This window comes from Streptomyces sp. NPDC060000 (genome assembly GCF_042737375.1).
GTDB lineage: Bacteria > Actinomycetota > Actinomycetes > Streptomycetales > Streptomycetaceae > Streptomyces.
The window spans coordinates 57,385-109,903 of record NZ_JBHWUU010000002.1; the positions used below are offsets into that span (position 1 = coordinate 57,385).

The window sequence follows — 52,519 nt, forward strand, 5'->3', positions numbered from 1 at the left end:
CGTCTCCGTGCTCGACCCCGAACTCGTCGTCCTCAGCGGCGCCTCCCTGACCGCCGGTGGCGAGGTGCTGCGCGCTCTCGTCCAGGACGAGCTGGAGGAGCTGGCCGCGTCCCGGCCGAAGCTGGTCATGAGCGACGTCACCGAACGGCCCGTGCTGCGCGGCGCGCTGGAGAGCGCGCTGGCGGCCACCCGCGACGAGGTCTTCGACACCTCGCGCTAGGCACACCACCCACCCCTCCCCCGCACCTCACCCCGCTCCACCCGGCATCACCTCACCGCATCCCCTTCGCCCTGCCCTGTCCTGGAAGGCTCCGCCATGCCCACACGCATACCCGAAGTCGTCCGAAAGGCGGCTTTCGCCCTCACCGCCTCCACGGCACTCCTGCTGAGCACCACCGCCTGTACCGGCCAGTCCGCGGCCGGCTCCGACGACGACGCGTCGAAGGAGACGACCCTCACCTTCTGGCACGCCTGGAGCGCGCCGAACGAGGTGAAGGCCGTGCAGTCGCTGGTCGCCGGCTTCGAGAAGACGCACCCCAACATCCATGTGGACGTCGTCGGCAACATGACCGACGACAAGATCAACCAGGCACTGCGCGCGGGCGGCACCAAGGCGCCGGACGTGATCTCGTCGTTCACCACCAACAACGTGGGCAAGTTCTGCTCGTCGGGGGCCCTGGTCGACCTCAACCCCTTCTTCAAGAAGGCGGACATCGACCCGAACATGACCTTCCCGAAGGCGATGAACCAGTACACCCAGTACGACCTCGACCGCTGCGCGGTTCCGCTGCTGGGCGACGCCTACGGCCTCTACTACAACAAGACCGCGTTCGCGAGGGCCGGCATCGGCAGCCCGCCGAAGACCTGGTCCGAGTTCGAGGCCGACGCCAAGAAGCTGACGATCCCCCAGGGCAACACGTTCAAGCAGCTCGGCTTCATGCCGGACTACCACGGCTGGGAGACGACCACCGAGCACTACATGGGCCAGTTCGGGCCGACCTACTTCAACAAGTCCGGCAAGTCGACGATCGCCACCGACCCGGCCGTCACCGACGCCCTCACCCTCCAGAAGAAGCTCGTCGACAACCTCGGCGGCTTCCGGAAGCTGGAGAAGTTCCGCTCCGGCCTCGGCGACGAGTGGGGCCCCAAGCACCCCTTCCAGACCGGCCAGGTCGCCATGCAGCTCGACGGCGAGTGGCGGCTGGGCATGGCCCTGGAAGCCAAGCCGGGCTTCGAGATCGGCGTCGCCCCGCTGCCCGTCGCGGACGACCAGGTCGACCAGTACGGCAAGGGCTACATCACCGGCACCATCGCCGGCATCGCTGCCACCAGCAAGAAGCAGAACGCGGCCTGGGAGCTGGTGAAGTACATGACCACCGACACGGCCGCGGTCGTCGCCTTCTCCAACGCCATCCACAACGTGCCGTCCACGCTGGCGGCCCTGAAGTCCCCCGACCTGAAGTACGACCCGCGCTTCAAGACGTTCCTGGACATCGCCGCGAACCCGAACTCGACCACGTCCCCCGCGTCGATCAACGGCGGCGTCTACCTGACCACCGTCCAGCAGCTCGGCTACGACTACGAGAGCGGCAAGGTCACCGACCTGCAGGCCGGCCTGAAGAAGGCGGCCGCGCAGATCGACACGGACATCGCACAGGCGAAGTAGCGATGGCCGCCACCCACACGTTGAGGGCGAAGCACCGGCGCTCGGCCCTTCGCACCCTCGCCTTCCTGTCGCCCTGGCTGATCGGCTTCGCGGTCTTCTTCGCGTACCCGATGATCTCGACGGTCTACTTCTCGTTCATGCACTACGACGGCTTCAAGCCGCCGACGTGGAGCGGCACGAAGAACTGGACGTACGTCTTCGAGCACTACCCGTTCTTCTGGCCGGCCCTGCGCAACACCCTGTGGCTGGTCGTGATCATGGTGACCATGCGCGTCCTGTTCGGACTCGGGATCGGCATGCTCATCACAAAGATCAAGACCGGTACGGGTGTCTTCCGCACCCTCTTCTACCTGCCCTACCTCGCCCCGCCGGTGGCGGCCACCATGGCCTTCGCCTTCCTCCTCAACCCCGGTACGGGCCCGGTCAACTCGCTCCTGGAGAAGGTCGGCATCCCGGCCCCGGGCTGGTTCAACGACCCGAGCTGGTCCAAGCCCGCCCTCACCCTGATGTTCCTGTGGGGCGTCGGCGACCTGATGGTCATCTTCATGGCCGCGCTGCTCGACGTGCCGAAGGAGCAGTACGAGGCGGCGGAGCTGGACGGCGCGTCGGCGTGGCAGCGGTTCCGGTTCGTCACCCTTCCCAACATCTCGCCGATCATCATGTTCGCGGTCGTCACCGGCGTGATCGCGGCGATGCAGTGCTACACACAGCCCCTGGTCGCCGGAAAGGTCGCCTCGGGCGTGATCCAGGGCGCGGGCACCATGTTCGAGCCCGGCTACCCGGAGCACTCCACGCTCACCCTTCCCCAGCTCGTCTACAACCTCGGCTTCCAGCGCTTCGACTACGGCTCCGCCTGTGTCGTCGCCCTGGTCCTGTTCGCCCTGTCGATGGCGTTCACCGCGCTCCTCATGCGGCGCCGGGGCGGCCTCATCCAGGCAGGTGACTGACCCCATGACTCAAGTACTGGAACGTCCCGCGGAGTTGACGGCTCCGTCCTCACCGGCCGAGCGCACCGCCCGTCGCAAGGCACTGCTGGAATGGATCGCGGTCCACTCCCTCGGCGTGGCCGCCGCCCTCTTCTTCACCCTGCCCTTCGTGTTCGTGTTCCTGACGTCGCTGATGAGCGACTCGCAGGCACTCAGCCGGGACCTGGTCCCGCACACCTGGGAGTGGGCCAACTACCGGAAGGTCTTCGACACCCCGGGCTTCCTCACCTGGTGGAGGAACACGCTGATCTACGCCGGACTGGGAACGGTCCTCACCGTCGTCTCCTCGATCCCCGTGGCGTACGCGCTGGCCAAGTTCCGTTTCCGGGGCCGGAACCTGACGCTCATGCTGGTGATCTCGATGATGATGCTGCCGCCGCAGGTGGTCGTCATCCCGATGTACCTGTTCTGGGCGAAGCAGCTTGACCTGTCGGGCACCCTGTGGCCGATGATCATCCCGCTGGCGTTCGGCGACGCGTTCTCGATCTTCCTGCTGCGCCAGTTCCTGCTGACCATCCCGAACGAGTACCTGGACGCGGCGAAGGTGGACGGCTGCGGCGACCTGCGCACCCTGCTGAAGGTCGTCCTGCCGATGGCGAAGCCCGGCATCGCCGCCGTCGCCCTCTTCCAGTTCTTCGCCGCCTGGAACGACTACTTCGGCCCGCAGATCTACGCCTCCGAGAACCCGAACGCGTGGACCCTCTCCTACGCCCTGGAGTCCTTCAAGGGCGCGCACCACACCGACTGGAACCTCACCATGGCCGCCACCGTGCTGGTCATGGCCCCCGTGATCCTCGTGTTCTTCTTCGCCCAGAAGGCGTTCGTCGAAGGTGTCACCCTCACCGGAGTAAAGGGTTAACAAGCCATGAAGCTCACCGTGGTCGGCGGCGGCTCGACCTACACCCCAGAACTCGTCGACGGCTTCGCACGCCTACGGGACACCCTTCCCGTGGAGGAACTGGTCCTCGTCGACCCGGCGGCCGACCGCCTGGAACTCGTCGGCGGCCTCGCCCGGCGGATTTTCGCCCGGCAGGGCCACCCCGGCCGGATCGTGACGACGTCCGACCTGGACGCGGCCGTCGAGGGCGCCGACGCCGTGCTGCTGCAGCTGCGGGTCGGCGGGCAGGCGGCGCGCGAGCAGGACGAGACCTGGCCCCTGGACTGCGGCTGCGTCGGGCAGGAGACGACGGGCGCGGGCGGCCTCGCCAAGGCGCTGCGCACGGTCCCCGTCGTCCTGGACATCGCCGAACGGGTCCGCCGGACGAACCCGCACGCCTGGATCATCGACTTCACCAACCCGGTCGGCATCGTGACCCGCGCCCTGCTCCAGGCCGGCCACAAGGCGGTCGGCCTGTGCAACGTGGCGATCGGCCTCCAGCGGAAGTTCGCCGCCCTGCTCGACGTCACGCCGGCCGACATCCACCTGGACCACGTGGGCCTCAACCACCTCACCTGGGAGACCGGGGTGCGCCTGGGCGGTCCCGAGGGCGAGGACGTCCTGCCGGGCCTGCTGACCGCCCACGCCGACACGATCGCCGCAGATCTGCGGCTGCCCCGCGCGGTCCTGGACCGCCTGGGCACCGTTCCCTCCTACTACCTGCGCTACTACTACGCGCACGACGAGGTCGTACGGGAACTGCGGACGAAGCCCTCCAGGGCGGCGGAGGTGGCCGCGATGGAACGCCAACTGCTGGCGCTGTACGCCGACCCGGCCCTGGACGAGAAGCCGGAACTGCTGGCGAAGCGCGGCGGCGCCTTCTACTCGGAGGCCGCGGTGGACCTGGCGGCGGCGCTGCTGACCGGCTCGGGCAGCCCCTATCAGGTGGTGAACACCGTCAACAACGGCACGCTGTCCTTCCTGCCGGACGACGCGGTGATCGAGGTCCAGGCGGCGGTGGGTCCCAAGGGTCCGTCCCCGCTGCCGGTGGCCCCCCTCGACCCGCTGTACACGGGCCTGCTGGCGAACGTGACGGCGTACGAGGACCTGGCCCTGCGGGCGGCTCTGCACGGCGGCCGCGACAACGTCTTCAAGGCCCTCCTGTCCCACCCCCTGATCGCCCAGTACGAGTACGCCGAGCAGCTGACCGACCAACTGATCGCACACAACCGGGAGCACCTCGCGTGGGCCTGACGGCAAGCGTGCTCGCCATCGACGCGGGCAACAGCAAGACGGACGTCGCGGTCGTGGCGGCCGACGGGGAGGTCCTCGCCACCGCCCGCGGCGACGGCTTCCGCCCGCCCGCCGTGGGCGTGACCGCGGCGGTGGACGCCCTCGCCGACACCGTCACGCGCGCGTACACCGCGGCAGGCGTCGACTCGGCGGTCCATGTCTCGGCCTGTCTGGCCAACGCGGACCTGCCGGTGGAGGAGGAGCAGCTGGCGGCGGCCCTGCACGCACGTGCGTGGGGCTCCTCCGTGGACGTCCGCAACGACACGTTCGCCATCCTGCGGGCAGGTGTGGCCGAGCCCCGGGGGGTGGCCGTCGTCTGCGGCGCCGGCATCAACTGCGTCGGGATGCGCCCCGACGGCCGCACCGCCCGCTTCCCGGCCCTCGGCCGTCTCTCCGGCGACTGGGGCGGCGGCTGGGGCCTGGCCGAGGAGGCGATCTGGCACGCGGCGAGGGCGGCGGACGGCCGGGGAGGACCGACGGCCCTCGCCGACACCCTCCCGTCCCACTTCGGCCTGCCGTCCATGTACGCCCTGATCGAGACCTTCCACCTCGAACACATCGCCCCCTCCCGCCGTCACGAACTGACCCCGGTCCTCTTCAGGACGGCGGAGGGCGGCGACGCGGTGGCGCGCACGATCGTCGACCGGCTGGCGCAGGAGGTGGTGTCGATGGCGACGGTGGCCCTGACCCGTCTGGACCTCCTGGAGGAGGAGACACCGGTACTGCTGGGGGGTGGAGTCCTGACGGCGGGCCACGGGCAACTGGACGACGGCGTACGGGAGCTGCTGGCCGTGCGGGCGCCGAAGGCGGTGGCGAGCGTCGTACGGGAGCGCCCGGTGCTGGGGGCGGCGCTGCTGGGCCTGGACAGGCTGGGGGCGGACGCCGCGGCGCAGCGCAAGGTGAGGACGCATTTCGACACGGGTGAGTGACCGTACCCGAAGCGCGCGGGGCCGTATCGCCGTACGGCCCCGACGGGCGCGCGACCAGCCCAGACGCGCGCCCCCGTACACAACACGCGCGCCCGCGAAGGAACCGAACACCCACCCGACGCGTTTTCATGGACAGGGGTGACTGCGATCTGATCAAGATCCAGTGAAGGCCGGTGCGCATGACCGGTCCCGCCAGCGATACTGGCGGCGGCAGCTGACCATGGGGGAGGTCAAAAACGTGGCAAACCCGGCTACAAGCACCACCGTACCGGCGCCCACGCCGGCGCCGGTACCGCCGCCGACCCGCCGTACGGCGTTCGCCGAGGGCGTCGACAAGGCACGCGCGGCGGCGACCACGGAGCCGGGCCGGCTCCGCATCATCGGGGCTTTCCTCGCCCTCCTCGTCCTCGCCTTCGGCTCCGTGACGGCCTGGCAGACGACCGACCGCGCGGCCGCCGCCGACGACGTACTGCACAAGAGCCAGCCGCTCAGCTCGGCCGCGGCCGACATCTACCGTTCGCTGGCCGACGCCAACACGACCGCCTCCAGTGGCTTCCTGGCGGGCGGCCAGGAGACGGCGGGGTCCCGGCAGCGCTACGAGGACGACATCGACACGGCGGCCGCCAAACTCGTCACCGCGGCCAACAACGCCGACCCCGGCTCGCCCTCCACGGCGTCCATCACCAAGCTGAACACACTGCTGCCCGAGTACAAGGGCCTGGTGGAACGCGCGCGTACGTACAACCGCCAGGGTTTCCCCGTCGGCGGCGCCTATCTGCGGTACGCGAACGAGAAGATGCAGAACGACATGCTCCCGGCGGCCGAGGATCTCTACAAGAAGGAGAACCAGCGCCTCCAGGACGACTACGCCGACGCCACCCCCTACCCGTGGGCGGCGATCGCGCTGGGCGTCCTCGCGCTGGCCGGCCTCACCTGGGCGCAGCACCGCAACTACCGCCGTACGAACCGCGTCCTGAACCACGGACTGGTCGCGGCGACGGCGACCACCACCGTCGTCCTGCTCTGGCTGGTCGTCGGCCACACCGTGGCCCGCGCGGGTCTCGACGACTCCTACGACCACGGCGTCCGCTCGCTGAACGTCCTGCACGACGCCCGGATCGCCTCCCTCAAGGCGCGCGGCAACGAGAACCTGACGCTGGTGGCGCGCGGCGCCGAGACGGTGAAGGTGACGGCCGACGGTGAAGCGGTGACGCTGGACAAGTTCGACCACGACTTCACCACCGAGATCACCACCCTCGGCAAGGGCCTCACCCTCGCGGCGAAGCTCGCCGACGACCAGGCGGGCGGGAAGCCGGTCGCGACGGCCGAGAGCAACATGACGGAGTGGAAGAAGCGCCACACGGCGGCCCGCGCGCAGGACGACAACGGCAACTACGAGCAGGCGCTGGCCCTGGTGATCGGCGGCAAGGACGCGACCGGCGCGTGCTTCGACGGTGTCGACAAGAACCTCGCGAACGCGCTGGCGCACGAGCAGACCGAGTTCAGGCAGGCCGCCGGGGACGGTCTGGACGCGATGACCGGCCTGCCGATCGGCGCCGCCGTGCTCGCCGTGCTGGGCGCCGCGGGTGCGGTCCTCGGCATCGGCCGCAGGCTGTCGGAGTACCGGTGAACGGGCGCGGGCCGGTGAGCCGGCGGATGCCGCTGGGCAGGAGCGGGTCGGTGGGCGGGGGCGAACCGGCTGAAGGAGGCGTACCGGTGGAAGGGGGCGTGACGATGCGGGTGCGACGTGTGCGGACCGGCCTGAAGGGCTGGGGCGGAGTGGGCGCGATGGCGGCCCTGTGCGCCCTCGCGCTGACCTTCGTCCTGCTGCTGCCGTGGACGACCCGTTCACCCGGCGACGGCAGCACGGGCCAGGCCGGTCAGGGCGCCGCCGCGGGCACCCCGGCGGCCGACGCCACCTGCACGGACCCGGAGAAGCGGACGCCGGCGCCGTCGACCGCGGACGGTACGACGATCGCCGCCATCAAGGCCCGGCAGGGCGAGAAGCGCAAGCTGATCGTCGGCGTCGACCAGAACAGCTACCGCTGGGGCTACCGCGACCCCAACAACACGGGCGCGGAGCTCGAGGGCTTCGACATCGACCTGGTGCACCGGATCGCCCAGGACATCCTCGGTGACCCGAACGCGGTCCAGTTCAAGGCGATCCCGACCAACCAGCGCGTCCCGGCCATCCAGGAGGGCCGGGTCGACATGGTCGTCCGCACCATGACGATCTCCTGCACCCGGCTCGGCGAGGTCGCGTTCTCCGCGCCGTACTTCAAGACGGGACAGCAGGTCCTCGCGCCCAAGTCCTCGAAGATCACCGGTTACGACGACACGCTGGCGAACAAGAAGGTCTGCACGGCGACCGGTTCGACGGCCAACCTCAAGCTGGCCGACGACAAGAAGGCCGGCAGGATCGCCTCCACCGTCGACCTCTCCACCACCGTGCCCAACCAGCTCGACTGTCTGGTCCGGCTGCAGCTCGGCGAGGTCGACGCGGTGGTCACCGACGGCGCGCTCGCGGCCAGTCAGGCCGCCCAGGACCCCACGGTCGAGCTGAAGGGCGCCCCCTTCACCACCGAGTACTACGGCGTGGCCATGAAGAAGGACGCGACGGACCTGGTACGCCGGGTCAACCAGATCCTGGTGGAGTACCGCGCGAGCGGCTGGCAGGCGTCGTACGACAAGTGGCTGTCGGCGACACTGGGCAGTGACGCGGCGACGGCGAAGCCGCCCGCGCCGCAGTACCTGACCACGAGCTGAAGGGCCACCGGGCAGGACGGCACGGCGGGCAGCGTACAGAGACCGACCGACACAGCAGCGAGAGGTGATCGATGGGCGTCACGGGACCCCCCGGGCCGGTGATGGACCGGGACGAGGTCGACCGTGCGCTGGCGCGGCTCGGCGCGGAGCACGAGGCGATCGAGACCTCGCTCCTCGCCCTCCAGGACCACGCGGGCCGCAGGCTCCTCGAAGGCGCGGAGCTCACCGGAGTCACCAAGGAGCGCTGGGCGTCCGCGGAGGTGTCGATCACGCTGCTGTGGGCGTACTTCGACGCGTACACCGACGCGTTGCGCGGCGCCCGCGACATCCGTTCGCGCCGCCGCTGGTCCAGCCGCGAGGACCTGGTGGAGCTGACGGAACTGCTGCGCGGCGAGTCGGTCACGGTGGCGGGATCGGTCGCCGGCGCCGCCGGGCCCGACGCGCCGGCGCTGCACGGCACGGGCAAGCTCAGCCACAGCTTCTCCCTCACCGGCCTCGTCGACCGGATGAACGAGCTCTACGCGTCGTCGCTCGACATGGTCGTGACCGCCGACGCGGTCTGGTCGGCGCTGCCCGCCCGGATAGATCTACTGGCCGCGGAACTCCAGCGCACCCGCCGGCTCGCGCACTCCGTCGGCGTCCGCCCGGGCGAGCACCCGGCGGGCGACGACCTGGAGCGCATCACCCGGACCCTGACCTCCCTGCGCGAACAGGTGGTGTCGGACCCGCTGGCCTTCTGGGTGCGCGCACAGGGCAGTTCGGCGCCGGGCGGCGGCCGGCCGGACACCACGGTGTACGACCGTGAGGCCCGCGCCCTGGAGGACGTACGCCGCGAGATCGACGCCGTTCTGACGGTCCGCCAGGACGCCGAGCAGCGGCTGGTGAGACTGCGGGACGTCCTCAGCCGCGCCGACAGGACGCTCGCCGAGGCGCGCACGGCCCGCGGCGAGGTGCTCGCGAAGATCGCCGCGACGGAGGTGCCGGTGGTCAGCGGACCGCCGACCGTCCTCCAGGAGCAGCTCTCGACGGCCGCCGAGTACCGCCGGCACGCCCAGTGGCACCGCCTGTCGCCGCTCCTGGAGTCCCTCGAGCAGAAGGCGGAGGACGAACTGCTGCGCGCCCGCGAGTCGTTGACCGCCGTCACCCAGCCACTGGCGGTCCGCGCGGAGCTGCGCGGCCGTCTCGACGCGTACAAGGCGAAGGTCGCCCGGCACGGGCTCGCCGAGGACCCGTTCCTCATCGAGCGCTACGACGCGGCACGCCGCATGCTGTGGAGCGCGCCCTGTGATCTGCGCGTCGCCGAACAGGCCGTCCTGCGCTACCAGCACGCGGCCGCCGAACTTCTCACGGCACCGCGCGTGCCGGAGCAGGGCGGACCTCAGGACCGTAGGGGGGAGCAGTAGCCATGAGTCAGGCAGGACAACCGTGTCAGCGGCCGGGCTGCGAGGGGGCGTACGAGGATGTGGGCGACGGTGAGCTGTACTGCGACACCTGCGGTCTGGCCCCGGTCGTCTCGCCTGGGGGTCCCCCCTCTGGGGGAGGCCTGGTCGGCTCACCGCCGACCGGGGTGACCGGAGGCGGCAAGGGCTCGGCGGGCAGCGCCAGTTCACGCTCCAGTGCGCGCAGTACCCGTACGTCGTCGCAGTCCGCGAAGTCGCGCCGCTCGGTGTCCGGGCGGCTGTCCCGGTCGCTGTCGGGCAAGTCCACGGGCCGCTCGGTGTCGGTGCGCAGCTCCGGCTCCGCCTCCGGCTCCTCCGGACGGGCCCGGCTGGGCGCCGGACTGGTCATGGTGCCGCAGGTGCCGAAGCCCGACCCGCGCGCGATGGTGCAGGAAAACCCCGAGGTGCCCGAGCGCAAGCGGTTCTGCTCGCGCTCCGACTGCGGTGCCCCGGTGGGCCGTTCGCGCGGCGAGCGGGAAGGACGCACGGAGGGCTTCTGCACCAAGTGCGGCCACCCGTACTCCTTCGTGCCGAAGCTGAAGGCCGGCGACGTCGTGCACGGCCAGTACGAGGTCGTGGGCGCTCTGGCGCACGGCGGGCTCGGCTGGGTCTACCTGGCCGTCGACCGCGCGGTGTCGGACCGGTGGGTCGTGCTGAAGGGCCTCCTGGACACGGGCGACCAGGACGCGATGGCCGCGGCCATCTCCGAACGGCGCTTCCTCGCCGAGATCGAGCACGCCAACATCGTGCGGATCTACAACTTCGTCGAACACCTCGACCAGCGCACCGGCTCGCTCGACGGCTACATCGTCATGGAGTACGTCGGCGGCAAGTCGCTCAAGGAGATCGCCAACGACCGCCGCACCCCGCAGGGCAAGCGGGATCCGCTCCCCGTCGAGCAGGCCTGCGCGTACGGCATCGAGGCGCTCGAGGCACTCGGCCATCTGCACAGCCGCAACCTGCTGTACTGCGACTTCAAGGTCGACAACGCGATCCAGACCGAGGACGAGCTCAAGCTGATCGACATGGGCGCGGTCCGAAGAATGGACGACGACGAGTCGGCCATCTACGGCACCGTCGGCTACCAGGGCCCGGAGGTCGCGGAGGTCGGCCCGTCGGTCGCGTCCGACCTGTACACGGTGGGCCGTACGCTCGCCGTGCTGACCTTCGACTTCCAGGGTTACACGACCGTCTTCGTCGACTCCCTGCCCGACCCCGACAACATCGAGGTGTTCCGCCAGTACGAGTCGTTCTACCGGCTGCTGGTCCGCGCCACCGACCCCGACCCGGCTCGCAGGTTCGCCTCCGCTCAGGAGATGGCGGAGCAGCTCACCGGCGTGCTGCGCGAGGTCGTCTCGCTGCAGAGCGGCCGGGCCCGGCCCGCGCTGTCGACCCTGTTCGGACCCGAGGTCAAGGTCACGGACACCGAGCTGTTCCCGAAGCTGGACGGGGAGGTGTCACGGCTGGGACCGCGGGCCACCGTCAAGTCCTCGCTTCGGCGCGGCGGTTCGGGAGCCGCGGCAGCCCTCGTCGGCGGACCGGGCAACGGGACCGCGGCAGCCGCGCCCGCCCTGCCCGGAGTGGCCCCCGCCTTCGCCGGCGCGGCTCCGGCCCTCACCGGCGGGCCTGCTCCCGCCCTCCCCGGCGCCGGTCCCGCTGTCGCCGGGGGCGTCGCGCTGCCGGGCGTCGCGGCGGCCGGTCCCGCAAGCACCGTCGCCACGAGCGTTGTCGCCCCCGGGCTGGTCAAGACCGTTCCCGCGCCCGCCGCCGCGCTCGCGCTGCCCGTTCCGCACGTCGACGCCTCCGACCCCAACGCGGGATTCCTCGCCGGTCTGCTGACATCCGCGCCGGGCGAGCTGATCACGGCTCTCGCGTCCGCTCCGGCGCCGTCGGTCGAGACCCGGCTGCGGCAGATCCGCGCCTGGCTGGAGAACGGCGACCACCAGGCCGCCCTCATGTCCCTCCAGATTCTGGAGGACGAACGGCCCGACGACTGGCGGGTGGTCTGGTACCGGGGCGTGACCTCGCTGGTCACCGGCGACCACGAGGGCGCCGCGCTCGCCTTCGACGCGATCTACGACGCCTTCCCCGGCGAACCGGCGCCCAAGCTGGCGCTCGGACTGTGCGCGGAGGTGCTGGGGCAGCTGGACAACGCCGCCGAGTACTACCGCCTCGTGTGGTCGACCGACCCGAGTTATGTGAGCTCCGCGTTCGGCCTGGCCCGGGTGCGGCTCGCCGCCGGGGACCGCAAGGGTGCCGTAGGGACGCTGGAGTCGGTGCCGGAGTCCTCCATCCACTACACGGCGGCCCGGGTGGCGGCCGTGCGGGCCCGGCTCCGGCAGCGGACGGCCCTCGCCTCCGACGTACCCTTCCTGGAGGACCTCACCGCCGCCGCGGCCCAGGTCGAGGCGCTGAACGCGTACGGTCTGGATCCGACGCGGCGTGAGCAGTTGTCCGCGGAAGTCCTCGGCTGCGCACTCGACTGGATACTCTCCGGTGGCCAGGGCGCGGGCCCGGCCGCCCGGGTGCTGCTCGGCAGTGAACTGGACGAGCGGGGGCTGCGCTTCGGCCTGGAGCGCTCGTACCGCACGCTGGCCCGGCTGGCGACGGGCGGCGAGGAAAGGATCGACCTGGTGGAACGTGCCAATCGTTACCGCCCCCGGACGTGGGTGTAGTTGATGTCGCAGATGCCCCGGCAGGCCGCCCTGCCCACGTGCCCGAGCTGTGCGGAGCCGCTGGACGCGGGTGACCGTTTCTGCGGTGCGTGCGGATACGACCTGTCCGCCGTACCGCGGCGCCCGGACGACCACCCGACCCTCACGATGAACGGCTCGGCACCACCGGCTCCCGCGGAAGCGGCGGCATCGGCGGTGGCAGGCCGGACGGTGAGCGGTACGGGGGTGCCGACCGCCGGCGCGAGCGGTGTCGCCGCGAGTGGTGCCGGTTTGGCCGGTGCCGGCGGTGCCGGTGTGAGCGGTGCCGCCGCTGCGGCCCTGCCGCCGCCCTCGGCTTCCAGGGCACCGGTACCGCCGAGTGCCGGGATCCCGGGGCCGTCGAGCTCCGGGATGCCGGAGCCGTCGGGCTCCGGTTCTCCGCTTCCGCCGCCGCCCGCCGAATCCTCCGACCCGGGTGTCCCCGGTACCCCTGCTGTCCCGGGAACCCCCGGCGTGTCCGGAACCCCCGGTGTGCCCGGGGCACCCGGTGTGCCCGGTGTCCGGTTCGACCGGCCCTCGGAGCCCGACGAGTACGCCCTTCAGGCGCCGGACCCCCGGGTGGCCGCCGAGGCCGCCGCGGTGGCCGAGACCGCCCAGGTGTGCGTGGCGTGCCGGGCGGGCCGGGTCGACCACGACGGGTACTGCGAGAACTGCGGGCACGCCCAGCCGCGCGAGCGCGACCACATGGAGCAGGAGACGGGCCCCATGGCCGCCGTCAGCGACCGCGGTCTGCGCCACCACCGCAACGAGGACGCCTTCGGCCTCGGCCGCACCGCCCTGCCCGACGGCTCCCCCGCCCTCGTGGCGATCGTCTGCGACGGCGTGTCCTCGGCCACCCGCCCCGACGACGCCTCCCTCGCCGCGTCGAAGACGGCTCGGGAGGCGCTGCTCGCCGCCCTGCCGCAGGGCACGCACCCGCAGCAGGCCATGCACGAGGCGATCGTCGCCGCCTCCCACGCCGTCAACGCGCTGGCCGACGAGCCGGCCACGGCCCGCGAGCAGGCCCCGCACCAGAACGCCCCGGCCTGCACCCTCGTAGGTTCGATCGTCACGCCGGGACTGCTCGTCGTCGGCTGGGTCGGCGACAGCCGCGCCTACTGGATCCCGGCGGACCGCACCTCATCCCCGGCCCGGCTCACCGAGGACGACTCGTGGGCCGCGCAGATGGTCGCCGCGGGCCTGATGAACGAGGCGGAGGCCTACGCCGACGAACGCGCTCACGCGATCACCGGCTGGCTCGGCGCCGACGCCTACGAACTGGAGCCGCACACCGCTTCCTTCAAGCCGGACCGGCCTGGTGTCGTGGTGGTGTGCACGGACGGCCTGTGGAACTACGCGGAGGCGGCCGAGGAGATGGCCGAGGTCGTCCCGCCGGATGCCTGCGCCCGGCCTCTGCACAGCGCCCGCGTCCTGGTCGGCCACGCCCTGGACGGCGGGGGCCACGACAACGTAACAGTGGCCGTCGTGCCGTTCCCCGCCCCCGCGCAGGGGGCAGGATCGGCCTGAGGCCGCAAACAGGAGAACAACGGCAACACCGGCAGCACCGGAAGTCACGGGGCAACACGGGAAGCACGGGGAAGCACGCGTACGGACCGGTGGGGACCGGTCCGTAGCCAGACATCGCCCCGCGAACGGGTGGGGTTTCCAAGGGGGATCTGAGTAGGCATGGCCAATTTCTCGAAGTCGAACGTGCCGCAGTTCTCGGTGGACGTCTATCAGAACGAGTACCTGCCGGAGGGCGGCCGCGAGGTCAACGCGATCGTCACGGTCACCGCCACCGGCGGCGGCACGGTGGGCAGCGCGGCAGCCGCGCCGCACCTCTACTCGCCGAGCCAGGGCCCGTCCGCCGCCGTGGCGATCATGGTGGACTGTTCGGGCTCGATGGACTACCCGCCGACCAAGATGCGCAACGCCCGCGACGCCACCGCCGCCGCCATCGACACCCTGCGCGACGGTGTGCACTTCTCGGTGATCGGCGGCACGCACGTCGCCAAGGAGGTCTACCCGGGCGGGGGCCGTCTCGCGGTCGCCGACGCGACCACCCGTGACCAGGCCAAGCAGGCACTGCGCCGACTGAGCGCGGGCGGCGGCACGGCCATCGGCACCTGGGTGCGGCTGGCCGACCGGCTGCTGTCCACGGCGGACGTCGCCATCCGGCACGGCATCCTGCTCACCGACGGCCGCAACGAGCACGAGGCGCCCCAGGACCTCAAGGCCGCCCTCGACGACTGCGCCGGGCGCTTCACCTGTGACGCCCGCGGTGTGGGCACGGACTGGGAAGTGAAAGAAGTCACAGGGATCGCCTCCGCCCTGCTCGGCACCGCCGACATCGTCGCCGACCCGGCCGGTCTCGCCGCCGACTTCACGCAGATGATGGAGACGGCGATGGGCAAGGAGGTCGCGGACGTCGCGCTGCGGCTGTGGACCCCGGTCGGTACCGCCATCAAGTTCGTCAAGCAGGTCGCGCCGACGGTCGAGGAGCTGACCGGACGCCGTACGGAGGCGGGTCCGCGCGCGGGCGACTACCCCACCGGTTCCTGGGGCGACGAGTCCCGCGACTACCACGTGTGCGTCGAGGTCCCGGCCGCGAACGTCGGCCAGGAGATGCTCGCCGCCCGGGTCTCGCTGGTCATACCGCAGCCTGGGGGCACGGTCCAGAACCTGGGCGCGCAGGGTCTCGTACGGGCCGTGTGGACCGACGACATGTCCGCCTCCACGTCGATCAACCCTCAGGTCGCGCACTACACGGGCCAGGCCGAACTGGCACAGGTCATCCAACAGGGGCTGGATCTTCGCAAAGCAGGCGATATGGATGGAGCAACGGCCAAACTGGGCCGTGCCGTTCAGCTCGCGAGCGCCTCGGGGAACGGTGATACTGCGAAACTGCTTGCGAAGGTGGTGGACGTGGTCGATGCCACGACAGGTACTGTGCGACTGAAGGCGAAGGTCACGGACGCCGACGAGATGACGCTCGAGACCCGGTCCACAAAGACTGTTCGTGTAAAGAAGTGACCTGAACACGCTTCTGGGACACCGAAGAAGAGAGGGGGACGCGCCGACATGCCGACCTGCCCGAACGGACACCAGTCGGGTTCCGACGACTGGTGCGAGGTCTGCGGTCACCGCATGGCCGGTGCCGTACCTCCGCCCCCTCCCCCGCCGCCCCCGACCGCCGGCGGCTACGGCTTCCCGCCCCCGCCCGGCCAGGGCCAGGGCGGCCAGCCCGGTGGACGGCACCTGTCGTCCGTACCGGACCACGAGCCCGAGCTCTGCCCGCAGTGCCGTACGCCCCGTGAGGGCGGTGCGCCGTTCTGCGAGGAGTGCCGGTGGAACTTCCTGACGAACACGGCCACCTCGTACACCCCGGCCGCCCCGCGCCCCTCGGGGCCCGGCCCCGGCCCCGGCCCCGGCCCCGGCCCCGGTCCCGGTGGACCCGGCCCGGGTCCCGGCGGCCCGGGTGGTCCCGGCGAACCGGGTGGGCGCTACCAGCCGCCGCCTCCGTCCTACGGGGGCACCGACTCGTTCGACTACCAGAGCTCCCGCCCGTCCCAGATGAACCGTCCCGCCGAACCGATCCCGCCGTTCGGCGGCGACCCGTCGGGCCCCGGCGGACCGGGCAGACAGGGCGGACAAGGTGGACCGGGCGGACAAGGTGGACCGGGCAGGCCCGGTGGTCCGGGAGGAACCGCCGGCGGCCCGCCCGCGGGCGCCTTCGGGCGTGACCCGTCCGGCCAGGGCGGCGACCCCTTCCGGCGTGAGCCCTCCGGTCCCGGTGGCGACCCCTTCGGACGGCAACCCTCCGGCCAGGCGGGCGACCCCTTCCGGCGTGAGCCCTCCGGCCCGGGTGGCGACCCCTTCGGCCGCGAGCCCTCCGGCCCCGGTGGCCGTCCGCCCGGCCCGCCCGGCGATACCTTCGGCCGCGAGCCGTCGGGTCCGCCCTCGGACCCCTACCGGCGCGAGCAGACCGGGCAGGCCTCCGACCCCTTCGGACGTGAGCCTTCCGGTCCCGGTGGCGACCCCTTCCGGCGTGAGCCCTCCGGCCCGGGTGGCGACCCCTTCGGCCGCGAACCCTCCGGTCCCGGTGGCCGTCCTCCCGGTCCGCCCGGGTCCGGTCCCGGTGGGCCGTCCGGCTTCGGCGCCGACCCTTCGCGCCCCGTTCCGCCGCCGCCCGGGCCCACCCCGACGGCCGGTCCCGGCATACCGGGCCAGGGTGGCTTCGGCGGCGGCCAGGGTGACCCCAGAGCTCAGGGTGGCCCCGGGGCTCCGCAGGCCTTCCAGCAGTCCGGCACGACCGCCCCGCCCGGATTCCCGCAGGAGACGGGCCGTCCGCAGCCCGGCGGCCAGCCCTTCGGCGGTGACGACGACTGGGTGATCTCCCCGCCGTCGCACACCGCTCCGGGCCAGGGCGCGCCAGGCGGTCCCGGTGGAGCAGGTCCGGCTCAGGGCGGCGGTGGCTACGGCTATCCGCAGCCCGGCGGCAACCAGGCACCGCCCCCGCCCGGCTCCGCGTACCCGCAGCAGCCGGCCACCTGGACGGTGACCATCGGTCCCGACCGCGCGTACTTCATGGCGATGATGCACCGCTCGGGTCCCGAGGCCGCGGGTCTGAACCTGCCCGCGTACTCGCCCGAGCAGCAGCGCACGCTCACCGGCAACCAGTTCACCATCGGCCGCCGCCGCCACTCCACCGGCGAGACACCCGACCTGGACCTGTCGGTGCCGCCGGAGGACCCGGGCGTCTCGCACCAGCACGCGGTGCTGGTCCAGCAGCCGGACGGCACCTGGGCGGTCGTCGACCAGAACTCGACCAACGGCACCACGGTCAACGGCTCGGAAGAACCGATCCAGCCGTTCGTCCCGGTGCCGCTCCAGGACGGCGACCAGGTGCACGTCGGCGCCTGGACGACGCTCACGATCCGCCGCGGTTAGGCCTCGAAGAGGCCCGGACCCGACGGATCCGCACCATCCGACCTACCCGACCGACCCGACCGACCCGACGGATCCGGGAGGGGCCAGGCGTACGGCCCCTCCGGTTCGTCGAGCCACGCCCACGCGTGTTCGGCGCTGAGCGTGATGCCGTACCGCTCCCGCCCCGGCATGCCCTCGCGCTCCCACAGGGCGGCCGCCTCCTGTGGGTCGAGGGTGCCCCGGGTCAGGGCCAGCAGGAAGCGGAACAGGTCGCTCTCCCTGGCCCGGTGCGGCACGCCGGCGAGCGCCACCGGCTCCGGCTCGGACCGGTCCGACCCGCGCAACGGCACGAAGTAGGCCGCCGTCTCCAGGAAGCGGCCCTCGGCATGTCCGGCGTCCAGGACGGTCAGCGCGATCAGCCCGGTGGCCAGCGGCGCCAAGATCAGGGCTCCGGGGGCGCACTGGGCGAGCCAGGCGCGCGGGATCGACGTCAGCGTGCAGGTCGCGATGATCCGGTCGAAGGGGGCGCGTTCGGGGACGCCGCGCGCCCCGTCCCCGGTGACGACGGTCGGCCGGTACCCGGCGTCGTCGAGGTGCCGGCGGGCGGACTCGGTGATCTCCGGGTCCAGATCGACGGTGGTGACGTTCCCCTCACCGAGCCGGTACGACAGCAGCGCCGCGTTGTACCCGGTGCCCGCGCCGATCTCCAGTACCCGGTCGCCGTCCTCGACCCGCAGCACGGCCAGCATCAGCGCCATCAGCGAGGGCTGGCTGCTGGACGAGAGCAGCACACCGTCGCGCAGCCGGGTGGCCAGCGGGGTGTCCTCGTACGCGCCCCGTATCCAGCGTTCCCGGGTGCGCGGGTCGGGGCTCTCGCCCCAGCACCGTTCGTACCCCCGGGCGCCGCTGACGTAGTAATACGGCACGAAGAGGTGGCGCGGGACCGCCGCGAAGGCCTCCCGCCAGCGCGGATCGGCGGCAAAGGCCCCGCTCGCCTCGATCTCGCGCAGCAGCACGGCCCGTGCCGATGCGGCGAGATCGTCCAGCTCCTTGTCGCGTGCGTCCGCGCTCATGACTCCACTGTGCGGCGCGCGGCCCCGGGAAGCGAGCACCGGAGGCGTGGCCGATGGGGTGGCCGATGGGGTGGCCGGTGGAGTGACCGGTGGGGTGGCCGGTGGGGCGGCCGGTGGAGTGACCTGTGGGGCGGCCGGTGGGGCGGCCGGTGGGGCGGCCGGTGGGTGGTCCTAAGCCTCGAGTCCTCCGTCTCCCGGTCTGAGACCATGGGAGACGTGAAAGAGATTCGGCGCGGCACGCTTCAGGAGCAGACCTTCTACGAGCAGGTCGGTGGGGAGGAGACCTTCCGCCGGCTGGTGCACCGTTTCTACGAGGGAGTCGCCGGGGACCCGGTCCTGCGGCCCATGTACCCGGAGGAGGACCTGGGTCCGGCCGAGGAGCGTTTCGCGTTGTTCCTCATGCAGTACTGGGGCGGTCCGACGACCTACAGCGAGAACCGCGGCCACCCCCGACTGCGCATGCGGCACGCGCCCTTCGTCGTGGACCGGGCCGCGCACGACGCCTGGCTGAAGCACATGCGGGTCGCGGTCGACGAACTCGGTCTGTCCGAGGAACACGAGCACACCCTGTGGAACTACCTGACGTACGCCGCGGCCTCGATGGTGAACGCCCCGGAGTAGGCGCCGAAGACGACGCGCGCGTCAGCGCACGCTGACGTCGAGCATCCCCAGCCGCCCCGCCCGCCGTACGGCGATCGACCCGTACGGTGTGCGCAGCCGAAGCCACGCACCGAGCGAGAGCAGTTTCAGCTCCGCCGAACCCGTCGAGGGCCGGAGGAATCCGAGCGACTGGGCCGCGTGCACGGCCCGCACGGGCAGTCCGGTGTCCCCGACCGTCCGGGACCAGATCTCCCGCCCGATCCGGTCGAGTTCGGCCCGCGTCCGCAGCTCGGCCGTCAACTCCTCGGTACGGGACCGGAATTCGCCGACCGCGGCGCCGACCATCGCACGCAGCGCGTCCGCGCCGGGCAGCCCCGCCTCGGGCCGCCACCCACCGCGCGGCGGCAGTACACCGGCCCACGGCGGCCCGGTGACGGCCGCGGGCACAGCGGCCGTCGCGGCGTTCTCGTCCACTGCCTCCAGCAGCTCACCCGCCGACACGGTCACGTCCAGCGTGACGTCGAGGCCGTTCTCGTACGGCTTGGCCAGCCGGACCGCGCGGATCGCGAGCACCTCGAAGGAGGGCGGCCGACCGAAGACGGCGAGCGCGGTGCCGGACGCCTGGAGCCGCACGGCCGCTGCACGGTCGTAGTGGAGCAGCCGGGAGAGGAAGGCCGCGACGTCCGCCGCCTCCCCCTCGTCGGCGAGGTGGAGCACCGTCATGCGGCGACGGCCTCCTTGTCGGCGTCCTTCTCGTCGTCCCGGTACTCCTCGAGGAACTCACGTTCCTCGGCGGTGATCCGGCGCGGCCGCTGCGCCTCGAAGTCGAACGGCACGATGACGGTGGAGGCCCGGACGTACACCACGTCCCCGTCCTTCACCTCGTAGCAGATGGTGAAGGACGCGGCCCTTATCTGGGTGACCCACAGCTCGATGTCGACCGGCGAGTGCCGGTGGACGAGCTGCCGTTTGTAGTCGATCTCGTGGCGCGCCACCACGGACCCCTGCTTGAAGTCCTTCTCCGGGCGGAACAGGAAGTCGATACGGGCTTCCTCCAGGTACCGGAGGAATTCCACGTTGTTGACGTGGCCGTACGCGTCCATGTCCGCCCAGCGCAGTGGGCAGCGGTAGATGTGCCGCAAGATCGATCAGCCCCGGGTCAGCTTCTTGTAGGTGGCGCGGTGCGGACGCGCGGCGTCCGCGCCCAGCCGCTCGATCTTGTTCTTCTCGTACGACTCGAAGTTGCCCTCGAACCAGAACCACTTGGAGTCACCCTCGTAGGCGAGGATGTGCGTGGCCACTCGGTCGAGGAACCACCGGTCGTGGGAGACGACCACGGCCGCACCCGGGAACTCCAGCAGCGCGTTCTCGAGGGAGGACAGGGTCTCGACGTCGAGGTCGTTCGTCGGCTCGTCGAGGAGGAGCAGGTTGCCGCCCTGCTTGAGGGTGAGCGCCAGGTTCAGACGGTTGCGCTCACCACCGGAGAGCACACCGGCCGGCTTCTGCTGGTCGGGGCCCTTGAATCCGAACGCGGAGACGTACGCGCGGGACGGCATCTCCACCTGCCCGACGTTGATGTAGTCGAGCTCGTCGGAGACCACGGCCCACAGCGACTTCTTCGGGTCGATGTTCTCGCGGCTCTGGTCGACGTACGAGATCTTGACGGTGTCGCCGACCTTGATGGACCCGGAGTCGGGCTCTTCGAGCCCCTGGATCATCTTGAAGAGGGTGGTCTTGCCGGCGCCGTTCGGGCCGATGATGCCGACGATGCCGTTACGCGGCAGCGTGAAGCTGAGATCGTCGATGAGCACCTTCTCGCCGAAGGCCTTGGAGAGGTTGCTGACCTCGACGACGATGGAGCCCAGGCGCGGGCCCGGCGGGATCTGGATCTCCTCGAAGTCCAGCTTCCGCATCTTGTCGGCCTCGGCGGCCATCTCCTCGTACCGGGCGAGACGCGCCTTGGACTTGGCCTGACGCCCCTTGGCGTTCGACCGCACCCACTCGAGCTCTTCCTTCAGACGCTTCGCGCGCTTGGCGTCCTTCTGCCCCTCGACCTTGAGGCGGCTCGCCTTGGTCTCGAGGTAGGTGGAGTAGTTGCCCTCGTAGGGGTGGGCGCGACCGCGGTCGAGCTCGAGGATCCACTCGGCGACGTTGTCGAGGAAGTACCGGTCGTGGGTGACGGCGACGACGGTGCCGGGGTACTTCGCGAGGTGCTGCTCCAGCCACTGCACGGACTCGGCGTCCAGGTGGTTGGTGGGCTCGTCGAGCAGCAGCAGGTCGGGGGCCTCGAGCAGCAGCTTGCACAGCGCGACGCGGCGGCGCTCACCACCCGAGAGGTTGGTGACGGGCCAGTCGCCGGGCGGGCAGCCCAGGGCGTCCATCGCCTGCTCCAGCTGGGTGTCCAGGTCCCACGCGTTGGCGTGGTCCAGGTCCTCCTGGAGCTTGCCCATCTCGTCGAGGAGCGCGTCGGAGTAGTCGGTCGCCATCAGCTCGGCGACCTCGTTGAAGCGCCTGAGCTTGCCCATGATCTCGGCTGCGCCGTCCTGCACGTTCTCCAGCACGGTCTTGGACTCGTCGAGCGGCGGCTCCTGGAGCAGCATCCCGACGCTGTACCCGGGCGAGAGGAACGCGTCACCGTTGGAGGGGTGCTCGAGTCCCGCCATGATCTTCAGAACGGTGGACTTACCGGCACCGTTCGGCCCGACCACACCGATCTTCGCGCCGGGCAGGAAGCTCAGCGTCACGTCGTCAAGGATGACCTTGTCGCCGTGCGCCTTGCGTGTCTTGCGCATGGTGTAGATGTACTCAGCCAAGAGAAACCGTCCGGCAGCTTGAAATCTGGCAGTGGGCAGATACACCCCATCTTGCCTGACCGCCACCCTTGGGTGGTAACCCGAATGCCCGGGGGCGCCTGACCTGGGGTTTCGGTGTAGACGGCTGCGGCTGATCGGTCCGTGTCGGTCGCCGTCGAGTGGCCCCGGGGGACGTCGCTGGGCCCAGGGGAGACCCCAGTACGCCCAAGGACGGCCCGGTACGGCCCGACCCGCCGGGCATGCACGCGTCACTGAGTGCACCCTCCGTTGTCAGTGCGCGCGGCCATGGTGCGTCCGCAATCAAGGAAATGGTTCTGGGGAATCGCTCTGGGGAGCGACGTCCATCACGTCCGCCTCCGGGTCCTGACGTCCGTCTCCGGGTCCTGACGTCCGTCTCCGGGTCCTGTCGCAGATCCCGAGGCGCGCCGAGATCGTCGCCGTCTGTGATCGTTACTGGCACAGAGCTGGATCCCTGTTCAGTCCTTCCACTCGTGGGCGAGCATCGCGTAGATGTACTCGCTGCCCCAACGGTCTCCGTCGAGGTCGTTGTCGACCAGATGCGCCTCGCGGCGCATGCCCAGGCGCTCGCACACACGCACCGATGCGGTGTTGAGAACATCGAGCCGGGCGAAGACCCGATGGACTCCCAACTGGTCGAAGGCCAGCGAGACCAGAGCGCGCGCGGCTTCGGTGGCGTAGCCATGTCCGGCGTACTGCGGGTTGAGGATCCAGCCGATCTCGGCCTGCCGGGCGTGCGCACTGCTGAGGGTGAGGACGACTTCGCCAACGACACCTGGCTCGTCCGCCCGGCACACGGCCAGCAGGAGGACATCACCATCAGCCTTCCAACTGGTCCCGCCGACCTGCGCGGCGATGGACTCGGCACATGCCTCGCGGGTGAGCGGTGGGCGATAGAGGTGGCGCGCGACCGCCGCCAGGGACTGGTACGCGTAGCGGTCATCAACGTCACCCGGTGCGAACAGCCGCAGGACCAGACGTTCGGTTGCGATGATTTCCGGGACGTGCTGCGAAACGGCCGTCATTGGATCTCCCCCCGTGCCACTGACTTGACCGGACAAGTGCCACTGACTTGACCGGACAAGCTAGTTGACCACCACGCGCCCAGCAGGACCATCCCTACCCGGCGATCGTTTCCGGCCACCGCCGGGGGCCGAGTCAGCAGTCCTGGTCTACACGGCGTGGTGGCCGAGTTGCTCCGGACCGCGACACCGCCGACCGGCGGTGATCGCACTGCTGCCCTGGTAGCCCGGCACGGGTTTCCAGCTTCATCAGTTCCCGCCGGCCATGGACGGTCGATCACCAACAGGTCCGTTGTCAGTGGCTGCGGCCACGGCCGGAGGCGCGTGGTCGGCTTCCGATGGTTCCAGCTCTGAAGGGAATGGTTGCGTCCCCGGTCTGTCGAGGGCGGCCCGGAATCATGTCCGGGACCTGACCGACGGCCGGGCCTCGTCGATGGCCAGGAGGCACCCCGCCGGCGCCGGCCGCGCACCATCTCGTCCTGGGCCGGTCACCTGCGTCCGTTCACAGATGACCGGCCCGGGGGGCGTACTCCGCGGCTCTCGGGCGGGAGATCGCCCAAGCTGCGCGTCTACGGCTGTCAGCCGCCCACGTACCAGCTGAATCCGCCGTTGCTGGCGGCGACGGCCAGGAGCACCAGCCAGAGCACCACGTCGACGACGCCCAGGATGATGCCGGCCTTCGCCATTCCGGCGCCGTTCTGAACCGCTGCCTGACGTCGGGCGACGGCACCGAAGATGATGGCCAACGGCCCCAGGACGATGTTCAGGATGAACAGTCCGACGATGCCGCAGCAGAGACTCGCGATCGCGAGGCCGTTGGCGCGTGATCCGGAGGACGCGGTAGAAGAGCCGCCATAACTCGCCATAAGAGACTCCCGGTTGTCGGTTGCACGGACCGAACGGGCCACGCGCTCCTTACTTTCGACTTGTGTGTCCGGGTGCCCCATCAAGGCGCTCTTATGTCGACGTTCCGTCAGATGCCGTGCAGAGCAGGCGACTTTCTGCCTTCGCTGGGACGGGCCCGGGCCGAGCCCAGGACGCGTCAGTGCCGTGATTCGTTCTCCTTGCGGCCCACGAGCACCAGGGCCGCTCCGCCGATGACCACCAGGCCGATGGCGGTGCCGGCGATGAGCGGGGTGGCGCTGGTGCCGCCCGTCGCGGCTAGGTTGGTGTCGTCGGCGGTGGAGGTTCCGCCCACGGTCGCCGGGCTCGGTTCGCTGAGGGTCTGGGTGGTCAGGTCGGCGGTCTCGTCGGCCTGGGTCTCGCAGTCCAGGACGCCGGTGAAGCGGCTTTCGACGCCTTGCGGACCGTTGATCGTGAAGTCGTAGGCCTGGTCCTCCTGGAGCGGGATCGTCACCGTCTGGGACGCACCGGCCGGAATGGTGTACTCGGTGCCCATCAGCTCGAAGGTGAAGACCTGGTCGCCCTGGTTGGCGGCGGTGATGTCCACTCCGGTCCTCGCGCAGTTCTTCGCCGCGGACAGTGCCGGTATGGCGCCCTGCGTCGCCCAGGTCGCACTCGCCGTCGCCGACACCGTCGACTCGCTGGAGCCGGCCAGGATCTGGGTCTGACTGCGGCTCTCCGAGGTGAAGGCGCGGCCGACGGGGACGGTGGTCGAGGCCTGGACGGTCAGTTCGGCCGAGCCGTCGACCGAGTCGGCGGGCACGTCGAAGAACAGCTGGGTGCCGTCCGTCACCGATGTGACCACCTTGCCGTCCTTGCCGACGATCCGTACGCCGCTGGTGGCGGCGTCCAGCGGAGGCGTGACCGTCGCGTCGCTCGCGTTGGTGCGCACGGTCACCGGGCCGAGCAGTTCGCCGGGGTGGCCGGAGACGGCGGGCGCTTCGAGTGTGAGCGACGCCTTGGGCTCCGTCACGACGCGGGCGGCCTTCTGGAGGTAGTCCGCGAGCCGCTCGGCCTGCGGGTCGACGGCGTCGACGTCCGCGCCGTCCGACCAGCGCCAGATGGCCACCTGGGTGCCGGTGGCCGCGTCCTGTTCGGTGAGACCGCTGTCGATGCCGGCCTTGTCCGCGAGCGAGGCGAGATTGTTGACCTGCGGGTAGGAGTTCTGAAGGATCCAACGGATGCGGCCCGCGTCCGGGTTGGCGCCCAGCGAGGTGCCGCTCCAGGGTGTCTCCTGGTACTTGGCGTCCTTCTGTGTGGGGTTGTAGAGGTCGACGCAGTAGGTCTGCAGGGTGCCGCCGCCCTCGACGGACATCTCGAACAGGCCGGCCGAGACCTCCTGGTCGCCGCCGTCGGCGTGGATCACGGCGGCACCATAGGTCTTGAGGCCGCCTATCGTCGCGGTGGCTCCGCCCTGACTCTGTGTCACCTCGGCGGCGGCGGCCGTGCCCGCGCCGACGAGCACCCCGGCGGCGACCAGGCCGGACACCAACGTCGCCGCGGCGAGACGGACCGCCCCTCGCCCGCGCGCGAACGGCGCGGAGAACGAAGAAATCACACAATTCCCCTTCGAGCGAGACCCGTTGATGTGGGGGGTACGGGTCCCACCAGCAGAATCAGAAGCCCCGTGAGCCACGTCCGGCATCCTAGAGATGTCGCGCACCACGCTTACGGGTCATCTCATCGGATCGCCGATCCGACTCGGAATCGTTATCCCCAAGATCGTCCAGCGCTCGAACGTATCGACAAATCAACTTAGTCGTTCGGAGCGTAAGCCCCGATAAGCCGCAGTTCGGTCGGTGTCGGCCCGGAGCGAGTGCTGACAGTCCGTCACCAGTTCGTCGCCCGACCTCGCATCGCGCCGTCGGCATCCCGCGCTCCGCACCGCGCGCTCCGCACCGCGTCGCCCACACCGGGCCGCACCACCCGTCCTGCCCCTCAGCTCATGTCACCGCCACCGGTTCGCGCCGCTGTGGGGTCTCGGGCTCCGGTTCGGCGGCATCCGCGGCCGGCGTCTCCCAGTTGGGCTCGGGCCGCGCCGGTGCGCCGGCGCCCGTCGGCTCGGGGCGGCCCGACCGCCGGAAGGCGGAGGTGCCCCGTGAGATGTCGTGGCCGATCGCCACGGCGTCGATGTCCGCCGACGTCCGGCTCTGCCCCTCGCGCTGATCCGTGCGCACCCGCAGCCTGCCCTGGACCATCACCGGATCCCCGACGTTCAGCGAGGCCATCGCGTTGGTGGCCAGTTGCCGGTTGGCCCACACCGTGAAGAAGTTGGTGTGCCCGTCGGTCCAGGTGCCCTTCTCGCGGTCCCAGTAGCGCGAGGTCACCGCCAGCCGGAACCTCGCCGACGCGCCCGCCGTCAGGTCCCGGTAGACCGGCTGCGTCGCCACGTTGCCGACCGCGCAGACCATCGTCTCGTTCATCGCGAACCCTCCTCGCCGGACGGTCGCGCCGCCCGGATACACGTACGGGCCCGTCCCGTACGGCTGCGTCCGCCGTGACGGCCGCGGCCCGTTCACCGCGTACCGTCACCGCCTTCGCTGCGACCACGTCCGTCGCGATCGCCGCGAAGCCAGACTGCCTCCGTCGGACCAGGCCCGCCGAGCGCTGTGGATCACCACCCATCTGTGGAAAACCCCACCACCCGGACGAGTGATCCACGGCCCCCAAGCCCGTGGATCACTCCCCGTGGATCACTCCCCGCGGATCACTGCTCACCTCGCGGCGGCCTCCACCCCCATGACCCGTCCGTACTGCTCACGGACCTCCCGGTACCGCAGCAGCTCCGCGGCGACGGGATCCAGCACACGGGCCCGGCCGCAGCCGGCCGCCGCCTCCCGCAGCCGGCGCTCCGCGTCCTGGCCGTATCGCCGGGCCGGTCCGCGTGCCGCCAGCCGGCAGCTCCACTCCACGAGCGGGCCGCCGATGATGCCCGTCACCATCAGCAGCACCGGAACCCCGATGTTCGGCGCCATGACGCCGACGATTTGTCCGACCAGCCACAGCCCCCCGACGACCTGGAGGAGCGTCATGCACGCCTGCGCCAGCACGGCCACCGGCCACCAGCCCGGCCGGGGCGGCCTCCCCGGCGGCAGCCCGGCCCGGGTCGCCAGGTCGTCCAGCGCCTCGGGCAGCCCCTGGGAACCGCGTACGGCCGCCTCCCGCACGGCCTGCGCCCACGGCGAGGGCAATCCCGCCGAGGCCCGCTCGGACACCGTGCGCACCGCCTGTTCGACGCGTTGCCGTGCCGTGGTCTCCTCGTCGGGCTGGGCCCGGACCGGCAGCCGGCCGGTGGGAGTGTCCGGGCGGTCCTGACTCCACCGCCACAACCGCAGCCATGGCGTCCCGCACGCCCTGCCCGCGTTGCGCAGCCAGGCCCGTTCGGCGGCCTCGCCCGCGGCGGTGGCACCCACGGCGTCCGCCAGGCAGTCGGCGAACTCGTCCCGTGCCTCCTCACTGAGCCCGGTGCGCCGCCCGGTGGCGTAGACGGGCCGCAGCCGCCACGCCGCCGCGTCCACATCGGCGGAGATCCGTCGTGCCGCGGCGCCGCGTTCCGCGACGAACTGGCCGAGCAACTCGCGCAGTTCGCCGATGCCGTCACCGGTGAGCGCGGACAGGGCGAGCACGGTCGCGCCCGGTTCGCCATACTCGCCGAGGGCGACGCCGTCCTCGTCGAGCAGGCGTCGCAGATCGTCGAGAACCAGCTCGGCTGCCTCGCCGGGCAGCCGGTCGACCTGGTTGAGGACGATGAACATGACCTCCGCGTGGCCCGCCATGGGTCGCAGATAGCGCTCATGGAGGACGGCATCGGCGTACTTCTCGGGGTCGACGACCCAGATGACGGCGTCGACGAGCGCCAGGACACGGTCGACCTGCTCGCGGTGCCGCACGGCCGCCGAATCATGGTCGGGCAGGTCGATCAGGACGAGCCCGCGCAACTGCGCCTCCGCGTCCTGACTCTGCACCGGTCGCCTGCGCAGCCGGCCCGGGATGCCGATCCGGTCGATGAGGGTCGCCGCGCCGTCGCTCCAGCTGCACGCGATGGGCGCCGAAGTGGTCGGGCGGCGCACGCCGGTCTCCGAGATGGCCACTCCCGCGAGGGCGTTGAACAGCTGCGACTTGCCACTCCCGGTGGCGCCCGCGATGGCGACAACCGTGTGCTGACCGGAGAGCCTGCGCCGGGCCGCCGCCTCGTCGAGCACCCGGCCGGCCTCGGCGAGCGTCCGGCTGTCGAGCCTGGTGCGGGAGAGCCCCACGAGTTCACGCAGCGCGTCGAGCCGGGACCGCAGGGGCGCGTCGTACGACAGCGGGGGCGAGGGCAGTGTGCAGCCCCCACCGCCTCCGCCTCCACCACCGCCTCCGCCTCCACCACCGCTTCCGCCACCGCCACCGCCACCGCCGCGGGTATCCATGACGGCGGCCTGCTCGGCGGCGGAGGCCTCGTTCACGCGGCGGGCGATGAGACCGTCGTCCCAGACCCCGACGGAGTCCGTACGGGAGGAGTCGGCCCCGTCGCCGTCGGGTACGCGCGCGTGGAAGGCAGCCTCTTGTGCCTCGGGTTCCCGCGCGGGCTCCGTCGCCGCACCGCCGTCATTCGCGTGCGCACGGTTCTGCGTCCACTTCCCGACTTCCGGGATCTCCGCCCTTCCCTGGCTGCCGCTGTCCGCCTGCTCCGTGTCCCTGGTGCCGTACTGATCGCTGCCCGCGTGGCCGTTGTCCACGCGAGCGTCACCCGTGTGGCCGTCGCCCGCGTGGTCCCTGTCCGCGTGGTCCCTGTCCGCGTAGTCCTGGCCCCTGCGGCCGTTGTCGGACTCGTCCTTGTCGATGTGGTCGTTGTCCGTGTAGTCGTTGTCCGTGTAGTCGTTGTCCGTGTGGTCCTGGTCAGTGACGGCGGTCACCGGTCACCTCTCCTTCTGAAGTACGGACAGCGCGGCGATGAGTTCGGCCTGGGGTTCGGGGTGGACTTCGAGTGCGTCGAGGGGGGCGAGGCGGCGCTCGCGTTCGGCCTGCATCACGCGGTCGAGGTACTCGGTGAGCAGCCGTCCGGCACGGTCGCGCAGTCGCAGCGCCCCGTGCGCACCGATCCGTTCGGCGAGCCCCTCGCCGGCCGAACGCGCCCTGCGGCCGCCCAGCAGGGCGGTGGCGACGAGGGCGGCGACCGACTCCGGATCGGGCGCGACACCGCGTTCGAGGCCGCGCACCTCGTCCTCGGCGTACTCCTCGACCTCGCGCCGCCACCGTCGTACGGCCAGGCCGATCCGGTGCTCGGCGCTGTCCGGCGACGCGTCCTGGCCCGTCAGCTCGGGTGCGTCCGCCGCCGGTTCACGCCGCCAGGCCTCGTCGACGCGCTCGTCGGCGGCGGTGACGGCGCACAGCAGGAGCGCGCCGAGGCTCTCCATCAGGGCGTCGAGGAGTTCACCGGCGGTGCAGTCCAGCGGGAAGGCCCGCCAGCGCTTGAGCGCGTCCCCGGCGAGCACGGCCCCGCTCTGCAAACGGCCCCGCACGCGCGTGTACTCGGTGTCGTACGCCCCGTCGACGGCCGAGGTGAGGCGCAGCGCCGCCGCGTACTGCGAGGCTGCGGCACCTGCCAGTTCGGGCATCCGGGCCTTGAGAGAGGCCAGAACGCCCTGGGCCGTGCGGGCCAGCGCGTGACGGCGAAAATGGGCATCCTGGACATGGTGGACGAGCCAGGACCGCAGCGGCGCCACGGCGGTCGCCGGAAGGAGCCCGCCGCCCCAGGCGGACTCGGGCAGTTCGGGCACCGTGAAGCGCGGTACGTCGCCCAGCCCGGCCTTGGTGAGCAGCGCGCCGTACTGCCGGGACACCTCGCCGACGACCTGGTGGGGCACGCGGTCGAGGACGGTCACGAGCATGGCGTCGTACTCCTTGGCGGTGCGGAGCAGGTGCCAGGGCACGGCGTCGGCGTAACGGGCGGCGGTCGTGACCATCACCCAGATGTCGGCGGCGCAGATCAGTTCGGCGGCGAGCACGCGGTTCTCGGCCACCAGGGAGTCGATGTCGGGCGCGTCGAGCAGGGCGAGGCCCGGCGGGAGGGTATCGGCGGTCTCGATCCGCAGCACGTTTCCGCCGTCCTCCCCGGGCAGCAACAGGTCGTCCGCGGACTCCTGGCGGGGCGCCCACACGCGCGTGAGGCGCGGCAGCACCCGCATGCCGCTGAACCAGTGATGGTCCTCCGGATGGCATACGAGCACCGGGGTCCGTGTAGTCGGCCGCAACACGCCCGCCTCGCTGACGCGCTGGCCCACCAGCGAGTTGACGAGGGTCGACTTGCCCGCGCCGGTGGACCCGCCCACGACGACCAGCAGCGGCGCTTCGGGCTGCCTGAGCCGGGGCACCAAGTAGTCGTCTAGCTGGGCGAGCAGTTCGTCGCGATTGGCACGCGCGCGTGGGGCCCCCGCCAGGGGAAGCGGGAAGCGTGCAGCGGCGACACGGTCGCGCAGGGCGGAAAGTGCGTCGAGCAGCTGAGGCCGTACGTCCAAGGTCACCACATGCGAAGAATGCCCAATTTTAGGGGATTTATGAAGCATATAGGCATGTCTGCGCGCCGATAGGACACAAGGGACGGAAGGTGCGACTGGGACAGAGGCACAGCGCAGGCATAACGAGTGCACAACACCCGTAGCCTCGGACGCCAAAAGCGATGCACGATTCGCACCTGCCTGCGATTATCAGGACCGCTTCACTGAACCTCCACATTGAGCCACGGAGGTGAAGCAACCGGGACAAGGAACCGGGAGCCCTATCCTTGTCCCCGGCAGCGTGACGGATCCGCCCACACCAGGGCAGCACGTACGAGGCCACCACACCCGGCCCCCGTAGCTCAGTGGATAGAGCAGGCGCCTTCTAAGCGCTTGGCCGCAGGTTCGAGTCCTGCCGGGGGCGCAAGTCTCCGCCCTCCCTCCGGGAGGGCATTTTTGCTGCTCAGAGCACGTTTCACGCGACACGCCGAAGCCCCGGACACTCCCCCGACGATCATGGGGAGGCTCCGGGGCTGTCCGGCTGTCACCGGGTTTTCGCGGGTGGCCCTGTCGAATACGTGTCGAAATTCTCGGCGAGAGACCTTCAGTCTCCGTCGGTCGACTCGGGAAGATCCCCGGCGGCCTCCAGGCGCTTTTTCAAGTCAGGCAGCTGCCCTTCGACACACCGCGCGTAGGTGGCCAGCAGCACCGGCACGCTGTTCCCGGCCCACTCGGCCACCTGGGCGGGTGGAATTCCATCGTTGAGCCACTTCGTGAGGCGCGTGTGCCGGTTGTCGTACACCCGCTTCCCTGTGGGCGACTCGAAGACGTGCGGGGGCAGGACGGCTTCACGCGCGCTGCGCCACGCCCGGCGGATGACCGAACCCGCGAGAATGCCGCCCGTCTCCCCCTGGAACAGCAGATCCCCCGGCTTGAGCTGTTCGTCCTCGATGTGCTGCCGCAGGATGCGCGTCAGGGCGGGATGCCCCGGCACGGTGCGCGTCTCGCCCTCGGCACGGCCCTTCAGATCGCGCTCCTCGTGGATCTGCCCGGTGTCGGTCCACTGCTTGCCGACCTCCGGCGTCGCCGTGTGGATCAACAGCTCACACCACTGATCCCGGGTGTCGGGGCCGGGAAGCGTCACGTCCTGCACTCGCATGGCTACGGCTTCCTCGGGTCGCAGAGCGCAGTAGTACAGCGTGGCGAAGAACGCGTGCAGCCGGGTTCCCCCGCGTGGCCGGCGCCGGATCCAGCCGAGGAGCGCCGCCGCCTGGTCCGCGTTCATCAAGGAGCGCTTGTCCACGGCGTTGCTGGTCTTGGTGACAGCCGTCGTCTCCTTCCCCTTGGGGAGTGGATTGGTCCGCAGGACGCGCCGCCGGATCGCGTGCTTCATGACGACGTTGAGGATCCGGCGGTGGCGCTTCCGGGACCAGGCCGCCGCCTGCTTGCCGTCGAGGCGCGTGTCGACCGCTCGGAGGACCGCGTCAACCCTCTCAGCCTCCTCCCAGGCCGAGACCGGCAGAGAGTGGCGCTCCACCCACCTGAGGATGGTCACCACGTCTCGCGGGGCCTCAGCACGGCGGGTGGCGTTGAACGCCCATTCCCGCAGCGCGGTCCGCACGTCCACTGGGGCGAACTGGGTCGGTTGGGCACGCAGCAGCGCGATGGTGACCGCCGTCAACGTCTTCGCGGTGTTCTTACGGCTGTTGCCGCCAAGTTCCCCCCAGCGTGCGTCCACGTATCCGACGGCGAACGCGTACCAGGTCATCGATGCCGACTTCGAGCGGTGCGACACCGGCAGCCCGGTCGCGATGACGAAAGCCTCACCCTTCCCCATGGCCCGGATCAGTTCGGAGCGGAAACCCTCAGCGAGTGCGACGGTGCCGAAGGGTTCACGCCAGCGCTTGCCCGCGACCGCCCAGCGCACGGCGTATGTGGTCTTCCGAGCACCGTTGTAAGTGAGGATCTTGTAGACCTTCACGTCGTACGTGGTCTCCATCAGGCGGCGTCCTCACGGTCGTCGAGCCAGTGGTCGAGATCGCTCCGCCGGATCCGGAGGTCGCCGTTCGGGAGCTTGATGCAACGCGGCGCACGTCGTTTCGCCCGCCAGTCGTAGAAGGTCGAGCGCGAGACGCCCAGTTCCTCGCAGACCTCCGCGAGGGTCAGCATGGTGCGGGATCGGACGGCCGTGGTCATTCCGTGTCCCCTTCGCTCCGGAGGGCCTCGCGGGCTGTCTCGCGGTTGGTGTGCAGGTCGCGCGCGATGGTCGCGGCGAGGACGGCTTCACCCGGGGTGTGGCCGTGGCCGGCGTACTGCCAGTCGGTCAGGACGAGGACGGTGTCCGGTTCGCGGTCGTCGAGGCCGAAGGCGGACGCCTCTTGAGCGGCGCGGAAGTCGGCGCGTTCCTGACGGAGGGCGCCGAGGGTGGTGGAGTAGGTGCGCGACTTGGACGAGAAGTGCCCGCGGAAGCCGAGCATGTGCGCCCAGGCCCAGAGGCGTCGGTCCGGGTACAGGGCGTCGAGGTCGCGGCACGCGGTGATGAGCCGCCGGGTGTGGTCAGGGACGCCGTGGCGGTCGAGTTCGGAGAGTTCGCCGATGCGGCGGTCCAGGGTGCCGGTGTTCTCGGCGGCTTTGGTGGCGTATTTGGCGACGTAGGAGGCGACAGCCTGTTCGGTGATGTCGGAGCCGTCCCCGAAGGCCTTGACCGGGCGGACGTCGAGCTGTCGGCCCCATCGGAACGTCCGGGCCGGCTGATCGTCGGCGGCCGGAACCGAGACGGACGTGTACGAGTGCGCGGCGGCGGCCCGGAGCGCGTCGGTGAGCACGTCGACCGTGGCCCAGGCGGGCGGCGGTGTGCCGGGTCCTTCGGGGCCGTCGAGGCGTACGACGGCGTGGAAGTGCAGAGCCCCGCACTCCTTCATCGAGGCGGCTCGCTCCGCTCCCCGCGCGCGGCCCGGCCCCCGGCCGGGCCTGCGCTCCTGTCTCCGCCCCGCTCCAGCCCGGCCGGCGCCCGTACCGCGCTCACAGCAGCCAGCCGCCTAACGGCCAACGAAGCGACTGAGCTTAAGGTGCACGATCAACACCCACCTGCTTACATGGAAATGTCCGCTGATATGCCGCGACTGTTCCGGCAGACAGCGTGAACCTTCACCAGCGGGGGCCAAAAGACGCCCGCCGCTTCTGCGGAGTCCTCCGCCCAAAACCCCACTCCGAGGTGAAAAAGATGCGTGGATCAAGAAAAATCCGCACCTACAGCGCGGCGGCAGCAGTCGGAGTGCTATGCGCCTGCATGCTCCCAACGGGGATCGCCAGCGCCAGGAGCACCCCAACCGCTCCGTCTGGTCTGCGAGTTGCAGCCACGGCTAACAACACATTCCTTCTAACGTGGCGAGACAACTCAAGCAATGAAACCGGGTTCGAGATCACCGACGGCATTTCGTATCGCCGGACGAGCGCGAATGACACCGCCGACAATTGGCACGTTACACCCGGCACTTACAAGTGCTTCCGAGTCCGCGCCGTAAACGGTGATGGTGCCTCAGCTTGGTATCCAGGCGGCACATACGTCTGTGGTACAACACCGCGCTGAAAGAGCAAAGTAGCGTTGCTAGCCGGTGGGGGTGCATCGAGGCACACGCGCGCCTGGTCGGTCGGCGCACCCGCCATCGTGGCTGACTGTCGTCGGCCGAGGCACAGGCAAACCCCAGCCGTGTTCTCCCTTGGTCCGTTCATGGTGAGGGCGTGAAGCCAGCGGACTGGTCGAGGTGGAATGCGGAACCCGGAGCTGTCGGAGTCCAACCCTGATGCAGGGCAAGCCGAACAGCCGCGGCAACACCGGACGGCAGTACGGGCTCAGCCTCGCGGCCGATCCAGTTGCTCGGATGCGGCTCGTTGGTGGCGACAACGAGCGTCGTGCCTGGGGTGTCCGCACGCTCGACCGCGAACGTGCACGGCGACCAGACCAGCCCCTGGAAGTACGTCGGCCTGCCCCGCAACCGCCAGCGGTAGACCGTGCCGTCGACAACGATCCGACGTGCTCCCTTGCGGACCAGTGCCATGGCTCCCCCTTCGACAGCGACGATGCTAGCGAGCCCGGCCCATCCGTCTCAGTTTCCGTCTCATTCAGCGCCGTTCACGGCCGTTCAGGCCGGACCAGCGGCGGTAGCCGCCCAGACGATCAGCCACCCATGAACGCAGGTGAACGGCCCCGTCCGAGGCTCCCGGGCCCACCGCCACAGTTGGAAAGCGTGCGGAGGGCGACGTACCAGCGCCCCAACCCGCTTGACATGGTTGAACCGTCATGAGGTGATCCACCCACTGTGAGCCTCTGGGGGGAGAAGTCTTGTGTTGTACATGGCCGTGACGCTTGCTGGCGCCGATTCACCGAGTGAGCACCTCCAGCTGGCCACCTTCACGGCGATGGCAGCAGTCGTCTTCATATGGCTGGGGCGGAGGCAACGCCGCACCGGGCGCAGCCTGGTCGCTCCGAACGAGACGATGAGAGCAGGCGATCGGCTGATCCAACCGCCGCCGCCAAGCCGCGGCCACCGAACCGCCGGGTGCGTGTGGATCGGCGTGGGGGGCATCTTCGTCCTGCCGGCGGTGTTCAACGCCGTGGCGGCGATCCGCCAGCTCATCGGCTAAGCGTCCGGGCAGCCCCTGGTCCATTGCGCTGGGATACCAGCCACCACAACCGCATCAGTTCGGGCAAGTTCGGGCGGGGAACAGCGGGGAATCACGGTGAATGCAGACCAGCCCTAGCAAGTTGCAATCCGGCCGTTCACCCAGGTCAGCCTGCGAACCAGCCGGAAATTATCTCAGCTTCCCAAGCTGAGGGCTCAGGCATCGTTGTTACGGGAGTGCCGTCGCGGCTTGCTCTGGTCGACGGCAGCGGCAGCGTGGCGGAGGCCGGTGAGGGTGCAGCGAGGCACACGCGCGCCTGGTCGGCCAGCGTACTGGCCGTCGTGGCTGACTTTCGTCGGCTGAGTTTCGTGCCACTGCCGTGCCAGATGCAGAGGTCAGCCACGGTCACTGAGGGTGCCTTACGGTCCAATTGCAGGGTGCCGCATGGGTGCCGCACCAGGTATCCAAGACTCAGGTCAGCCGCCCCGCACCTCAGCCGCTCTCCTAAAGCGGGGCTTTAACAGGGGCGAGCTCGGAAAGCAGTATCTGCCCGTCCTCACGGGGACTCAACGGTGGGGGGACGAGAGGAAAGCCCTGCCGTATTGCGCTGATACCCTTGACCAGCTATGCCGAGATCGCGGCGAATGGCGGAATGGAATCCGTCACGCGATATCCGGTATCTCTTATATGCCTTTTCCCACTCCGCTGCGTCCACCTCAATCAATCCGCGTGCGCAGTCGCTCAATTGCCACAAGGACGAGCGAAACGCATGTGCAGCCCTACCGACTTGCTCATCCCCGATCATTTGTACCGTTTCGTATGCTAGTGCCAGGCGCCTATCAGATTCGGCGATCTCTTTCATCCCGTCTTCCGCGGAAACGGGAGGGGGCCCTTCAAGGAGATTCCTCGTGGTAGCAAGCGAGCGCGCAGCACCAACCTGAACATGTGCTACATGGATTAGCTCTCGGTACGCCTCGAATCGGCGCTGGCTCCACTCGCGTCGTACATCCCGCTTCCATCGGAATCGCTCAGATAGCGCACTACCGGCGAAGGAGACAACCCCGCCGATCACGACGCCTATCAGAGCTGGGAGTTGAACAGCCAAGCTCACATGTCCCCCAAATAGACCGGTGGCTCCAGATCAAACTACGCAATCGCTCCCTTCCGTGTGCCGCCAAGTAGTCTGCCCCGCAGCGTGCTTGCCCAGCCCTCCCCTGCGATTCAGGGCGCTACGGCACTCGCCAGGCCGGATGAAGAGGGGCAGCGAGCTCGCAGGACAGCACTCAAAGGACTCTCACCGGTGGTTCCTCTGCACGAGCACCGCACCGGGTGAGTGTCTAACCGCGTGACAACGCCGACGAACAGCAGCGGACAATCACGGGCGTCTGCGGACCATCAGCGCAGGTGGGAGCCGCCCCAGCCCAAGGCAGCACCCCCGCCCAAGTTGCTTCGGGACGAAGAGGTCATTGCCCCACGACAACAATCGGTTGGCCAGGACGTCTCGCCGCCCTCCACGATGGACGCATGGACCGTTTGCAGCACAGCGCTTGGCAGTACGTGGCGGAGACACTCCCTCCCGAGGAGCTCCCGATGCTCGCTGCGCATGCGCTTGCCGACGGACTTGATTCCCCAGCCCTACGCGAGCTGGCCGGACTCCCGCGCCGCAGCGACCCGGTTGAGATCCGCGAACTGTATGTGCTGGCCCTGGGCGAACTCGGCATACCTCTTCCCGACGAGGAGACGGCCGGCCGATGTCTACTGGTGAGCCTCGCGTTCGGCCTCGCGAAAGGCGAGCTGAGCCCCAAGGACGTAGCCGATCGGCTGTCGATGACAGTCGCGGCCCGAACCCGGGAGGAGACACGGTTCCTCTCCGCCGCAGCGGACTACAGCGAATGGATCGGACCCGACGAGCTCCTCGGATGGGAGAACGACCTCACAACCGCAGCCCACGCGTTGGCCGCCGCCACTGACCTCGGCCCCGATGTCGACGAGCCGGGTGCGCTGCCCGACTGACCAATCAGTGGCGAGCCAAGTCGCCGACGCAGCTGGCCACGCAGGCAGGGGCCCGTCTCAGTTTCCGTCTCATTCAGCGGCGCTCACGGCCGTTCAGACGAGACCGAGTGCGGTCGCCGCTCCCACTGCCAACCGCCCATGAACGCAGGTGAACGCCCCTGCACCCAACCCAAAACCCGACCACCACAGTTGGAAAGACTGCGCCCTCGGCGCCTGATGGTCCCCGAGTACGCGATGCTTGGGTATGGCCCCTGAACCCAGCGCTGCGCCGTCGATGACCACTCACGTAAGTGCGGTGACCGACGGAACCACCAGAGTCTTCACGTGGGAGGAAGGCGCACGCATCGAGGTCCGCAACCTGGGCGGAGAGATCGTTAACGCGGCCAACGCTGCCGGGCTGAAGACCCTGGCCAGCCACCTCCTCACACTGGCCCAGGACGGCACACCTGATGGCGCTCATCTCCACCTGGAGGAAAACAATGGACTCGAAGAAGGTTCCATAGGCCTGGTCTTGGAGAGGTGCGACGACGAATGACTCGTGCCAGACACGTGCCAGATCGTGCGGGGAACCACGGGGAACCAGTCGACCGTCCACCAGGCGTCTGCGCCCCTCCACCGCAGGTCAGGCCCAGAGCAAACCCTAGATGCCCTTACCTTCCCGAGCTGATGGCCTGCCAGCTCAGTACGGCCGCGGAATCTAGTGCTCGCCCAACGCACGCAGCCTCGTACCGCATCAACAGAGCATCCAGGTCCGCCAGAAGAAGGCCGGCGGAGTCCCGAGCTTCCTCCAGGTCGCCTCGCTCGCACGCCTCCACCACCTCGGCCACGGCGCTGCGGAGGATGTTAAGGGAGTCGCCCTGCACCAGGACTCCGGGGAACTGTCTGCCGGGCATGCGAACCACGGCGTCGTTGCCGCCATCTGTGAACAGCTCGGCCTCAATGCGCTTCATCGGACCCTACAACCTGACATCACCGGCTGACATTAACGACCGTGTATGCAGGCGGCCTTGAGCGATCACACACGCTATGCCGGTAGGACTGCGAGGGCCCCAGGAGAGCCGCTCGATCGAACTCCTAAAGCGGATATGCAAGATCGAATCCTGTCGGGAGCACAGCAAGATGCGCCAGCGCCTCCTGGGGCTGGAGTGATCAGGGATCTTGTGTTGGTGGTTGATCGGCCTGTTGCTGGGGGTCGGCTGGGATGGTTTGGATTTTTCAGTGTCTGCGGGGGATAGGTCTGCATCGTCGTCGCGTTGGGCGGCGCGGATGTAGGGAGGACGAAGGTGCGGTTAGAGGTGCGGGTCGAGTCGGCTGGGATGGAACTGCGTTCGCTGCAGGGCTGGTTGCGTGCGGATCCTGTGGTGCGTCGGTCGGCCGTGATGGAGGTGGGGGGCAGTGTGCCAGGGCCTGGGGAGATGGGCACGGGGCTTGATGTGCTGGGGCTGGTGACGGGGAACGGGTGGAGTGCGGCATCGTTCGTGCTGGCGGTGGCGGCGTGGCGGCAGAGCCGACCGCAGCGACCGCGGGTGGAGATCCGCCGAGGGGACACGGTCATCGTCCTCACGGACTGCTCGCAGGAGGAGATAGAGCGGGCGACGCGGGCGCTTGCCGCCGTCGGCGGCGATGAGGGCGGCAACAGGTGAGCGTGCTGCCCGACCCGGGGGCGACACGGGCGGTGCTCGTGGGCACGAGCCGTTACCAGCATCTTGAGCAGCTGCCTGCGGTCTCGAACAATCTGCAGGCCCTCGCCAGCCTCTTGTGCGGCCCGCTGTCGTTGCAGCTGCCGGAGCGGCATGTGAGCGTCGTGGAGAATCCGGATGCCGCGCACACCGTGGTGGGCGCGGTGAGGCAGGCGGCCGCCGAGGCCACCGACACCCTGATCGTCTACTTCGCCGGGCACGGTCTTGTCGACGCGCAGGATGAGCTCAGTCTGGCCCTACCACACACCGAGTTCGGCCGCGTCGAGACCGGCCTGCCCTATGACTGGCTGCGCCAGGTCCTTCTGCTGGACTCCCGGGCCGAGCGTCATGTCGTGATTCTGGACTGCTGCTACAGCGGCCGGGCCCTGGGGAGGATGAGCGCCGAGCCCGCCCTCGCCGACCAGGCGGCCGTGGAGGGCAGCTTTCTCCTGGCGGCCGCCGCCGAGACCCGCACCGCTCTGGCGCCGGTGGGAGAGACCTACACAGCCTTCACCGGCGCACTGCTCGACACGCTGCGCCGTGGCATACCCGGCGCTCCCGCACTGCTCGATCTGGGGGTTCTCTATCGGCACCTGCGTCTGAGGCTGGAAGCGAGGGGGCATCCCGTTCCGCAGGCCCGGGACCGCAACAGTGGTGCCGAGGTGGCACTCGGACGCAATCACACGGATCTCCCCACCACGTCCGCCCCTGCTAGGCCCGGCGTGGACGCCGGTGAGCGTGCGTGGCCGGATCCGCATACGGTCCGCACCGTCACGGGGTTCTTCACCGCCCTCGCGGACGTACGCGTGATCAGCGGTCTGACCCACCAGGCAGTCAGCCAGCGTTCGGCCGGACGCATATCGGCAGGCACCGTCAGCCGTCTACTCAACCGCGGCGCTCTTCCTACCACCTGGGGCACAGCGGCCGCCTACCTCTCGGCCTGTGGTGTCTCCGACGATCAGGTCACGCAGTGGCAGGCCGTCTGGCAGGAGCTGCGCGCGCAGGAGGCGTCAGCAGACGCGACGACCCCGGAAGTTCCCCGCAGGGCCGGCACTGAGAAGGGACAGACTTGGCAGCGGCCCTTCTCGGTCTTCCGCCGGGAGCGGGATCACTGACCAGGTACGGCAGAAGCCGAGGCGCTGGAGGTCTGGGGGTGGGGCGGCTTGTCGGAGTCGTCGGCCCCGTCTGTGAACAGGGTGTTCCATCCGGCGATGGCCAGAAGCGCGCCCGCCAGGACGAGACCCGTGGACGGCTTCTTCCACCGGCTGGTTGCCGACGACGGCTTCACATGATGTCCTGCCCGGTAGTACCCCTTGCGGCTCTTCGCTTTTGCCACAGCTACACGTCCCCGTTCAGTGCGACTGCATTGTCGGGCAGAGTCTCGCAGCGATCGGGTCGTGCCGGTTCCTGAACGGCTAAGCACGGCTGATTCTGCACTGCTGGAGGAGTGATCTGCTGGCGACGCCTCAAGAAGGCACGCTCATGATCGTGTTACGAGCTCCAATGAAGGTTTAGAAGCCCCGGATACAGACCTCGTCATCCGCTGATCGGGCTCGGATCCACCCTTAAAGCGGTACTCGGCCAGCCGTGGCCTATCTGTGGACTCGTCTCGTCAGATCTGGCACGCGCAGGGCCGTGACCTGCCACGTTGCCCAGGACCCAAGCGGCCTCCGGAGCCGTGTGCGAGACGGTGGTCGTTCCGTGGGCAAGCGGTGCGCTTACTCGAAGGGTGGAGCAGCTGCCACCAGCATGCCGCTGATCGAGCCCGTATCGACGGCAGCTTTGGTGGGGTCGACGCTGTTTTCCTCTGCGACCGTCGTAGCCCAGCAATCTCCCCAGGTCGCCGCCCAGTCGCCGGCCAGATCGCTGTCAGGAGCGAGATCCTCGGGCTTGCCCGTGATGCCGTACGCGTCGAGGAGCCGTCGCTCGACTCCGAACGGCTCGCCCAGGGCGAGCTCCGGGTACTCACTGACCCAACGTCTGAGGATCCGTCCCCGTTCGGCGATCAGCCACGCCTCCCCGTCGTTCTGCTCACTGTGGAAAAAGAGTTGGGCTCTGCCGAACTGTGCGCTCAACTCTCGACACAGGTCAGTGACGTGCACTGTCTGCTGCGGATAGGGAAGGCCGAAGTACGGTCCGACGACCAGGGTCCACCCCTGCATGGGCGGGGTAAGGACCACTGTGGAGGACGGCTCCTCCTCATGTGCCACCTCGTCGATGAGTTCCACGCCATCGGCCCAGGTGGTCTCCCGTGCATCCACCAAGCCAAGGGTCCTCACCAACTCCGCTTGATCGACGGTCGCGACCGCGAGCCATGAGAGCCAACAGGCGCGTATGAGTGGTGTGCAATCAGACGTCCCCATGACCCGCATCGTAGGGGCGTACGAGTGGGACTCGCGCAGTAGGCCAGTTGGCGAGGCACCGGCCGGACTTGCCAGATGCGTGCCCGATCTCGCGGAGAACCGCGGGGAACAGCGGGGAACAAGTCTGGAACCGCTCGGACGCGGTTCAAGTTCCGTCGCAGGTCAGAACAGTCACCGCTTGCAGAACACCTGAACTTCCCAGGTTCAGGGCGCTCGTCCCCTTACGGCTACCCGGCCTCGTGGCGCCCGGCCGTGGACAGTTGCACGTGAACCGCGGCCACGTGCAACTGTCCACGGCCGGACGTCACCCCGTTCCGGCGCGTTCCTTCGCTCTTGCTTGCCGGGGCGTCGGGTGGTCCAGGCGGACTACGACGGTGGTGTAGAAGCGGTGAACGGCGTCGTCGACGCTGCGGATGAAGCCGGATTCGGCGTTCCCTCGACTGCTTCCCATGCTTTTGAACAGGGACAGGCGGAAGCCAGTGATGTGGGTGTCGTTGTTCTTCGGGAGCATGTCCGCCGGCTCCGGGCGGAGCCGCTCCAGCGTGCCCCGTGGCCCACCGGTCTCTCCTTCGACCAGGGTTTCGATGTGGAGGTCTGCTGGGGCCTCGGCCAGGTGGCGAATGAGGCGTTTGGCCCAGGTCAACGGGTAGCCCTGCTCCGGTGCGGGGATCTCGATGGAGGTGCGAAGCTTGCCGGTACGCAGGTCGGCGCTGATCGCAAGAACTCCGGGTGCGCCCTCGATCCGGAGCTCTGCCTGAAGTCTGCCGTCGAGGCAGAGCTGATCGGCCAGGCGACTGCGGCGCGCTTTCGGATCGGCTCCGCGCTTGGCGCGCTGGACGGGCAGTACCTTCTGTCCGAGTTCGCCACCGAGGCTGAGGCAGATCTGACGGACGAGCCGTTCCCAGCTCTCGACCACGTCCAGGGCGCGCGGGTCGCCCTGGCACAGGGTTTCGTTGTCGATTCCATTGCGTACGGGGACCCATGCCGCCCCCATGTTCTGGAAGCCGTGGCAGCCGGAGTTCTCATGTCGCAGGTAGTACAGCAGTTCCTGAAGCAGCCAGGCATGCGCCTTGTCTCCGACGCCCTCGTGCCGGATCAGCATCTGCGCCTGGTGGGTGACTTCGGCCCAGGACAGGTGCCAGAGAGCCACCTTGTGCTTGCGCCGTCCGTCGATCTTGACGTCGACGAGCGGGCTGCCTTCCAGCGCGACGTCGTTCGACAGTGTGACCACGGCTTCGTATCCACGGCGGGCGGCGATGTCCACGTATGCCTGCACCTGCTCGGGCTTGAGGTCGTTGCCGTTGGTCTTGGTCTCCATCAGCGCGGTCCACAGTTTGCCGGCCCGCTCGACACGGATCACGCCGTCGGGGCGTCGCGGTGTATCGCCGTGCGGCAGGGAGACCTCGGTGAACGTCTCCATACGGCCCGACGGAGCTCCGAACGCCGCCGTGAGTCTCCGGCCGAACTCCGGCACTTGCGCCATCACCGACAGCAGTACCGACGTAGCGCGCATTTCCCGGTCCCGGTCGCTCTTGAGTACCGAGACCGGAAAGAGCCTGGCCTGCTTCCAGGACTCATTGTCCGCAAGAGACTTCCTGGCCACCCTGGGCACAGTGACCTTCTTTTTCGCGGTACGAGGCCGTACCGCCTTCTTCGGCCCCGCCTCATCGCTGGGCGGACGGGGAGCCGGAACCAAGCCAGGCGTAACTTGCGGTCCCTGCTCAACGGCCGGAGCCGGAACAGCCGTATCAGCCTGCTCGCTGCTCTCTGTACCGTTTAGCGCTTCCTCTGCGTCCGCGTCGTCATCGATGTCGACACCGAAGTCCATCGCCAGACCGGCCAGACCTGTGTCGTAGCCCTGTCCGACAGCACGAAACTTCCACTCGTCCCCACGCCGGTACAACTCGCCGAAGATGATCGCGCCCACCGTGCCGGCGTCATCGATGGCGAACTTGAGGAAGCTCTCGCCGCCCCCGTCAGCCAACGTCACCTTCAGATCTTCCAGTTCCCCGAAGCCGGCTCCCTCGTAGCGGCTCGCCGCTACGACGATCCGGTCAACCCCGGACGGGACCGCAGTCAAGTCGAAGCTGATCCGGTCCTCGTCGCCGCTCTCCGTCGGGGTCTTCCCCAGCAGTTGCACACTCCCGTCAGCGGCAACCGGGTTGTTGTAGAAGTAAAAGTCACTGTCACTGCGCACCTTGCCGTTCGCGTCCAGCAGCAGGACGGACACGTCAGCATCGCCTTCACCGGTCGGGCTGACCCAGCTCAAACTCACGATCACCGAACCGGCGTTCTCACTCAGCGCCGTCAGCGCTACGTTCGAGCCCTTGGCCATCTCATGCATGTAGCCCCCCAGATCTCGCAACTCGGGCACTTGGCTGCCCCACCCAGGCCACCCACCCCGCGCCGACGTCATGTGATGTACAGCACAACGAAAGACTGTAGTGCCCCGATGACGAGACCGTGAGAGCGTCCGGAAACAAACAGCGGCGAGAACCAAGGATCAACAGAGCAGCTCCACAAGCCCGTCAGCCCGGACCGAGGGAGCACACCCCGAGCCGAGCGTGCCTTTCCGTCAGGCTTAACCGAAGTGACGCAAGAGGGAGAGGAACCCGGATTCTTGTCCAAGTCCCTCTCCCAGCACGGGTTGAACGAGAGGCTGCCCCGGTACCCGCCTTGCCGACCGTTCTTCTCAGATGCGGTGAGGTTCGCTCACCGCCAAGAGGTGACCGCGGCTGGTGGCTACGCGGAGCACGTCTCGCAGGGCTCCGGTCAGTTCCTTCGCCAGGAGTTGCAAGTCCTCCGGATCCGCCGGCTCGTCGCCGAGGGTTTCCGCGGCCTGCTTCAGCAGTTCGGCCGCCGTGTCGAGTTGCTCCGCTTCGATGTTGTCCGCCAGGCGGGACATGTAGCCGCTCTTGTCACCCGTGCTCAGGTAGCAGGGCTTGCCCTCCGGGCCCGACCACGGGAGCAGGCGTAGTTCGTTCCGTGCTGTCATCCTGGCGTCTACCTCTCGTCGGGCGTGTGGTGGGTGGTGAAGACTGCGTCGGCTCGATCCCCTGGGAAGACCAGAAGGGCCGCCTCGACCACTCGGCCGGTGGGGTCGGTCGCGACGCGCGTGATCGCCAGAACTGGCGTGACGGAGTTGGTTCGCAGGGTCGATGACTCGTCCGGCGTCGGCGGGCGGGCGCATACCGTTTCCCGGACTGCAGCCGGCGGAGGGCCGAGTACGCCGAATCTCTTGGCTGCCTCCAGGCACGGGGATGCGTCGTCGAGCACTCCGGCCGGCGCCAGGTCGCGCGGGATGTAGATACGGGCCAGTCCGTGCGGTGACTCCCCCTCGTGGCTGACGCAGAAGAACTCCGCGAGTGGACTGCCCGTCGGCACCCTCAGCAGGGTCGTCAGGTGTCCGTCAGCCTGAACCGTGGCAGTGCGAACCGTGACGCGTAGGGCCGCTTCAGCGGCGGTCCACGGGTCCAGCGTCCCCCAGCCGCCGACGTACATGATCCGGCGGAGAGGGCGGCGGACGAAGTTGCCCTTGCCGTGGATCTTCTCGACGAGGCCTTCGCCCTGGAGCACCGAGAGAGCACTCCGCAGCGTCGCTGTGCTGACCTTGTACTGACCCGCCAAGCCGGTTTCGGACGGGAGTCGTTCGCCGGGCTTGAGGTGGCCGGTCGTGATCTGGTGCCGGAGATCGTCGGAGATGTGGTGGTGGCGAGGAGGCACGGACCGGGTCACCGTCGCCTCATCATCCGCACCGCAACGAGCCGGGTTCGCGTGTGTATGGTCAGCAACTCGCCCGAGTCGAAAAGGATTTGCTTCGCGCCCTGGGAGAGCTGGAAGAGATCCTGTACCCGGCAGGCCCGGCCTCCGAGTTGAATGATGTCGCCGCGCTGCACGGTGGCCGCAGTCACTTCGACGTTGGACGCCAGCGTGCCGCCGGGTGCCCACTCCCTCACCGCTGCACCTCCGAAGGCGTCGTCTGGCCGGACATTGAATGGCACGGGCAGTCGCACGCCTCATAGATCACCGGGAGGTCGATCGGCGCCGAGGCCGGGGAGGACTCTGCGCAGGCGGGGTGGGTGCCGATCCGGCATGCGGTGGATCGGTAGGGGACGGCCGAGGCGTCCGTGACGCGGGGCTGTCGACGGGGGCGCATCAGTGGACCCCCACCAGGGCCGACCACGCGTCGGCCGGCAGATAGGGAGCGACGACCACTTCGCGCGTTCTCACGCGCTTCTCCCAGGCGAGCACGTACGGACGGACGAGTGCGATGTCCTCACCCCTGAGCGTTTGCCGGTGGTCCACGTCGTCGGAGGCGCGCCAGCGGGCGGCCGTCGTCCTGTTCGAAGGCAAGGAGGCGACGGGAGACGCCGACGGCCGGGAGGTCGTTAAGGGGCGACGGTGCCTGCCCCTGGGGAAGTGCCGCTCTCTGGTGAGCGAGACGGCACGGCGGATACGGTTGAGCACGCTGATCAGCTCCTATCGCTGATGGCTCGGTCCCCCGACATCGCCCGTCGCGGGGACCGCTTTACGTACGACCGCCCAGAGGGTGCGGCCGTTCATGTTGGTGGCCAGGAGCCCGAATCGATCGGCCTCCGCCACCACGTTCAGGACCTCCCGCCATGACTCGGCGGAGAGCGCTTCCGGCACCTCCGCTTCCACCGACGTGTGCCGGGGGTGTTCCTCCACTCGTGTGAGCAGCCCGAGGGCGGACAGCCGGGCGACGAGGGCCGCCGCGCTAACTCCCGAAGCGGGCACAGGGCAGCCTCCGTCACCAGCGATCACTTTGAGTAAAGCTAGTTAACTAAATTAGAGCTAGTGGACTAGATTTTCCATATGTCTGAGCAGCCGCCCTATCTCCGCATCGCCGACGAACTCCGGCGGCGGATCGCGGAGCACGTGTGGGAGCCGGGAGACCGCCTGCCCTCCCGTGCCCAGATCGGCGAAGAGTGCGGTGTGGGCGAGAACGTGGTCCGCCGGGCTCAGGAGTTGCTGATCTCCCAGGGCGTGCTGGAGGGCCGCGCCGGTTCCGGCACGTACGTCGCCGAGCCGCGGCAACGGGTGCGGGTGGTGCGTTCCTCTGCGCGCGAGCCCAACGGGTCGCCCTTCCGTGCGGACATGAAGGCCGTCGGCAGGCAAGGGGACTGGGAGAGCCGGACCGACGCCAAGGTGCCGGCGCCGACGGAGATCGCGGCACGGCTGGGCATCGCCGAGGGCGAGCTGTGCGTCCGCACGACGTACGAGTTCCTGGCGGACGGCAGGCCCGTGCAGCTGTCGACGAGTTGGGAGCCGTACGACCTCACGGCCGGCACTCTCGTCGTCCTCCCCGAGGGAGGGCCACACGCCGGGGCGGGCGTCGTGAACCGCATGGCCGCGATCGGCATCACCGTCAGCCACGCCGTGGAGCAACCGGAACCGCGGCAGGCGACCGCCGAGGAGGCGTCACTCCTGGGCATCCAGAAATCCGCGCTCGTCACGCACATCCGCCGGACGTACTACAGCGACCAGGGGCGGCCCGTGGAGACGGCGGACATCGTGGTGCCTGCCGCCCACTGCGAGATCGTCTACGAGATCCCGATCAATCGGTGACGGTCCTGCGCCGTTGCGGTCCCAGTGACTATCCATCGCACCTCCGCCCCTCCTTGACTCCGACAGGATTTCCCGCACGAGAGTCGGTGTCAGTGCCCAAGTGGACGCATTTGCGCGTTCGGTCTCACTAACGGCATGAGCACCAGCGTGGTCCATGACAGCCCGAGAGTCAGTACCAACCGTGGTACTGACAACTAGCCTCACAACTGCCACGGTGCCCGCTGCAGAGAGGGAAGTCAGCCTCTTATACGCGGCATTCTTTGATCTTGAGGCCCCGATCCGGCGTCTCTCTGGGGTTTGACCGCCACCTGTCGAATGTGTGTCGAAGGCAGCGCGACCAGGAGCGTGAAGGAGGATTGAGCGCAGGTCAGAGCCAGGTCAGCACCAATAGGACCAGCGCCTTCTAAGCGCTTGGCCGCAGGTTCGAGTCCTGCCGGGGGCGCCCATATCCTCTCCCCTGCGGTAACTCGTGAGGGGTTCTTCGACGTCCGGACGCACATCGCCGCGAGAGCAAGCGCCTCGACTGTCCACGATTGTGGATACCGCCCCCGGCATAGGAGATTTCGGTTCGAGCTGACGAATACCTGGCGACCGCTCTTCGTCCAGCACCTGGGCGGCCGCGCGTGGGTCCATGAGGTCGGACCCACGCTTGTTCGGCCGGGAGCAGGTCCCCCTCGGGTAGCCGCCAGCGGTGCTCACGTGAGGCGTTGGCTCCCGCCGTCACGATCATGCGGGCCCTCGTCATGCGTAGGTCTCGGCTTCGAATCCCGAAGGCGGCTCCACTGAATCCCTGCTCAGGCACTGTCTGAGCTGGGTCTTCTTGTTCAGTGGGTGCGACGGCGGGGCGTGCCTCAGGCGGTCAGCATGGTGATCGGGCGGTCCTCGACCGCGACCTGGTCGTTGTGCCCGCGGCCGTCTGCGATGGAGATGATCCGGTATTTCTGCTGGTGGAACACCCAGAACAGGCTCAGCCCATTGATGCGGTGCATGTCCGGCACGGCGAGGAACTCGTCCACGCGGGAGATGCCGGCCAGTGACTGCCACAGGCTGAGCGAACGGTCGCCGCGTTCGATGACGTCGTCGTGTGCGGAGCCGTCGGCGATCGAGATCAGCCGGTAGACCTGCTGCCCCAGGGAGGAGTGGAAGAGCCAGTAGTGGCTCTTCCCATTCTGGCGCTGCATGTCGGGCACCGGCAGGAAGGCGTCCACCTGCGCGATTCCGTTGAACGAGGCCCAGGCCGAGATCGGCCGGTCGGGCCGGTCGACGGCGGCTGCCGCCTCGGGGGCGAGCCCGCACTCCGCTCCGTCCGCGACCGAAATCAGCCGGTAGACCTGGCGGCCTTCCACGGTGTGGAACAGCCAGTACCGGCTCCGGCCGTTGACGCGCTGCTCGTCCGGCACCGGCAGGATCGCGTCCACCTTCGACACGCCGTCGTAGCACGGCCAGGTGGACAGGGGCCGATCGGGGCGCTCGACGACGTCCTTGTGCTCGTCGCCGTCGGCGATGGAGATGGTGCGGCAGAGCGGTCCGTCGCCGCCGGTCCCGTAGGCCCAGTACCAGCTCCTGCCTTGGTCCCGTTGGCGATCGGGGATGGGCAGGAAGGCGTCGGTCGGCCGGACCGTGTCGGGAAGCTTGTCGGTGAGGCGGCCGTCACCCAGCAGCCTCAGTGTGGTGAGGGAGGGGACGAAGGCGTAGACCGAGCCCTCGGTGGTGACGAACTGATGGAAGCTCAGCTCGGTCGTCGCGTCGGGGCTCTCGAAGGCGACCTTGCCCGTGGGGCCGACCATCGGGTCGGGGCCGGGACTCGCAGGGCGGTTCGGCGGGAAGTCGACGTTGTCGATCCACATCTTCTGGATGAACTCGAACTGCTCGACGAGGTCGGACTGGTAACAAACGAAGAGCAGTCCGCGCGGGTGGTCGGGGCCGCCGGGGCCGTCCGAGGCCGGGTCGAAGGGCGCGCCGTAGGGGGCGCCGCGGCGGATGATCCGGCGTCGGTCCATGACCGGGTTCTCGGGGAACGGGTCCGTGCCGGGCTTCTCCTGCAGGCCGTCCCGGGGGTTGGTCTTGCGCAGGTGGGAGAAGAGCGGGGTGGTGAACCCCTCCGGGTCGTTGCGGTAGCCGAAGTCGTTGTCCTGGCTCGCGAGGGCGTTGTCCGGCATGTCGGCGTGCGGGCACTTGGCGACGGGCGTGCCCGAGCGCCAGCGGCCGACCAGGCGGGCGGCCAGCCATTCGGTGGTCGCCTCGTCCGGCACCACTTTGGCCTTCCTCAGGACCTTCAGTTGCGCGGTGACCTGGGCCCACCAGCCCGGGACGTCCTGACCGAGCCGGCGCACCACCTGGAAGCTGCCGTTGTTGGCCCACTCGGGCATCTCGTCGTACGGAATCCCGCCGACCCGGTCGTGCCCGATGACGAACTCGCCGGGCGGGATCACCCGGGTGCCCGGGTGATCCTTGACGTACTCCGGCCGCTTCGGGTCGGTCTCGTCGAAGCCCATGATTCCCGGCTCGCTGACCCCGTCCTTGAAGCCGAAGTGTTCCTTTCCGCGGCGGGTACCCGGCAGCGTGGCGCCGTTCTGCTGGAAGACGATCACGATCTTGGCCTGCGCGGCTGCCTCGCGCTGGGCGGTCAACGCGTCCTGGAGCCCCTCGGCGGTGTCGGAGGCGACGGTGATCACGGCGTGCACGGTCTGGCCCTTACCGTCCCCGAACAGCCAGTTCTCGGGTGAGCTGTCGCCGGTGTCGCCCAGTGAGCGCTTGTGGGACCCCTCCTTGAACGCCTCCAGAGTGCCGCCCTTCGGTACCGAGGGCAGTGGGTCCTTACCGCCGTTGAGGACCTTCAGGCCCTCGTAGGTGAAACTGACGTTCGTCCAGGTGGCCTTCAACGTCTGCGGGTCGTCGCCACCGGTGGCCTGTCTGGCCTTGCGGAACGCCGCGTTGAAGGTGGCCACCTGTCTGGTGGTGGAGATCTGGGAGGCGAGCCGCTTCACCCAGGTGCGTGCCCGCGCGGGGTCCTCGAACTTGAGGAAGAGCAGCGTCATGCGGTCCTTCTTGAAGCCCGCGATCACATCACCCTGAATGTCGTCGCTCTGGCGCAGTTTGAGGTCTTCCACCATGGTTTCTCCTTGACGTTCGCATATGCCACCGAATCATCATAGTAATCATGAAACTACGCTACGTGATCAACGTGGGAGTGGGGGCATCTCCGGGTCGGTCGCGTCGCGATCCTGCGCCGTAGCGCAGAACCCCTGTCCCGCAAGGGTTCTGACCCGGTTGGCCGTCGAGAGGTCACCCGCCTGCCCGGCATCGCGCGACAGTGGCCGCCCGACAGGCGAACACTTTGAGTAGTCGTGCGCCTGCGTCGTGCGCCTGTGCCGTGCGCCTACGTCATGTGCTCTCGTCATGTGCTCGCCATCGGGCCGGTGACACGGCGCGGCCTGACCGGTGACACGGCGCGGCCGCGACACCACCGCTGCGCGCCCTGCCCGCTCTCTCGCAAGGAGTCCCATGTCCCCCAGGAACCTGCCCGGACCGTCGTCCAGACGGATGCTGTACGCGGCGATCTCCGCGTGTGCCGTCTCCGCGCTGACACTCACCATGCTGTCGTCCGGCCTGGCCGCCGCCCACGGGCACGGCGGTGACGCCCCCTCGGCCGACCGGGCGCAGGCAGACCCGGACGAGGCGACGGTCATCGGCAAGGAGCACGCCGAGGAACACGCCATGACCAGGAGGGCCGTCAAGGCCGTCGGCGAGTACCCGCAGTCCACCCGCACCGAGCGGCTCAAGGCACTTGCGGCCTCCCAGGCCAAGGTCAACGCGGACTTCGACGCGCTGGACGCCGGTAGGTTCCGGGAGTACTTCCAGTCCCCGGACTTCGCCGCGCACATCGCCATGCTGCCCACCGGCAAGGTGCTGCTGTTCTCCTTCGAGCGCATCGAGAGCAACCCCCAGAAGGAGCCGGCTCCGACCGACACCATCGGCAAGGAGAACGCGGGCCGCGCGTACCTGTGGGATCCGGCCAAGGGCACCGGCCCGGGCTCGTTCACCAAGGTCACGCCGCCCGTGATCAACATGCCGGACGGGCTCAACCAACCCCGCCCCGCGCCGTTCTTCTGTGCCGGCCACTCCTTCCTGCCCAACGGGATGCTCGGTGTCTTCGGCGGCAACCTCGGCGGCAACGGCGGTACCGGCGCGAAGCTCTCCCTCGTCTTCGACCCGTGGGAGGAGAAGTGGTACCAGAACCAGGACATGGCGGTCGGCCGGTGGTACCCATCGGTGGTGACCGGCGCGGACGGGCGGCAGCTGATCATGTCCGGCCAGTCGGAGCTCGGCTGGGGCACCCCCACCTCGATCGTCGAGCGCTTCCCCGCCCTGAACAAGCCCGTGCCCACGGCCAAGACGGACAAGCCGGAGGGCTGGGCGGTGGAACGGTTCAAGGCCGACGCCCCGTTCAAGCGGGACTACCCGCACCTCTTCTCGCTGCGGGACGGCAAGATCTACGGCCTGGGCCGGAACCCCGAGCAGCAGTGGAAGTTCGACCCCGCCGCCGAGACCCGGACGGACCTGGCACCCCGACCGGACAACATGCCGCGCAACTATGGTTCGGCCGTGCCGCTCCCGGCCGGCTTCAAGGGCCCGGACTCGGTGCTGGTACTCGGCGGAGACCGGGACGACCCGAACACGTATCAGCTGGTCGGCGGCCAGTGGAGCAAGGAGAAGGCGAGAGCCTTCGGCCGCACCCAGGACGACACCCTGCTCATGCCGGACGCGACCCTGATGACCGTCAACGGCGCCTTCGACATCCGTGACTACGGCAACGGCCCGTACAACCCCAACGCGGACCTGAAGTACCGCCAGATCGAACTGCGTGACGAGAACGGCAACTGGAGGCTCGGCCCGGCCCAGCGGCTGCCGCGCGGCTACCACTCCAACGCCGTGGTGCTCCCGGACGGCCGGGTGATGGTCACAGGTGACGAGCTCCAGCAGCTCGCCAACGACCCCGACATCACCGACGGCATGAACGGCAGCATCGAGATCTACGAGCCGGCCTACCTCCAGCAGGGCAGCCGCCCCCACCTCGGCACCGTGTTCAACCCGTCCGTCGGGTACAACGACAAGATCACGGTGAGCAGCAACACCGCCTCCGACGTCACCCGTGCCGTCCTGCTGGCGCCGACCACCGCGACCCACTCGGTCAACACCAGCCAGCGCCACCTCGACCTGCGGATCAAGAGCCGCAGCGGCAACTTCCTCGAACTCCAGGCACCGCCGTCGGCCAATGCCGCCCCTCCCGGCTACTACATGCTCTTCCTTCTGAACGAGGAGGGCGTGCCCAGCACCGCCGGCTGGGTCCAGGTCAAACCGGCCTCGGGCGGCCAGACCCTGGGGGCGAGGTAGTGCCCACCTGACTCTGACGGGCCTGCCGCGAGTCCCGCGGACGGCTCCGCTGAAGCCCACCTCAGACGCCTTCTGAGCTGGGCTTCTTCCGTTCGGGGGGGGGGAGGTCGTGGGGGCGGTGGCGGGGTGACGGCCGGGGGCGGAACGATCTGCGTGACGACGGACGCCGTGGCCGCGGTGGAGGCGGTGGCCACGGTGGAGGCGGTGGAAGCTGCTGTGCGGGCCACCAGGACGGCGGGCTCGGGTGTGGGCCCGCAGGCGTGGCCCCGTAGGCGTGGCCCGAGGGGGGCGGCCCGAGGGGGGCGGCCCGAGGGGGGCGGCCCGAGGGGGGCGGCCCGAGGGGGGCGGCCCGAGGGGGGCGGCCCGAGGGGT

General features: G+C 69.5%; 44 protein-coding genes, 2 tRNA genes and 1 pseudogene (1 of these 47 cut by a window edge). 23 read left to right on the plus strand and 24 right to left on the minus strand.

The genetic code is table 11. The annotated features are described in order from the left end of the window. The 13 genes from ACFWBB_RS02115 to ACFWBB_RS02175 all read left to right on the plus strand — a co-directional run. A protein-coding gene (locus ACFWBB_RS02115) for an ROK family transcriptional regulator (protein WP_385265692.1) crosses the window boundary here: on the plus strand, positions 1-220 show its end. It extends 992 nt beyond the left edge of the window; only the last 220 of its 1,212 coding nucleotides appear in the window; its start codon lies off the left edge, out of view; the stop codon is at positions 218-220. Between the two features lie 96 nt (positions 221-316). Continuing rightward, positions 317-1,666, plus strand: a complete 1,350-nt coding sequence (locus tag ACFWBB_RS02120) for an ABC transporter substrate-binding protein (protein WP_385265694.1) — start codon at positions 317-319, stop codon at positions 1,664-1,666. 2 nt (positions 1,667-1,668) lie between these two features. Then, entirely contained in the window at positions 1,669-2,613 is a 945-nt protein-coding gene (locus tag ACFWBB_RS02125; RefSeq protein ID WP_385265696.1) for a carbohydrate ABC transporter permease, read from the plus strand. A 4-nt stretch (positions 2,614-2,617) separates the two neighbouring features. After that, positions 2,618-3,511 (plus strand): carbohydrate ABC transporter permease, encoded by an 894-nt coding sequence (locus tag ACFWBB_RS02130; RefSeq protein ID WP_385265699.1) that lies wholly within the window; start codon positions 2,618-2,620, stop codon positions 3,509-3,511. A gap of 6 nt (positions 3,512-3,517) precedes the next feature. Next, positions 3,518-4,783: a 6-phospho-beta-glucosidase gene (locus tag ACFWBB_RS02135; protein WP_385265702.1), complete on the plus strand. Its 1,266-nt coding sequence runs from the start codon at positions 3,518-3,520 to the stop codon at positions 4,781-4,783. Then, on the plus strand, positions 4,774-5,751 hold the full coding sequence (locus tag ACFWBB_RS02140; protein WP_385265705.1) for an N-acetylglucosamine kinase: 978 nt from the start codon (positions 4,774-4,776) through the stop codon (positions 5,749-5,751). Before ACFWBB_RS02135 ends, ACFWBB_RS02140 begins: the two co-directional genes overlap by 10 nt. Positions 5,752-5,971: 220 nt before the next feature. Further along, a complete protein-coding gene (locus ACFWBB_RS02145) occupies positions 5,972-7,381 on the plus strand; it encodes a hypothetical protein (RefSeq protein WP_385265707.1) in 1,410 nt (469 codons plus the stop codon). 104 nt (positions 7,382-7,485) lie between these two features. Beyond that, positions 7,486-8,517, plus strand: a complete 1,032-nt coding sequence (locus ACFWBB_RS02150; protein ID WP_385265710.1) for a glutamate ABC transporter substrate-binding protein — start codon at positions 7,486-7,488, stop codon at positions 8,515-8,517. Positions 8,518-8,588: 71 nt separating this feature from the next. Further along, positions 8,589-9,920 carry a hypothetical protein gene (locus tag ACFWBB_RS02155; protein WP_385265712.1) on the plus strand — a complete coding sequence of 444 codons (1,332 nt, stop codon included), beginning with the start codon at positions 8,589-8,591 and terminating at the stop codon, positions 9,918-9,920. Positions 9,921-9,922: 2 nt separating this feature from the next. Further along, a complete protein-coding gene (locus tag ACFWBB_RS02160) occupies positions 9,923-12,631 on the plus strand; it encodes a tetratricopeptide repeat protein (RefSeq protein ID WP_385265714.1) in 2,709 nt (902 codons plus the stop codon). A 3-nt stretch (positions 12,632-12,634) separates the two neighbouring features. Further along, positions 12,635-14,176, plus strand: coding sequence for a PP2C family serine/threonine-protein phosphatase (locus ACFWBB_RS02165; protein WP_385265716.1), 1,542 nt, complete (start codon positions 12,635-12,637; stop codon positions 14,174-14,176). A gap of 159 nt (positions 14,177-14,335) precedes the next feature. Beyond that, positions 14,336-15,682: a VWA domain-containing protein gene (locus ACFWBB_RS02170; protein WP_385265719.1), complete on the plus strand. Its 1,347-nt coding sequence runs from the start codon at positions 14,336-14,338 to the stop codon at positions 15,680-15,682. Positions 15,683-15,730: 48 nt separating this feature from the next. Further along, positions 15,731-17,599: an FHA domain-containing protein gene (locus ACFWBB_RS02175; protein ID WP_385265722.1), complete on the plus strand. Its 1,869-nt coding sequence runs from the start codon at positions 15,731-15,733 to the stop codon at positions 17,597-17,599. Here ACFWBB_RS02175 and ACFWBB_RS02180 read toward each other — a convergent pair. Continuing rightward, positions 17,596-18,651: a methyltransferase domain-containing protein gene (locus tag ACFWBB_RS02180; protein ID WP_385265725.1), complete on the minus strand. Its 1,056-nt coding sequence runs from the start codon at positions 18,649-18,651 to the stop codon at positions 17,596-17,598. The two genes, ACFWBB_RS02175 and ACFWBB_RS02180, sit on opposite strands and share 4 nt — an antisense overlap. Before the next feature lie 207 nt (positions 18,652-18,858). Here ACFWBB_RS02180 and ACFWBB_RS02185 point away from each other — a divergent pair, with 207 nt between their 5' ends. Beyond that, positions 18,859-19,272, plus strand: a complete 414-nt coding sequence (locus ACFWBB_RS02185; RefSeq protein WP_385265727.1) for a globin — start codon at positions 18,859-18,861, stop codon at positions 19,270-19,272. Positions 19,273-19,293: 21 nt separating this feature from the next. On the opposite strand, the gene ACFWBB_RS02190 is transcribed toward ACFWBB_RS02185, so the two are convergent. From ACFWBB_RS02190 to ACFWBB_RS02230, 9 genes are all read right to left on the minus strand, one after another. Beyond that, positions 19,294-19,974, minus strand: a complete 681-nt coding sequence (locus tag ACFWBB_RS02190) for a hypothetical protein (RefSeq protein ID WP_385265730.1) — start codon at positions 19,972-19,974, stop codon at positions 19,294-19,296. Further along, positions 19,971-20,393, minus strand: a complete 423-nt coding sequence (locus ACFWBB_RS02195) for an acyl-CoA thioesterase (RefSeq protein WP_385265733.1) — start codon at positions 20,391-20,393, stop codon at positions 19,971-19,973. Before ACFWBB_RS02195 ends, ACFWBB_RS02190 begins: the two co-directional genes overlap by 4 nt. A gap of 6 nt (positions 20,394-20,399) precedes the next feature. Beyond that, entirely contained in the window at positions 20,400-22,064 is a 1,665-nt protein-coding gene (gene ettA / locus ACFWBB_RS02200) for an energy-dependent translational throttle protein EttA (protein WP_385265736.1), read from the minus strand. Between the two features lie 476 nt (positions 22,065-22,540). Further along, complete coding sequence (locus ACFWBB_RS02205) at positions 22,541-23,107, minus strand: GNAT family N-acetyltransferase (protein WP_385265739.1); 567 nt, start codon at positions 23,105-23,107, stop codon at positions 22,541-22,543. Between the two features lie 575 nt (positions 23,108-23,682). Continuing rightward, positions 23,683-23,970, minus strand: coding sequence for a DUF4190 domain-containing protein (locus ACFWBB_RS02210; protein ID WP_385266034.1), 288 nt, complete (start codon positions 23,968-23,970; stop codon positions 23,683-23,685). A gap of 176 nt (positions 23,971-24,146) precedes the next feature. Next, a complete protein-coding gene (locus tag ACFWBB_RS02215; RefSeq protein ID WP_385265742.1) occupies positions 24,147-25,565 on the minus strand; it encodes a TQXA domain-containing protein in 1,419 nt (472 codons plus the stop codon). A gap of 385 nt (positions 25,566-25,950) precedes the next feature. Beyond that, complete coding sequence (locus tag ACFWBB_RS02220; protein ID WP_385265744.1) at positions 25,951-26,430, minus strand: single-stranded DNA-binding protein; 480 nt, start codon at positions 26,428-26,430, stop codon at positions 25,951-25,953. Positions 26,431-26,721: 291 nt separating this feature from the next. After that, positions 26,722-28,905 carry a YfjP family GTPase gene (locus tag ACFWBB_RS02225; RefSeq protein ID WP_385265746.1) on the minus strand — a complete coding sequence of 728 codons (2,184 nt, stop codon included), beginning with the start codon at positions 28,903-28,905 and terminating at the stop codon, positions 26,722-26,724. A 3-nt stretch (positions 28,906-28,908) separates the two neighbouring features. Continuing rightward, a complete protein-coding gene (locus ACFWBB_RS02230; protein WP_385265748.1) occupies positions 28,909-30,516 on the minus strand; it encodes a dynamin family protein in 1,608 nt (535 codons plus the stop codon). 321 nt (positions 30,517-30,837) lie between these two features. Here ACFWBB_RS02230 and ACFWBB_RS02235 point away from each other — a divergent pair. Further along, positions 30,838-30,910 (plus strand) — tRNA-Arg (locus ACFWBB_RS02235). 180 nt (positions 30,911-31,090) lie between these two features. On the opposite strand, the gene ACFWBB_RS02240 is transcribed toward ACFWBB_RS02235, so the two are convergent. The 4 genes and pseudogenes from ACFWBB_RS02240 to ACFWBB_RS02255 all read right to left on the minus strand — a co-directional run bounded on the left by ACFWBB_RS02240 (position 31,091) and on the right by ACFWBB_RS02255 (position 34,544). Beyond that, complete coding sequence (locus tag ACFWBB_RS02240; RefSeq protein ID WP_385265751.1) at positions 31,091-32,485, minus strand: tyrosine-type recombinase/integrase; 1,395 nt, start codon at positions 32,483-32,485, stop codon at positions 31,091-31,093. Then, a complete protein-coding gene (locus ACFWBB_RS02245) occupies positions 32,485-32,682 on the minus strand; it encodes an AlpA family transcriptional regulator (RefSeq protein ID WP_257564444.1) in 198 nt (65 codons plus the stop codon). The genes ACFWBB_RS02240 and ACFWBB_RS02245 overlap by 1 nt, the downstream gene beginning before the upstream one ends. Then, a pseudogene (repSA, locus tag ACFWBB_RS02250) lies at positions 32,679-33,398 on the minus strand (replication initiator protein RepSA); the annotation flags it as partial. The gene ACFWBB_RS02245 and the pseudogene repSA, both read right to left, overlap by 4 nt. Before the next feature lie 816 nt (positions 33,399-34,214). Beyond that, positions 34,215-34,544 carry a hypothetical protein gene (locus ACFWBB_RS02255; RefSeq protein WP_385265755.1) on the minus strand — a complete coding sequence of 110 codons (330 nt, stop codon included), beginning with the start codon at positions 34,542-34,544 and terminating at the stop codon, positions 34,215-34,217. A gap of 295 nt (positions 34,545-34,839) precedes the next feature. On the opposite strand from ACFWBB_RS02255, the gene ACFWBB_RS02260 reads away from it, so the two are divergent. The 3 genes from ACFWBB_RS02260 to ACFWBB_RS02270 all read left to right on the plus strand — a co-directional run bounded on the left by ACFWBB_RS02260 (position 34,840) and on the right by ACFWBB_RS02270 (position 37,657). Further along, a complete protein-coding gene (locus ACFWBB_RS02260) occupies positions 34,840-35,130 on the plus strand; it encodes a hypothetical protein (protein ID WP_385265757.1) in 291 nt (96 codons plus the stop codon). A 1,503-nt stretch (positions 35,131-36,633) separates the two neighbouring features. Continuing rightward, positions 36,634-37,122, plus strand: a complete 489-nt coding sequence (locus ACFWBB_RS02265) for a hypothetical protein (protein WP_385265760.1) — start codon at positions 36,634-36,636, stop codon at positions 37,120-37,122. Between the two features lie 295 nt (positions 37,123-37,417). Further along, complete coding sequence (locus tag ACFWBB_RS02270) at positions 37,418-37,657, plus strand: hypothetical protein (protein WP_385265762.1); 240 nt, start codon at positions 37,418-37,420, stop codon at positions 37,655-37,657. A gap of 115 nt (positions 37,658-37,772) precedes the next feature. Here the strand turns inward: ACFWBB_RS02270 and ACFWBB_RS02275 are convergent, their stop codons facing one another. Then, positions 37,773-38,072: a DUF6959 family protein gene (locus ACFWBB_RS02275; protein ID WP_385265764.1), complete on the minus strand. Its 300-nt coding sequence runs from the start codon at positions 38,070-38,072 to the stop codon at positions 37,773-37,775. A gap of 345 nt (positions 38,073-38,417) precedes the next feature. On the opposite strand from ACFWBB_RS02275, the gene ACFWBB_RS02280 reads away from it, so the two are divergent. Next, positions 38,418-38,765: a hypothetical protein gene (locus tag ACFWBB_RS02280; RefSeq protein ID WP_385265767.1), complete on the plus strand. Its 348-nt coding sequence runs from the start codon at positions 38,418-38,420 to the stop codon at positions 38,763-38,765. Then, entirely contained in the window at positions 38,762-39,916 is a 1,155-nt protein-coding gene (locus ACFWBB_RS02285) for a caspase domain-containing protein (protein WP_385265770.1), read from the plus strand. Before ACFWBB_RS02280 ends, ACFWBB_RS02285 begins: the two co-directional genes overlap by 4 nt. Here ACFWBB_RS02285 and ACFWBB_RS02290 read toward each other — a convergent pair. From ACFWBB_RS02290 to ACFWBB_RS02325, 8 genes are all read right to left on the minus strand, one after another. Then, complete coding sequence (locus tag ACFWBB_RS02290) at positions 39,910-40,137, minus strand: hypothetical protein (protein ID WP_385265772.1); 228 nt, start codon at positions 40,135-40,137, stop codon at positions 39,910-39,912. The genes ACFWBB_RS02285 and ACFWBB_RS02290 overlap by 7 nt on opposite strands. A 382-nt stretch (positions 40,138-40,519) precedes the next feature. Further along, positions 40,520-41,062, minus strand: a complete 543-nt coding sequence (locus tag ACFWBB_RS02295) for a hypothetical protein (RefSeq protein WP_385265775.1) — start codon at positions 41,060-41,062, stop codon at positions 40,520-40,522. 406 nt (positions 41,063-41,468) lie between these two features. After that, positions 41,469-43,508 (minus strand): TerD family protein, encoded by a 2,040-nt coding sequence (locus ACFWBB_RS02300; protein WP_385266037.1) that lies wholly within the window; start codon positions 43,506-43,508, stop codon positions 41,469-41,471. A 348-nt stretch (positions 43,509-43,856) separates the two neighbouring features. Continuing rightward, the gene (locus tag ACFWBB_RS02305; protein WP_385265778.1) at positions 43,857-44,159 is read right to left on the minus strand and encodes a hypothetical protein; all 303 of its coding nucleotides are present in this window, start codon (positions 44,157-44,159) and stop codon (positions 43,857-43,859) included. 8 nt (positions 44,160-44,167) lie between these two features. Further along, positions 44,168-44,899 (minus strand): GntR family transcriptional regulator, encoded by a 732-nt coding sequence (locus ACFWBB_RS02310; protein ID WP_385265780.1) that lies wholly within the window; start codon positions 44,897-44,899, stop codon positions 44,168-44,170. Further along, complete coding sequence (locus tag ACFWBB_RS02315; protein ID WP_094102928.1) at positions 44,896-45,120, minus strand: hypothetical protein; 225 nt, start codon at positions 45,118-45,120, stop codon at positions 44,896-44,898. The genes ACFWBB_RS02310 and ACFWBB_RS02315 overlap by 4 nt, the downstream gene beginning before the upstream one ends. Positions 45,121-45,319: 199 nt before the next feature. Next, a complete protein-coding gene (locus tag ACFWBB_RS02320; protein WP_385265785.1) occupies positions 45,320-45,631 on the minus strand; it encodes a hypothetical protein in 312 nt (103 codons plus the stop codon). A 12-nt stretch (positions 45,632-45,643) separates the two neighbouring features. Continuing rightward, positions 45,644-45,922, minus strand: coding sequence for a hypothetical protein (locus tag ACFWBB_RS02325; RefSeq protein WP_385265788.1), 279 nt, complete (start codon positions 45,920-45,922; stop codon positions 45,644-45,646). A gap of 78 nt (positions 45,923-46,000) precedes the next feature. Here ACFWBB_RS02325 and ACFWBB_RS02330 point away from each other — a divergent pair, with 78 nt between their 5' ends. Together ACFWBB_RS02330 and ACFWBB_RS02335 are read left to right on the plus strand one after the other, a co-directional pair. Next, positions 46,001-46,753: a GntR family transcriptional regulator gene (locus ACFWBB_RS02330; RefSeq protein WP_385265791.1), complete on the plus strand. Its 753-nt coding sequence runs from the start codon at positions 46,001-46,003 to the stop codon at positions 46,751-46,753. Between the two features lie 372 nt (positions 46,754-47,125). Further along, positions 47,126-47,195, plus strand: a tRNA-Arg gene (locus tag ACFWBB_RS02335). Between the two features lie 409 nt (positions 47,196-47,604). Here the strand turns inward: ACFWBB_RS02335 and ACFWBB_RS02340 are convergent. Beyond that, on the minus strand, positions 47,605-49,866 hold the full coding sequence (locus ACFWBB_RS02340; RefSeq protein WP_385265795.1) for a Dyp-type peroxidase: 2,262 nt from the start codon (positions 49,864-49,866) through the stop codon (positions 47,605-47,607). A gap of 391 nt (positions 49,867-50,257) precedes the next feature. Between ACFWBB_RS02340 and ACFWBB_RS02345 the strand changes: the two genes are divergently transcribed. Then, positions 50,258-52,147 carry a galactose oxidase-like domain-containing protein gene (locus tag ACFWBB_RS02345; RefSeq protein ID WP_385265797.1) on the plus strand — a complete coding sequence of 630 codons (1,890 nt, stop codon included), beginning with the start codon at positions 50,258-50,260 and terminating at the stop codon, positions 52,145-52,147. Positions 52,148-52,519 lie beyond the last annotated feature (372 nt).

Bases quoted from the DNA above. Each gene is read 5' to 3' on its own strand.
- ACFWBB_RS02120 (WP_385265694.1), top strand. From the start codon at position 317: ATGCCCACACGCATACCCGAAGTCGTCCGAAAGGCGGCTTTCGCCCTC.
- ACFWBB_RS02125 (WP_385265696.1), top strand. From the start codon at position 1,669: ATGGCCGCCACCCACACGTTGAGGGCGAAGCACCGGCGCTCGGCCCTT.
- ACFWBB_RS02130 (WP_385265699.1), top strand. From the start codon at position 2,618: ATGACTCAAGTACTGGAACGTCCCGCGGAGTTGACGGCTCCGTCCTCA.
- ACFWBB_RS02135 (WP_385265702.1), top strand. From the start codon at position 3,518: ATGAAGCTCACCGTGGTCGGCGGCGGCTCGACCTACACCCCAGAACTC.
- ACFWBB_RS02145 (WP_385265707.1), top strand. From the start codon at position 5,972: ATGGGGGAGGTCAAAAACGTGGCAAACCCGGCTACAAGCACCACCGTA.
- ACFWBB_RS02150 (WP_385265710.1), top strand. From the start codon at position 7,486: ATGCGGGTGCGACGTGTGCGGACCGGCCTGAAGGGCTGGGGCGGAGTG.
- ACFWBB_RS02155 (WP_385265712.1), top strand. From the start codon at position 8,589: ATGGGCGTCACGGGACCCCCCGGGCCGGTGATGGACCGGGACGAGGTC.
- ACFWBB_RS02160 (WP_385265714.1), top strand. From the start codon at position 9,923: ATGAGTCAGGCAGGACAACCGTGTCAGCGGCCGGGCTGCGAGGGGGCG.
- ACFWBB_RS02165 (WP_385265716.1), top strand. From the start codon at position 12,635: ATGTCGCAGATGCCCCGGCAGGCCGCCCTGCCCACGTGCCCGAGCTGT.
- ACFWBB_RS02170 (WP_385265719.1), top strand. From the start codon at position 14,336: ATGGCCAATTTCTCGAAGTCGAACGTGCCGCAGTTCTCGGTGGACGTC.
- ACFWBB_RS02175 (WP_385265722.1), top strand. From the start codon at position 15,731: ATGCCGACCTGCCCGAACGGACACCAGTCGGGTTCCGACGACTGGTGC.
- ACFWBB_RS02180 (WP_385265725.1), bottom strand. From the start codon at position 18,651: ATGAGCGCGGACGCACGCGACAAGGAGCTGGACGATCTCGCCGCATCG.
- ACFWBB_RS02185 (WP_385265727.1), top strand. From the start codon at position 18,859: ATGGGAGACGTGAAAGAGATTCGGCGCGGCACGCTTCAGGAGCAGACC.
- ACFWBB_RS02190 (WP_385265730.1), bottom strand. From the start codon at position 19,974: ATGACGGTGCTCCACCTCGCCGACGAGGGGGAGGCGGCGGACGTCGCG.
- ACFWBB_RS02205 (WP_385265739.1), bottom strand. From the start codon at position 23,107: ATGACGGCCGTTTCGCAGCACGTCCCGGAAATCATCGCAACCGAACGT.
- ACFWBB_RS02210 (WP_385266034.1), bottom strand. From the start codon at position 23,970: ATGGCGAGTTATGGCGGCTCTTCTACCGCGTCCTCCGGATCACGCGCC.
- ACFWBB_RS02220 (WP_385265744.1), bottom strand. From the start codon at position 26,430: ATGAACGAGACGATGGTCTGCGCGGTCGGCAACGTGGCGACGCAGCCG.
- ACFWBB_RS02240 (WP_385265751.1), bottom strand. From the start codon at position 32,485: ATGGAGACCACGTACGACGTGAAGGTCTACAAGATCCTCACTTACAAC.
- ACFWBB_RS02245 (WP_257564444.1), bottom strand. From the start codon at position 32,682: ATGACCACGGCCGTCCGATCCCGCACCATGCTGACCCTCGCGGAGGTC.
- ACFWBB_RS02255 (WP_385265755.1), bottom strand. From the start codon at position 34,544: ATGGCACTGGTCCGCAAGGGAGCACGTCGGATCGTTGTCGACGGCACG.
- ACFWBB_RS02260 (WP_385265757.1), top strand. From the start codon at position 34,840: ATGGCCGTGACGCTTGCTGGCGCCGATTCACCGAGTGAGCACCTCCAG.
- ACFWBB_RS02265 (WP_385265760.1), top strand. From the start codon at position 36,634: ATGGACCGTTTGCAGCACAGCGCTTGGCAGTACGTGGCGGAGACACTC.
- ACFWBB_RS02275 (WP_385265764.1), bottom strand. From the start codon at position 38,072: ATGAAGCGCATTGAGGCCGAGCTGTTCACAGATGGCGGCAACGACGCC.
- ACFWBB_RS02300 (WP_385266037.1), bottom strand. From the start codon at position 43,508: ATGCATGAGATGGCCAAGGGCTCGAACGTAGCGCTGACGGCGCTGAGT.
- ACFWBB_RS02305 (WP_385265778.1), bottom strand. From the start codon at position 44,159: ATGACAGCACGGAACGAACTACGCCTGCTCCCGTGGTCGGGCCCGGAG.
- ACFWBB_RS02330 (WP_385265791.1), top strand. From the start codon at position 46,001: ATGTCTGAGCAGCCGCCCTATCTCCGCATCGCCGACGAACTCCGGCGG.
- ACFWBB_RS02340 (WP_385265795.1), bottom strand. From the start codon at position 49,866: ATGGTGGAAGACCTCAAACTGCGCCAGAGCGACGACATTCAGGGTGAT.
- ACFWBB_RS02345 (WP_385265797.1), top strand. From the start codon at position 50,258: ATGTCCCCCAGGAACCTGCCCGGACCGTCGTCCAGACGGATGCTGTAC.